The sequence below is a fragment of the Amycolatopsis sp. NPDC102389 genome (assembly GCF_044765885.1).
Lineage (GTDB): Bacteria > Actinomycetota > Actinomycetes > Mycobacteriales > Pseudonocardiaceae > Amycolatopsis.
This window is the reverse complement of sequence record NZ_JBIWKX010000027.1, coordinates 1-49,665: the sequence shown is the minus strand read 5'-3', so window position 1 is coordinate 49,665 and position 49,665 is coordinate 1. Positions and strand designations below refer to the sequence as shown.

43 protein-coding genes and 4 tRNA genes are annotated in these 49,665 nt (G+C 68.9%); 22 read left to right on the top strand and 25 right to left on the bottom strand.

Annotation, left to right across the window (positions count from 1 at the left end):
* Positions 1 to 119 precede the first annotated feature (119 nt).
* The 3 genes from ACIRGA_RS22655 to ACIRGA_RS22645 form a co-directional block, all read right to left on the bottom strand.
* Positions 120 to 2,810, bottom strand: a complete 2,691-nt coding sequence (locus ACIRGA_RS22655) for a BTAD domain-containing putative transcriptional regulator (protein ID WP_400944116.1) — start codon at positions 2,808 to 2,810, stop codon at positions 120 to 122.
* An 89-nt stretch (positions 2,811 to 2,899) separates the two neighbouring features.
* Positions 2,900 to 3,400: a peptidase inhibitor family I36 protein gene (locus tag ACIRGA_RS22650; protein WP_400944114.1), complete on the bottom strand. Its 501-nt coding sequence runs from the start codon at positions 3,398 to 3,400 to the stop codon at positions 2,900 to 2,902.
* Between the two features lie 103 nt (positions 3,401 to 3,503).
* A complete protein-coding gene (locus ACIRGA_RS22645; protein WP_400944112.1) occupies positions 3,504 to 3,653 on the bottom strand; it encodes a hypothetical protein in 150 nt (49 codons plus the stop codon).
* Positions 3,654 to 3,753: 100 nt separating this feature from the next.
* Between ACIRGA_RS22645 and ACIRGA_RS22640 the strand changes: the two genes are divergently transcribed.
* Complete coding sequence (locus ACIRGA_RS22640) at positions 3,754 to 4,179, top strand: PaaI family thioesterase (RefSeq protein WP_400944110.1); 426 nt, start codon at positions 3,754 to 3,756, stop codon at positions 4,177 to 4,179.
* A 43-nt stretch (positions 4,180 to 4,222) separates the two neighbouring features.
* Here the strand turns inward: ACIRGA_RS22640 and ACIRGA_RS22635 are convergent, their stop codons facing one another.
* Complete coding sequence (locus tag ACIRGA_RS22635; RefSeq protein ID WP_400944108.1) at positions 4,223 to 4,870, bottom strand: TetR/AcrR family transcriptional regulator; 648 nt, start codon at positions 4,868 to 4,870, stop codon at positions 4,223 to 4,225.
* Positions 4,871 to 4,990: 120 nt separating this feature from the next.
* Between ACIRGA_RS22635 and ACIRGA_RS22630 the strand changes: the two genes are divergently transcribed.
* Entirely contained in the window at positions 4,991 to 6,568 is a 1,578-nt protein-coding gene (locus ACIRGA_RS22630) for an MFS transporter (RefSeq protein WP_400944106.1), read from the top strand.
* Position 6,569: 1 nt separating this feature from the next.
* Here the strand turns inward: ACIRGA_RS22630 and pdxS are convergent, their stop codons facing one another.
* Positions 6,570 to 7,484 (bottom strand): pyridoxal 5'-phosphate synthase lyase subunit PdxS, encoded by a 915-nt coding sequence (gene pdxS, locus ACIRGA_RS22625; RefSeq protein ID WP_400944104.1) that lies wholly within the window; start codon positions 7,482 to 7,484, stop codon positions 6,570 to 6,572.
* A gap of 194 nt (positions 7,485 to 7,678) precedes the next feature.
* The gene (locus tag ACIRGA_RS22620; protein WP_400944102.1) at positions 7,679 to 9,097 is read right to left on the bottom strand and encodes an FAD-binding oxidoreductase; all 1,419 of its coding nucleotides are present in this window, start codon (positions 9,095 to 9,097) and stop codon (positions 7,679 to 7,681) included.
* Between the two features lie 163 nt (positions 9,098 to 9,260).
* On the opposite strand from ACIRGA_RS22620, the gene ACIRGA_RS22615 reads away from it, so the two are divergent.
* The gene (locus tag ACIRGA_RS22615) at positions 9,261 to 11,372 is read left to right on the top strand and encodes an elongation factor G-like protein EF-G2 (protein WP_400944100.1); all 2,112 of its coding nucleotides are present in this window, start codon (positions 9,261 to 9,263) and stop codon (positions 11,370 to 11,372) included.
* Here ACIRGA_RS22615 and ACIRGA_RS22610 read toward each other — a convergent pair.
* The 6 genes from ACIRGA_RS22610 to ACIRGA_RS22585 form a co-directional block, all read right to left on the bottom strand.
* Positions 11,366 to 11,836, bottom strand: a complete 471-nt coding sequence (locus ACIRGA_RS22610; RefSeq protein ID WP_400944098.1) for an XdhC family protein — start codon at positions 11,834 to 11,836, stop codon at positions 11,366 to 11,368. The two genes, ACIRGA_RS22615 and ACIRGA_RS22610, sit on opposite strands and share 7 nt — an antisense overlap.
* A 12-nt stretch (positions 11,837 to 11,848) precedes the next feature.
* Positions 11,849 to 12,319 (bottom strand): NUDIX hydrolase, encoded by a 471-nt coding sequence (locus ACIRGA_RS22605; RefSeq protein WP_400944226.1) that lies wholly within the window; start codon positions 12,317 to 12,319, stop codon positions 11,849 to 11,851.
* Between the two features lie 8 nt (positions 12,320 to 12,327).
* Complete coding sequence (locus ACIRGA_RS22600) at positions 12,328 to 13,473, bottom strand: glycosyltransferase family 4 protein (protein ID WP_400944224.1); 1,146 nt, start codon at positions 13,471 to 13,473, stop codon at positions 12,328 to 12,330.
* A gap of 22 nt (positions 13,474 to 13,495) precedes the next feature.
* Entirely contained in the window at positions 13,496 to 14,413 is a 918-nt protein-coding gene (locus tag ACIRGA_RS22595) for a phosphatidylinositol mannoside acyltransferase (RefSeq protein ID WP_400944096.1), read from the bottom strand.
* A complete protein-coding gene (gene pgsA / locus ACIRGA_RS22590) occupies positions 14,410 to 15,051 on the bottom strand; it encodes a phosphatidylinositol phosphate synthase (RefSeq protein WP_016334780.1) in 642 nt (213 codons plus the stop codon). The genes ACIRGA_RS22595 and pgsA overlap by 4 nt, the downstream gene beginning before the upstream one ends.
* A 102-nt stretch (positions 15,052 to 15,153) precedes the next feature.
* Positions 15,154 to 15,696 (bottom strand): MarR family winged helix-turn-helix transcriptional regulator, encoded by a 543-nt coding sequence (locus ACIRGA_RS22585; RefSeq protein ID WP_400944094.1) that lies wholly within the window; start codon positions 15,694 to 15,696, stop codon positions 15,154 to 15,156.
* A gap of 116 nt (positions 15,697 to 15,812) precedes the next feature.
* On the opposite strand from ACIRGA_RS22585, the gene ACIRGA_RS22580 reads away from it, so the two are divergent.
* On the top strand, positions 15,813 to 16,355 hold the full coding sequence (locus tag ACIRGA_RS22580; protein ID WP_034307837.1) for a YceI family protein: 543 nt from the start codon (positions 15,813 to 15,815) through the stop codon (positions 16,353 to 16,355).
* Positions 16,356 to 16,441: 86 nt separating this feature from the next.
* On the opposite strand, the gene ACIRGA_RS22575 is transcribed toward ACIRGA_RS22580, so the two are convergent.
* The 5 genes from ACIRGA_RS22575 to ACIRGA_RS22555 all read right to left on the bottom strand — a co-directional run bounded on the left by ACIRGA_RS22575 (position 16,442) and on the right by ACIRGA_RS22555 (position 22,365).
* Positions 16,442 to 16,978 carry an HIT family protein gene (locus ACIRGA_RS22575; RefSeq protein ID WP_400944091.1) on the bottom strand — a complete coding sequence of 179 codons (537 nt, stop codon included), beginning with the start codon at positions 16,976 to 16,978 and terminating at the stop codon, positions 16,442 to 16,444.
* Positions 16,975 to 19,035: a threonine--tRNA ligase gene (gene thrS, locus ACIRGA_RS22570; RefSeq protein ID WP_400944089.1), complete on the bottom strand. Its 2,061-nt coding sequence runs from the start codon at positions 19,033 to 19,035 to the stop codon at positions 16,975 to 16,977. The genes ACIRGA_RS22575 and thrS overlap by 4 nt, the downstream gene beginning before the upstream one ends.
* Before the next feature lie 138 nt (positions 19,036 to 19,173).
* Positions 19,174 to 19,788 carry a malonic semialdehyde reductase gene (locus tag ACIRGA_RS22565; RefSeq protein ID WP_400944087.1) on the bottom strand — a complete coding sequence of 205 codons (615 nt, stop codon included), beginning with the start codon at positions 19,786 to 19,788 and terminating at the stop codon, positions 19,174 to 19,176.
* 108 nt (positions 19,789 to 19,896) lie between these two features.
* The gene (locus ACIRGA_RS22560) at positions 19,897 to 21,423 is read right to left on the bottom strand and encodes a sugar transferase (RefSeq protein WP_400944085.1); all 1,527 of its coding nucleotides are present in this window, start codon (positions 21,421 to 21,423) and stop codon (positions 19,897 to 19,899) included.
* Between the two features lie 870 nt (positions 21,424 to 22,293).
* Positions 22,294 to 22,365, bottom strand: a tRNA-Val gene (locus ACIRGA_RS22555).
* 400 nt (positions 22,366 to 22,765) lie between these two features.
* Between ACIRGA_RS22555 and ACIRGA_RS22550 the strand changes: the two genes are divergently transcribed.
* The 4 genes from ACIRGA_RS22550 (at position 22,766) to ACIRGA_RS22535 (ending at position 23,572) form a co-directional block, all read left to right on the top strand.
* A complete protein-coding gene (locus ACIRGA_RS22550) occupies positions 22,766 to 23,191 on the top strand; it encodes an SsgA family sporulation/cell division regulator (protein ID WP_005159130.1) in 426 nt (141 codons plus the stop codon).
* 136 nt (positions 23,192 to 23,327) lie between these two features.
* A tRNA-Gly gene (locus ACIRGA_RS22545) sits at positions 23,328 to 23,400 on the top strand.
* Between the two features lie 25 nt (positions 23,401 to 23,425).
* Positions 23,426 to 23,496: transfer RNA gene (locus ACIRGA_RS22540), tRNA-Cys, on the top strand.
* A gap of 1 nt (position 23,497) precedes the next feature.
* Positions 23,498 to 23,572 (top strand) — tRNA-Val (locus tag ACIRGA_RS22535).
* Between the two features lie 231 nt (positions 23,573 to 23,803).
* Here ACIRGA_RS22535 and ACIRGA_RS22530 read toward each other — a convergent pair.
* The 6 genes from ACIRGA_RS22530 to ACIRGA_RS22505 all read right to left on the bottom strand — a co-directional run bounded on the left by ACIRGA_RS22530 (position 23,804) and on the right by ACIRGA_RS22505 (position 30,325).
* Entirely contained in the window at positions 23,804 to 23,977 is a 174-nt protein-coding gene (locus ACIRGA_RS22530; RefSeq protein WP_400944083.1) for a hypothetical protein, read from the bottom strand.
* Positions 23,977 to 24,603 carry a DUF6338 family protein gene (locus ACIRGA_RS22525; protein WP_400944081.1) on the bottom strand — a complete coding sequence of 209 codons (627 nt, stop codon included), beginning with the start codon at positions 24,601 to 24,603 and terminating at the stop codon, positions 23,977 to 23,979. The genes ACIRGA_RS22530 and ACIRGA_RS22525 overlap by 1 nt, the downstream gene beginning before the upstream one ends.
* A gap of 18 nt (positions 24,604 to 24,621) precedes the next feature.
* Positions 24,622 to 27,387, bottom strand: coding sequence for a CHAT domain-containing protein (locus ACIRGA_RS22520; protein ID WP_400944079.1), 2,766 nt, complete (start codon positions 27,385 to 27,387; stop codon positions 24,622 to 24,624).
* Between the two features lie 525 nt (positions 27,388 to 27,912).
* Complete coding sequence (locus tag ACIRGA_RS22515; protein ID WP_400944077.1) at positions 27,913 to 28,569, bottom strand: response regulator; 657 nt, start codon at positions 28,567 to 28,569, stop codon at positions 27,913 to 27,915.
* Positions 28,566 to 29,720 (bottom strand): sensor histidine kinase, encoded by a 1,155-nt coding sequence (locus ACIRGA_RS22510; RefSeq protein ID WP_400944075.1) that lies wholly within the window; start codon positions 29,718 to 29,720, stop codon positions 28,566 to 28,568. Before ACIRGA_RS22510 ends, ACIRGA_RS22515 begins: the two co-directional genes overlap by 4 nt.
* Entirely contained in the window at positions 29,717 to 30,325 is a 609-nt protein-coding gene (locus tag ACIRGA_RS22505; protein ID WP_400944073.1) for a DUF1453 domain-containing protein, read from the bottom strand. The genes ACIRGA_RS22510 and ACIRGA_RS22505 overlap by 4 nt, the downstream gene beginning before the upstream one ends.
* Before the next feature lie 222 nt (positions 30,326 to 30,547).
* Here ACIRGA_RS22505 and ACIRGA_RS22500 point away from each other — a divergent pair, with 222 nt between their 5' ends.
* Positions 30,548 to 31,156: a VC0807 family protein gene (locus tag ACIRGA_RS22500; protein ID WP_400944070.1), complete on the top strand. Its 609-nt coding sequence runs from the start codon at positions 30,548 to 30,550 to the stop codon at positions 31,154 to 31,156.
* A gap of 343 nt (positions 31,157 to 31,499) precedes the next feature.
* Positions 31,500 to 32,264: an SDR family NAD(P)-dependent oxidoreductase gene (locus tag ACIRGA_RS22495; RefSeq protein ID WP_400944067.1), complete on the top strand. Its 765-nt coding sequence runs from the start codon at positions 31,500 to 31,502 to the stop codon at positions 32,262 to 32,264.
* A gap of 10 nt (positions 32,265 to 32,274) precedes the next feature.
* Here the strand turns inward: ACIRGA_RS22495 and ACIRGA_RS22490 are convergent, their stop codons facing one another.
* Positions 32,275 to 33,171: a helix-turn-helix transcriptional regulator gene (locus ACIRGA_RS22490; RefSeq protein ID WP_400944064.1), complete on the bottom strand. Its 897-nt coding sequence runs from the start codon at positions 33,169 to 33,171 to the stop codon at positions 32,275 to 32,277.
* Between the two features lie 130 nt (positions 33,172 to 33,301).
* Between ACIRGA_RS22490 and ACIRGA_RS22485 the strand changes: the two genes are divergently transcribed.
* From ACIRGA_RS22485 to ACIRGA_RS22465, 5 genes are all read left to right on the top strand, one after another.
* Positions 33,302 to 34,324 (top strand): zinc-dependent alcohol dehydrogenase family protein, encoded by a 1,023-nt coding sequence (locus ACIRGA_RS22485; protein ID WP_400944061.1) that lies wholly within the window; start codon positions 33,302 to 33,304, stop codon positions 34,322 to 34,324.
* A gap of 115 nt (positions 34,325 to 34,439) precedes the next feature.
* A complete protein-coding gene (locus tag ACIRGA_RS22480) occupies positions 34,440 to 34,808 on the top strand; it encodes a hypothetical protein (protein ID WP_400944058.1) in 369 nt (122 codons plus the stop codon).
* Entirely contained in the window at positions 34,805 to 35,815 is a 1,011-nt protein-coding gene (locus ACIRGA_RS22475) for a hypothetical protein (protein WP_400944055.1), read from the top strand. Before ACIRGA_RS22480 ends, ACIRGA_RS22475 begins: the two co-directional genes overlap by 4 nt.
* A gap of 61 nt (positions 35,816 to 35,876) precedes the next feature.
* On the top strand, positions 35,877 to 38,828 hold the full coding sequence (locus ACIRGA_RS22470; RefSeq protein ID WP_400944052.1) for a BTAD domain-containing putative transcriptional regulator: 2,952 nt from the start codon (positions 35,877 to 35,879) through the stop codon (positions 38,826 to 38,828).
* Between the two features lie 304 nt (positions 38,829 to 39,132).
* Entirely contained in the window at positions 39,133 to 39,567 is a 435-nt protein-coding gene (locus ACIRGA_RS22465; protein WP_400944049.1) for a hypothetical protein, read from the top strand.
* Positions 39,568 to 39,783: 216 nt separating this feature from the next.
* On the opposite strand, the gene ACIRGA_RS22460 is transcribed toward ACIRGA_RS22465, so the two are convergent.
* A complete protein-coding gene (locus tag ACIRGA_RS22460; protein WP_400944046.1) occupies positions 39,784 to 40,458 on the bottom strand; it encodes a S1 family peptidase in 675 nt (224 codons plus the stop codon).
* A 179-nt stretch (positions 40,459 to 40,637) separates the two neighbouring features.
* Between ACIRGA_RS22460 and ACIRGA_RS22455 the strand changes: the two genes are divergently transcribed.
* The 7 genes from ACIRGA_RS22455 (at position 40,638) to ACIRGA_RS22425 (ending at position 49,478) form a co-directional block, all read left to right on the top strand.
* Complete coding sequence (locus ACIRGA_RS22455) at positions 40,638 to 41,057, top strand: DUF6086 family protein (protein WP_400944043.1); 420 nt, start codon at positions 40,638 to 40,640, stop codon at positions 41,055 to 41,057.
* Between the two features lie 350 nt (positions 41,058 to 41,407).
* Positions 41,408 to 42,469, top strand: a complete 1,062-nt coding sequence (locus tag ACIRGA_RS22450) for a family 43 glycosylhydrolase (RefSeq protein ID WP_400944040.1) — start codon at positions 41,408 to 41,410, stop codon at positions 42,467 to 42,469.
* A gap of 590 nt (positions 42,470 to 43,059) precedes the next feature.
* Positions 43,060 to 43,815 (top strand): thioesterase II family protein, encoded by a 756-nt coding sequence (locus ACIRGA_RS22445; protein ID WP_400944222.1) that lies wholly within the window; start codon positions 43,060 to 43,062, stop codon positions 43,813 to 43,815.
* Positions 43,808 to 45,577: a non-ribosomal peptide synthetase gene (locus ACIRGA_RS22440; RefSeq protein ID WP_400944037.1), complete on the top strand. Its 1,770-nt coding sequence runs from the start codon at positions 43,808 to 43,810 to the stop codon at positions 45,575 to 45,577. Before ACIRGA_RS22445 ends, ACIRGA_RS22440 begins: the two co-directional genes overlap by 8 nt.
* Positions 45,559 to 46,923 (top strand): tryptophan 7-halogenase, encoded by a 1,365-nt coding sequence (locus tag ACIRGA_RS22435; protein WP_400944034.1) that lies wholly within the window; start codon positions 45,559 to 45,561, stop codon positions 46,921 to 46,923. The genes ACIRGA_RS22440 and ACIRGA_RS22435 overlap by 19 nt, the downstream gene beginning before the upstream one ends.
* Positions 46,916 to 48,088 (top strand): cation:proton antiporter, encoded by a 1,173-nt coding sequence (locus ACIRGA_RS22430; RefSeq protein ID WP_400944031.1) that lies wholly within the window; start codon positions 46,916 to 46,918, stop codon positions 48,086 to 48,088. Before ACIRGA_RS22435 ends, ACIRGA_RS22430 begins: the two co-directional genes overlap by 8 nt.
* A complete protein-coding gene (locus tag ACIRGA_RS22425; RefSeq protein ID WP_400944028.1) occupies positions 48,081 to 49,478 on the top strand; it encodes a tryptophanase in 1,398 nt (465 codons plus the stop codon). Before ACIRGA_RS22430 ends, ACIRGA_RS22425 begins: the two co-directional genes overlap by 8 nt.
* Positions 49,479 to 49,665 lie beyond the last annotated feature (187 nt).

Here is a 49,665-nt window from a genome sequence, read left to right as displayed (position 1 = left end):
CGGCCCCGGGGGGGGGGGGGGGGGGGGGGGGGGGGGGTGGGGTGGGGGGCTCGCCCCCCCCCCCCCCCCCCCCCCCCCCCCCCCCCCCGCCCCCGAAAACGCCACGTTTGACCTTCCCCTCAAGTTCCGATCAACACCTTCGCGGGGGTTCGCATCGCGCGGATCCGGGCGAGATCCAGCCGCACCCGGTCGGCGCAGATCTCGTCGGAAAGCGAGTCGAGCAGTTCGAGCGCGCGGCGCAGGCACGACATCGCGCTCCGCCGGTCCTCGCGCCTCAGGTGCAGTTGCCCCTTCCTGCGCAGGACGAGCGCCGTGCGGTGCGGGTCGTTCAGCTCGGCGCAGAGCCGCCCGGCCTCGTCCAGTTCCGCTTCCGCCTCGTCGAGAAGACCGAGGTCGGCGCTCGCGACGGCGCACGAGGTGTGGGCGTGCGCCATGCCGAGGACGTCACCGATCTCGCGGAAGACGGCCAGCGCCCGGCTCGCCGTCACGCGCGCCGTCTCGGGCCGTCCGGCCGCCCGCGCGAGCACGCAAAGCCCGGTCAGCGCCCTGGCCCGCCCCGCCCGGTCGCCGATGCGGTCGCTGATCCGGCACGATTCGGTGAGCGCCTCGCACGCCGCCCGGAAGTCGTCCCGGTATAGGTGGATCTGGCCGATCCCCCGCAGCAGAGCGGCTTCCCCGCGCGCGCATCCGGACTCCCTCGCCGCGATGAGCGCGCACCGGTGACACCGCGACCATTCCGCGTACAGTCCACTGTGGTCGAAGTACGACGCGGTCACGACGGCGAGTTCCCAGGCGAGCTCCCCGAGCCCGGCGTCCGCCGCGTACGAGACGGCCGCCTCCAGCGCGGGAACTTCGTCCCGGAACCACGAAAGCGGTTCGGCCACCAGCCCTTCGTCGAGTGAGGTCCGGGCCGCGCCGCCGGGTTCCGGGCGCAATACACTGCGGGACAACCGATCCGCGGCCTTCTCCGCGAGCCAGAGCCAGCCGCCGAGCACTCGTTCGGTCGCGTTGGCGCGGTCTTCTTCCGGTTCGGCCGCGACCTCCTCGACCGCGAACGCGCGCAGAAGATCATGCACCCGGTAGCGGGGTGCGCCGGTGGCACGCGGGGCGGGCTGGACCATGTTCCGATGCCGCAGGTCTTCCAGCGCGCGAGACGTCACTTCGGGCTCTCCGTCGTCGGCGAGCGCCGCCGCCCACGCGGGGAAATCGGCCGGAGGCAACAGACCCAGTCTGCGAAACAGCCGCTGCCGGTCCGGCGACAGTTGCCGGTAGCCGAGGGACAGACTGCCGCGGACGGCGAGATCCCCCGCGCACAGCCAATCCAGTCGCCGTCGTTCGACGGACAGCTCGCCCGCGACGTCGGCGAGCCGCCAGCCCGTGCGGTCGCCGATCCGGCTGCCGACGATCCGCAACGCCAGCGGGAGCCCGCCGCAGTGTTCGAGAACCTGTTGTGCGGCAACGGGATCTTCGTCGGTTTCGGTGAGTTTCGCGAGAAGAGCCTCCGCGTCGGCCAGCGGCAGGACGTCGACCGGGACCTGTCGGCCGAGTTCGAGACCTGCCAGGACGAACCGGCTCGTGACGATCACCGCGCAGCCGCCACCCGCGGGCAGCAACGGCCGCAGCTGGGCCTCACCGGCGGCGTCGTCGAGGACGAGCAGCACCCGGCGCCCGTGGACCAGGCTGCGGAACAGGCAGGCGCATTCGTCGACGTCGGCCGGGATCCCGTCGGTCGGCACACCGAACGCGCGCAGGAACCCGGCGAGCACGGCCTCCGGTGACCTCGGCTCGTTCGTGGTGCCGCGCAGGGCCGCGAACAGCCTGCCATCGGGGTAGTCGCCGGCGACCTGGTGCGCGAGCCTGATCGCGAGCGAGGACTTCCCGATCCCGCCGGCGCCGGTCAGCAGTACCACGGGCGGGGTGTCGCGGCCGTCGTCGTGGCGCAGTTCCGCCAGCAGATCCGCGCTCAGCTCGTCCCTGCCGACGAAGTCCGGGATGCCCGGCGGCAGCTGGCTCGGCACCGCGGGTTCCTGGTACGCGGGATATTCCCGCGTCGTCATTCCCCGGCCGTCGCGCAGGATCTCGCACTGCAGCGAGCGGATCGACGGCGACGGCTCGACACCGAGTTCGTCGACCAGCCTGCGGCGCCATCCGGCGTAGACGTCGAGTGCCTCCGCCACGCGGCCCGCCCGGGCGAGCGCGGTCATCAACAGCCCGCAGACCCGTTCCCGGAACGGGGCGGCCATGAGCAGGTCACGCAGTTCGGGCACCAACCGGTCGTGCTCGCCGAGCCCGAGTTCGGCTTCGGCCTTGTCCTCCAGAAGCGAAAGCCGTTCCTCCTCCCAGCGCGCGACGACCTCGGCCGCGGCCGGGATCCCGGCCAGTACCGGCCCCCGCAGGAGTTCCAGCGCGTCCCGGAAGTGCTGGGCCGCCTCACGATGACGGTCGAGGGCCAGCAGTTCGCGGCCCCTCGCGGTGAGGCAGGTGAACCGGCCGGCGTCGGTGTCCTCCGGCCGCGCGTCGAGCAGATACGCCGCTCCCCTGGTCAGGATCGGCTGTTCGCCCCGTGGCGAGCGCAAGGCGCGGCGCAGGCCCGAGATCAGCCCCTGGATCTGGACTTTCGCCGAGACCGGTGGCGTTTCGCCCCAAAGCTCGTCGATGATCCGTTCCGACGGCACCGGGCGGCCGGCCTCGATCAGCAGGAGCGCGAACACCCGGCGCGCCTGTGGCGGGCCGAGTGGCAGGTCCGTGCCCTGCCACTCGGCCGCGGGTTCACCGAACAGGCGATAGAAATAGAAACTCTTTTCCTTCACCGATTTCTCCCCCAGTAAATCGAGACACCCCAGTCGAGAGTCTCAGAAATGTCCGGGGGCGGCGTCCGGCATTCGAAGGAACATTTCGCTCAACAGGCGCTGGCCGACGTGTAAATTCTCAACGAAGTCGCCTGGTCGTTGTCGCCGTTCCCGACGTACGACGACTGGGAGCCCGCCTGCATGCAGCGGCTGGTCCCGCTGCCGATGTTGTAGTACCAGCGGGCGTCGACTCCGCGTCGGTTGTGCCAGGACGACATCTGGTCATTGAATCCGTAGTCGACCAGATTCTTGAGCCCCGCGTCCCGGAACTGCAGTCGCCGTCCGCCGAAGTCGCGGTGCTCGTACAGGCACACGTAGTTCGCTTGGCAGTTGCTGGCCGCGCTGGGCGACAACGACAGCGTGGTCTCCCCACCGTTCCAGACGATCTGGTCGCCGACGATCTTCCAGCCCGGGGCGAGCTTCGCCGCGTCGATGCCGGCGGCCTTCAGCGTGGCCACCCCCTCCGGTGCGGCCGAAGCGGGAGCCGCGACGAGCGCCGTCGCGATCGCGGCGACGCCCAGGGCGGTGGAAAAGAACCGAAGAGTGCGCATTTGTCCTCCTTGATTTCGGCGTGCCCTCCGCACACCGAAATCAAGGTCTCGCGAGCCGCTGCCCGGCGCCTAAGCAGTCGAAAAGGGACCGCGGTTCACCCGCTTAGACGTGCTGGTCGCCGATCAGACCCAGTCCGGCGAGCGCCGCGAAGTAGGCGAAGCCCTTCTCGGCGGCGTACTGCCCGAGGGCGAACTTCGGCAGGAGCTCCTGGTCGTACCTCAGCTCCTGAACCGCGGCGAGCTTGATCCACACCGTGGCTATGATCGCTTCGTAGGGGGATTCATGATCACTGGGCGGATCGGCCGCTGGGGACGCCGATGATTGCATTGACCGACTTGAAAGCGTGGCTCTGATGACCGAACTGACCCTTGAAGACGCCCAGAAGGGCCTCGCCGCGCAACCGTTCAGCGTCCTGCTCGGCACGCGAGTGACCTCGTTCGGTGACGGTGCGGCGACTCTGGAGCTCGACATCCGCGAAGACCTGTTGCAGCAGAACGGGTATCTCCATGGCGGGGTGCTCGCGTACGCCGCGGACAACGCGATCACCTTCGCGGCCGGGACCACGCTGGGCCCGGACGTCCTCACCGGCGGCTTCAGCATCAACTATCTGCGGCCGGCGAACGGCGTCCGGCTCGTGGCGGAAGCGCGGGTCCTGCACAGCGGCCGCCGCCAAGCCACCTGCCGCTGCGACCTTTACGTTGTCAGCCAGGAGGGGACCACGACGCTCAGTGCGGCGGCACAGGGAAGCGTCCTGACCAGGAACGGCCCCACCCGCTGATGCACGTGGACACTCGGCGCGCCGAGTGTCCACAGTGGCCGGGTCAGTCGTCGAGACCGCAGCTCGACATGCCCCGGCCCAAGAGGGCGAACGTGGCTTTCGCGGCGGCGACGGCGTCGTCGTAGATCTCGGCAGGCCGTTTGCCGAGGAGAATGAGGTTCAGGTTGTCCCCGACGAGGGTCTGCTGCGATACCAGCACCTGCCGGGCGGCGACCCTGGCCACGACGTCCGACGGCGGCACTTCGATCGCCTCGGCGAACGCGGCGGCCAGGCTCTCCTCACTGCGCCAGAGCTGTTCGCTCAGGCCCAGCCTCAGGTTCTGCGTCGACTGGACCATCCGCTGGAAGGCCAGGTAGTCCTCGTCGTCACACAACCCGGTGCCCGCGTCGTGCTCGGCGAGGCCGGTGAGGAAATGCGCGCGCAGCGCGCCTAGCGGCGTCTGATCAGGCCCACGATCACGAACGATCCGCGCCGTCTCCTCGAAGTGATCGCGGCTCTGATGGAGGACCAGATCCTCCTTGGCCGGAAAGTAGTTGAACACCGTCATCTTCGACACCTCGGCGGCCTCCGCCACCTGCGCGACCGACACCTGGTCGTAGCCGTCGCGGAGGAACAGGGTGATCGCCGCCCGGGAGATGACATCCCGCGTGCGTTGCTTCTTGCGCTCCCGTAGACCCAGCACCTCCGCCATGGGGGAATTCTATCAGCTCTCTCATACCGGATCCAAAATTAGGTCCGGACGATTTCTTGACTCTATATAAGTTTAGGTCCATCCTTACGCCGTGGCGAAGCATCGAACTGAGGGGAAGCCATGAGCGACAGAGGGGGCGGGGGCGCTGAGGCGCTCTACGACGGCGACAAACTGCTGATGAGCAAGACCGCGGTGATCCTGATGGCGCTCGGCTGTCTCGCGACACTGCTGCTGGCTCTGCTGGACATCAACATCGTGACGGCCGTGTCGTGGAAGATGGTCGCCGATCTCGACCCGGTGCACGGTGTCTCGCTACTGCCGTGGCTGACCACGTCCTACGCGCTCGCGGACTGCGTCGTGGTACCGCTGTACGGCAAGCTTTCCGACGTCTACGGCCCGAAACCGGTCTTCGTGTTCTCGCTGACCACGTTCCTGATCGGTTCCGGGCTGTGCGGCATCGCGCGGGACATGACACAGCTGATCCTCTACCGGACGGTGCAGGGTGTCGGGGCAGGCGGTCTGACGGCGGTCGCGCTGATCATCATGGGCACGTTGTTCCGCGACGACGACGAGGACGAAGCAGGCGGGGCGACGTCCACCAAGGTGGCGTTCGCCAGCGTGATGGTCGGCGTCGGGCTGGCGCTCGGCCCCACGCTCGGCGGTTTCGTCGCCGACAGCCTGGACTGGCGCTGGGTGTTCTACCTCAACCTGCCACTGGGCCTGGCGATCCTGCTGGTCGCCATCACCAAGCTGCGACTGCCCCGGCACCGGGAACGGCGCAAGGTGGATTTCCTCGGCGCCGCCCTGATCGCCGGCGCCGCGGCCGCGCTGCTGTTGGTGGCCGACTGGGGTGGCAAGAAATACCCGTGGAACTCCGGCACGATCACCCTGCTCGGCATCTCCGGGCTGATCCTGCTGGGTGCGTTCGTCTGGCGTGTGCTGACCGCGCCGGATCCGCTGGTCCCGTTGCGGCTGCTGCGTCATCCGGTGCTCCGGGTGATGATGCCGGTCTCCCTGTTCACCGGAATGGGGATCGCGGGCGGTCTGTTCTACATCGGCGGCTACCTGCAGGTCGGCCGCGGCCTGAGCGCGACCCAGGCCGGTCTGCTGACGTTGTGCATGGCCGTCGGACTGGTGGCGTCGGTCTTCGTCGCGAAGTGGATCCTTGCCGCGTTCGGAAAGTTCAAGTACCTGCTGTTCGCGGCCGGGCTGCTCCAGGCGATCGTGCTGGCCTGTTTCGGCATGCTGACCTCGGACACCAGCTTCTGGCTGGTCGGTCTCGGCGAGTTCATGATCGGTATCGCGATCGGGCAGTCGCTCGGCATCGCCATGCAGTTCACCCAGAACTCGGTCGGCCTCGAGGACATCGGCGTAGCCACCACGTCGCTGCGCTTCAACCAGCAACTCGGTGTCGCACTCGGCTTCGCGATCTTCAGCACAGTGATGACGCGGACGCTGGCGAACAACCTCACCGGAGCAGCCGGTGCGGCCAACAACAACGGCGAACTGAACACCTCGATCCTCGAGACGCTTCCACCGGATCAGCGGCAGGCCGCCGTGTCGACGTTCATCGGTGCCATCGACATCGTGTTCTTGATGGCATCGGCCATCGCCCTGATCACCGGCGTGATCGCCTTGTTCCTCAAGGAAAAGGCCCCGTGGACGGACGTCCACGGAGCCTCTCGAACGACAGGGTGACCTACCAGCCGCGCTCGGAAAGGCGGTGCGGCTCGGGCACGTCGTCGACGCTGATGCCCACCATCGCTTCCCCGAGACCACGGGAAACCTTCGCGATGACGTCCGGGTCGTCGTAGAACGTGGTGGCCTTGACGATCGCCTCGGCGCGCTGTGCCGGGTTGCCGGACTTGAAGATGCCGGAGCCGACGAACACGCCTTCGGCACCGAGCTGCATCATCATCGCGGCGTCGGCCGGGGTCGCGATACCGCCCGCGGTGAACAGCACGACGGGGAGCTTGCCCTTCGCCGCGACCTCCTTGACGAGCTCGTACGGGGCCTGGAGTTCCTTGGCCGCAACGTAAAGCTCGTCCTCGGGCAGCGAGGAGAGACGGCGCAGCTCGGCACGGATCTTGCGCATGTGCGTGGTCGCGTTCGACACGTCGCCGGTGCCGGCCTCGCCCTTGGACCGGATCATCGCCGCGCCCTCGTTGATGCGGCGCAGCGCCTCGCCGAGGTTGGTCGCACCACAGACGAAGGGCACCGTGAAGGCCCACTTGTCGATGTGGTTCTCGTAGTCGGCCGGGGTCAGCACCTCGGACTCGTCGATGTAGTCGACGCCGAGCGACTGGAGCAGCTGCGCCTCGACGAAGTGGCCGATGCGGGCCTTCGCCATGACGGGGATCGAAACGGCCTCGATGATGCCGTCGATCAGGTCCGGGTCGCTCATCCGGGCGACGCCGCCCTGCGCGCGGATGTCCGCGGGGACCCGCTCGAGCGCCATCACCGCGACGGCACCGGCGTCCTCGGCGATCTTCGCCTGCTCGGCGGTGACCACGTCCATGATCACACCGCCCTTGAGCATCTCCGCCATCCCGCGCTTGACCCGGGCGGTGCCGGTGAGCGAGGTGGTGGCCGTGTTCGTGGAGTCGTCAGACACTGCTGGACCTTTCGGAATGCGCACGAGTGGGGTGACGCCTCCGAGGGTAGGCCGCTTTTGGACCTCTGAAGCAGGCCAGTTCGCGGCGATTTCAGCAGTCCACTGGGTGATCTGGCCCGCACTACTCCCCCGCGTTTCGTCCTCTGAATGCGGTGGTTCGACAGCGAACTACCGCATCCAGAGGACGAAACGCGTCAGCGGGCCAGGCCCTGTTCGAAGGCGAACAGGCCGTCCGGGTCGTACTTCCGCGCGACCCGGCGCAGCCGCGGCAGGCTTTCGCCGTAGTACGCCTTCGTCCACTCCGGCATCTCCGGGTCGATGTAGTTGATGTACCCGGCGCTCCCGAACTCACGGCCGAGTTCGTCCCGCACCCGGCCGATGACCTGGCGCGCGTACGCCTCGCCGCCTTCGAGGCCGCGGATGATCTGGATACTGCCCAGGGCCGATCGGTACGGGAAACACGACTCGCTCGACGGCACCCGCGCGATCGCGCCGCCGTACGCGTCCACGATCGAATACAGCTGCGGATCACTCGCCAGCAACGCCGCCAGCGCGTCGGTGTCGGGCACCGGATGGGTCAGTATCCGTGAGGTGGCCACGTACTCCCCGCGCTGCGCGACGGCGGCGGGGAAAGCGGCCTCCTGGGCGAAGGTCCGCATCGTGGCCAGGTGGCCTTGCTCGGTCACTTCGCGTTTGAGCGGCTGGACTCCGACGCGGCGGACCAGATCGTCCAGCAAGGGATTCACTTGCGTGGCCGAGCCCACGAAACAGCCGCCGCAGTTCGCCGTCTCGGCGCCGAGGCCCATCCCGGACCACAGCTCGTCCGGCATAGCGGGTTGCCACTCCTGCCAGGCCGCGACCAAGGCGGCCAGCGCGGCGGGCGGGAAGACCAGGTTGAAGTTCGTCAGCGTCCTGGCAGGCGCCGTGCGGAAGGTGAACGACGTGACGATGCCGAAGTTGCCGCCGCCACCGCCGCGCAACGCCCACAGCAGGTCCGGCGCCGTCTCCGCCGACACCAGGCGTGCCTTGCCATCCGCGCCGACGAAGCGCACGGACTCGACGTTGTCGCAGGTCAGCCCATACTTACGACCCAGAACCCCGATCCCGCCGCCGAGGGTCAAGCCGGCGATGCCGACCTGAGGACAGCTGCCGGCGGGCAGTGCGCGGCCCTCCGCCGCCAACGCTTCGTACACCCGGCCGAGCTGCGCGCCCGCCCCGATCGCCGCCCGGCCACCGGGCAGGATCTCGACCGCGTTCAGCCGGGACAGGTCGACGACGAGCCCTTCGTCCACTGTGGAATAACCGGCGTAGCTGTGCCCGCCCGAGCGGGCCGTGATCGGAATCCGCTGCCTGGCAGCGAAATCGACACAACGGCGGACGTCGTCCTCGTTCGCGCAGACCGCGACACCGGCGGGCAGCCGATGGTCGTAGAGGCTGAAGAACCCGAGCCTCACTTCGTCGTAGCCGGGGTCGCCGGGCCGGAACAGCTCGCCCGCCAGCCGGGCGCGCAGCCGCTCCCACGGACCACCGCTCTCGGGAATGGCGGCGGGCACCGCCGCCATCATCGGGACCGCCCCTGCCAGCCGTAACACCGTGCGTCTGTCGAGCTCCATCGCTCATCCCCCACCGTCGGATCCACCTCCGGGTGCCGCCATCGAGCATAACGGCGCGTCGACATTCGGGGGGTCCCTCGCCGGTCGCCTTGCCGCGACGCCCGTCGCGGGTGTGTGATCGAGGACACACCTGTACGCGGCATCGTGTGGTGAGGAGACCGGCATGGCCGACAAACAGAGCAAGAACGGAGACTCCGGGGCCGCCGTCGCTGTGGACGACCCGGCGAAAGTGCGCAACGTCGTCCTGGTCGGCCCGTCGGGGTCGGGCAAGACGACACTCGCCGAAGCCCTGCTCGCCGCGTCCGGCACGGTGACGCGGGCAGGCTCGGTGGTGGAGGGCACCACGGTATGCGACCACGATCCCGCCGCGGTCCGGCAGCAGCGGTCGGTCGGTCTCTCGGTCGCGCCGGTGCTGCACCAGGGCCACAAGATCAACCTCATCGACACCCCCGGGTACGCCGATTTCGTCGGCGAACTGCGGGCCGGGCTCCGCGCCGCCGACGCCGCGTTGTTCGTGGTCTGCGCGGCGGAAGGCGTCGACGCGGCCACGGTCGCGGTGTGGGAGGAGTGCGCGGCCGTCGGGATGCCGAGGGCGGTGGTCGTCTCCCGGCTGGACCATCACCGCGCCGACCCCGGAGGCGAGATCGCGGCCTGTCAGGAGGCCTTCGGAGCCGGCGTCCTGCCGCTGTACCTGCCCGCGCGCGACGGGCTCGTCGGGCTCATCACGCGCCGCTATTTCGACTATTCACAGGGCTTCCCGCCCGAAATCGGCGAGCCGGACGAGGCCGAGCTCGCGCGGATGACCGAGGCCCGCAACGAGCTGATCGAAGGGGTCATCGCCGAGAGCGAGGACGAGTCCCTGATGGACCGGTACCTCGCCGGTGAGGAGATCGCCGAGGACACGCTGATCGCCGACCTCGAGACCGCCGTCGCCCGCGGCTCCTTCCATCCGGTGATCCCGGTGTGCGCGACGACCGGGGTCGGGCTCGCCGAAGTCCTCGACGGGATCGTGCGTGCCTTCCCGTCACCGCTGGAGCACGTCCCGCCGGAGGTCACCTCGCCCACTGGGGAGCCGCATGCCGGGCTCCGCGCCGATCCCGACGGCCCGCTGGCGGCCGAGGTGGTCCGGACCGCTGTCGACTCCTACGTCGGCAGGGTGTCGCTGGTGCGGGTGTTCTCCGGGACGCTTCGCCCGGAACGGCCGGTGCACGTCTCCGGCCACGGTCTCGCCGAACGCGGGCACGAGGATCACGACGCCGACGAACGGGTCGCGCATCTGTACTCCCCGCTCGGCGCGAACCTGCGCGAAGTCCCGTACTGCGTCGCGGGCGACCTCTGCGCGCTCACCAAGGTCGGCTCGGCGGAAACCGGTGACACCGTTTCCTCGCCGGAAGACCCGCTGATCATGAAACCGTGGGCGATGCCGGAACCGCTGCTGCCGGTCGCCGTCATCGCGAAGACGCGCAGCGACGAGGACACGCTGGCGCGCAACCTCGCCCGGCTCGTCGCGGGCGACCCCACGCTCCGGCTCGACCGCAACGCCGAGACCAACCAGCTCGTGCTGTGGTGCATGGGCGAGGCCCACGCCGACGTCGTGCTGTCGCGGCTGCGCGCGGGAGGCGCCGACGTGGACACCGAACCCGTCCGCATCAGCCTGCGTTCGACCTTCGCCGGATCGGCTCGCGGGCACGGACGGCACGTCAAGCAATCAGGCGGGCACGGCCAGTTCGCCGTCTGCGACATCGAGGTCCAGCCATTGCCGAGGGGGTCGGGCTTCGAGTTCGTGGACAAGGTCGTCGGCGGCTCGGTACCCCACCAGTTCATCCCGAGCGTCGAGAAGGGAGTCCGTGCCCAAGCCCAGCGAGGGATCGTCGACGGCCATCCGCTGATCGATATCCGGGTGACCCTCGTCGACGGCAAGGCGCACAGCGTCGACTCGTCGGACGCCGCGTTCCAGACGGCGGGCGCGCTGGCGCTGAAGGAGGCCGCCGCGGCGGCCAAGATCGCGCTGCTCGAACCGCTCGAAGAGGTGGCGGTGCGGCTTCCGGACGAGCACCTGGGCACCGTGCTGGGCGATCTCTCGTCCCGGCGGGGCCGCGTACTCGGCACCGAATCGGGTGAAGGCGGCCGCACGGTCATCCGCGCCGAGGTCCCCGCGGTCGAGCTCCTGCGTTATGCGATCGACCTACGTTCGCTGACATCGGGCACGGCGACGTTCACACGCAAGCACGCCCGGTTCGAGCCGATGCCGGAAGGGGCGGTCGCCGTTCACTGAGGGCGAGAAAAGTCGAAGCCGCCCGGCCGTCCGTTCCGGTCGGCCAGCAGACCGGCCAGGGTGGCGACGGCGATCTCGGGCGGTGTGCGTGAGCCGATGTTCAACCCGACCGGGCGATGGACGCGCGCGATCTCGTGGTCCGGGACGTCCAGCGCCTTGAGCGCGGCGACGTGCGGGCCGGCGTGGCGCGGATTGCCCAGCACCCCGACCCACCTGGCCGGGCGGTCCAGTACGGCCTTGAGCACATCACCGAGCTCGGGCCGGTCGTGATCGGTGACGACGACGTCGGCGTCCGCGCCGAGGTCCGGCACCGTCGTGACGGCCTCCAGGCCGGCCTCGACATCCGTCACGCGTGCGCCGTCCGGCTCGAACAGCACCGCCTTGTAGCCGAGGTCTTGGCCGTAACGCAGGAGGAACGACGCGACCGGCGTCGCGAACACCGCCACCAGCAGCCGCTCGCTCATGGGTCCGTCCTCCTAAAGTTCGGGCTCGGCGATCTCGAAGTATTCCGGAAGCCGGGCTGTCCCGGCGAGGCCGAAGTACCGGACCTTCCGCCGCCGCCTCAGGTGCAGGGTGTCCCGGACGGCGTCGTTGTGCACGCGTCGCGCGATGACGACGCGGTGCTCGGCGTCGGTCAGCTCTTCGGCGAGCGGCGGCGGCAAGGCGGCGCGATCGACGCGCGCCAGCCGCAAAGTCAGCTCGCTTTCTTCCGCTTCACGATCCGGCCTCGGCGCCCGCTCGGCACGCTCACCCAGCGCCCGCAGCTCCTCGTCACCCAGGATCGCGGCGGCCGCCCTGGCGACGACGGCGCGCCGCGCGAGGGCCGCGTCGAGGGCCGCCCAGCCGGCGTCCGTGCGGACGTGCAGCCGGTCCAGCCGGTTCGCCGTCGCGAGCAGGAACAGCCCGCCCAGCACCACGATCGCGGCCACCAGACCGCCGATCCACATCCAGGTCGTCACCGGCTGAACTCGCGTTCCCCCGCGCCGACCCGGCGGGGGTCGGCGGCGATCGCCGTCTCGTACACCCGCAGGACCTGCGTGGTGACCACGGACCAGTCGAACATCGCGACCCGCTCCCCGGCGGCCGCCGCCAGCGAGGCCCGGCGGGCCGGGTCTCCGAGCAGCTCACGCAATCCGTCGGCCAGCGCCGCCGCGTCGCCGGTCTCGGTCAGCATCCCGGCCTTGCCGTCGTCGAGGACACGGCGGAACGAGTCCAGGCCGCTCGCCAGCACGGGCGTGCCCGCCGCCATCGCCTCGGTGAGGATCATCCCGAAGCTCTCGCCGCCGGTGTTCGGCGCGCAGTAGACGTCGACGCTGCGCAGCGCCCGCGCCTTCGTCTCGTCGTCGACCTGGCCGAGCAGATCGATATGCGGCGCCAGCTCCGGCCCGGCTTCGCGCCGGAGCTGATCCGCGTCGCCGCGGCCGACGACCAGCAGCCGCAGCTCCTCGAACTCCGGAAGCAGCATCCGCAAGGCCTCCAGCAGCACCCCCATCCCCTTGCGGGACTCGGTGTACCGCCCGACGAATCCGACCGTGCCGCCCGCTCGCGGGTAGCCGTCCAGCGGGAGCGCGCGGGAGAAGAAGTCGACGTCGACGCCGTTGGGCACCTCGACCGCGTCGCCCCCGGCGTGCTCGACCTGGACCCGGCGGGCCAGCGCCGAAACCGCGATCCGCGCGGTGATCTTCTCCAGCAGCGGCCGCAGCACCGGCTGGAACGCCGCCAGCGTCCGCGAACGCGTCGTCGCGGTGTGGAAGGTCGCCACGATCGGTCCGTCCGCGACCTTCAGCGCCAGCAAGGAAAGGCTCGGCGCGGCGGGCTCGTGCAGGTGCAGGACGTCGAAGTCGCCGTCGCGGATCCACCGCCGCACCCGGGCGTAGGACACCGGGCCGAATTGCAGCCGCGCGACCGAGCCGTTGTACGGGATACCGAGCGCCTTCCCGGCGGGGACCACGAAATCCGGGACGTCGGAGTCTTCGTCCGCCGGAGCCAGGACCGAGACCTGGTGCCCGCGCGCCAGCAGTGCCTTCGCGAGATCGATGACGTGCCCCTGCACGCCGCCCGGCACGTCGAACGAATACGGGCAGACGATCCCGATCTTCATGACCCGTGACTGAGCCATCCGCTCAGCTCGCTTCGCCGAGTTCGGCCTGTTCCCCGGCTTCGAAATCGGAGAGCCAGAACTTCTGCATCATGTGCCAGTCGGCCGGATGCGCGGCGATGTCCCCGGCGAAGATGTCCGCCAGCGCCTGGGTGGCCGCCGGGACCTCGGAGCGGTTCGTCACCCGGATCCGCGGATGCAGCCTGATCTGCCAGCCGTCCTCGGTGAACCAGCAGCCCGCCGGGATCAGCGCGGCGCCGGTGGTGGCGGCCAGCCTGGCAGGCCCGCCCGGCATCCGGGTCTGCTCGCCGAAGAATTTGACCGGTACCCCGGAATTCGTCAGGTCCCTGTCCCCCACCAGGCAGATCGCCTTGTTCTCCCGCAGCCGCTTGAGCAGCACGCGCATCGCGGAGCTGTCGCCGGTCAGCGGCACGATCTCGAAACCGAGCGATTCCCGGTAGGACACGAACCGCTGGTACAGCGATTCGGGCTTCAGCCGCTCCGCGACCGTGGTGAACCCGCCGAGATAGTCCGCGAGCCAGACACCGGCGGCATCCCAGTTCCCGCTGTGCGGCAGCGCCATCACCGCTCCGTTACCCTCGGCGAGGGCGGCGTCGAGGTTCTCCACCCCGGTGATCGACTGGGCGACCTTGCGGCTGACCTCCTTGTGGTCCATCGAGGGCAGCCGGAACATCTCGTGCCAGTAGCGGGCGTAAGAGCGCATCGCGCGGCGGGTCAGTTCGTCGAGTTCGGCGCCGTCGGCCTGCGGCACGACCCTCGCGAGATTGCTCCGCAGCTGGCGCACGCCGCCGCCGTCCCGCCGGACGGCCAGATCGGCGCCCAGCCCGAAGGTCACCGCGCCCATCGACTCCGGCAGCCAGCGCGCGAGCCGCCAGCCCGCCGCGTAGCCGAAGTCGCTGAGGCGCTGGGAGAACCCGCTCATGCCCCGCCCTCCGCGGCGGGTGGCCCGGCCGCCTTCGCGGCCCTTGCCGCCTTGGCCACCGCGGCCGTCCGCTGCAGCAGGGTGATCACCGAAAGCACCGCGAGGAGCCAGAGCGTGATGTCCACGGTGTACGGAACGCCCAGACCGTGCAGTCCGGTTCCCACGAGGGCGATGATCAGGCGTTCCGCGCGTTCGACGAGCCCGCCGTCCGCCTCCAGACCGGAAGCCTCGGCGCGGGCCTTGACGTACGAGATGACCTGCGCGAGCACCAGGCAGATCAGCGCGGCGGCCGCGGCCGGGCGGTTGTCGTCGTGGACGAAGCACCACCAGGCGATCGCGGCGAACAACGCGCCGTCGACCAGCCTGTCGCAGGTCGCGTCGAGGACCGCCCCGAACGCCGTGCCGTACCCGCGGGCGCGGGCCATCGCGCCGTCGAGCAGGTCCAGCATCGCGAAGCCCCAGACGGTGAAGGTGCCCCACAGCAGCATGTCGTTGGGGAAGAACCCGAGCGCGCACAGCACCGCCCCGGCCGTGCCGATGACGGTCATCGCGTTGGGGGTCAGACCGGCGCGCACGAGCACCTTCCCCATCGGGTCGGTGACGCGGGAAACGGAGGCGCGCGCGAAAATGTTGAGCATCGGTTCTTCAGGTGCACCTAAGCAGCAGGGTCGGGTGGCCGCCCGAAGCCTATCCACCCGCACCGACAGAGGTGACGCGCCCGCCCCTGGACCGGCTCCCGGTCAGTCCGCTTTGGCCAGTTCGGCCGAGTCTTCGAGGTCCGCGAGAGTCTCTTCCCGCAACGCCAATTCCGCCTCGGCCGCGGCGCATTTCGGCGACAGCCGCCCCAATACGGCGGCGCTGATCTCGCCGAGCGCGGTCACCTGTTCGGGGGTCAGCGGGTCGAAGAGGCTCTCGCGGACCGCCTCGACGTGCCCGGGGGCGGCCTCCTCCAGCGCCGCGAAACCGGCCGGGGTGAGCACCGCCCAGGAACCGCGTTTGTCGGTGGGACAGGACTCACGGCGCACCCAGCCGTTCGCCTCGAGGCGCGCGACGGCGTGCGAGAGCCTGCTGCGCGACGCCTTGCGCGCGTCGGCGAGTTCGCTCATCCGCAGCCGCCTGTCCGGCGCCTCGGACAGGGCGACGAGCACTTCGTAGTACGTGTGGGGCATGCCCGCCTCGTGCTGAAGCTGGCCCTCCAGGTGCGCTTGCAGCATCCGCGTGGCCGCGGAGAAGTCACGCCAGACTTTTTGCTCCTCGTCGGAGAGCCATCGGGGTTCGGACATGACACCCATACTACCCCTGGTTGAACGCTCAACCAAATTGCGCTACAGTCACAGTTGAGCGCTCAACCAGACGAGGGTTCACCACGAACGCACACAGACTTTGGAGATCGACTCACATGACCACCACCGAGATCCCGGGCTACGTCGCAGGCAAGTGGACGATCGACACCGCCCACTCCGACATCGCCTACACCGTGAAGCACCTCGGACTGGCGAAGTCCCGCGGCAACTTCACCGCCTTCACCGGTGAGGTCGTCACGGCCGACAACATCCTCGACTCGTCGGTCACCGTGGAGATCGACGCCTCGTCGGTCGCCAGCGGCGTCGACGGGCGTGACACGCACCTCAAGTCGGAAGACTTCTTCCACGTCGACGAGCACCCGGTCATCACCTTCCGCTCGACCGGCATCCGCGAGGACGGCGGCGACTACGTCATCGACGGCGAGCTCACCTGGCGCGGCAAGACCGTCCCGGTCTCGCTCGAAGCCGAGTTCAACGGCATCGGCACCAACCCGGCCAACGACAACGCCACCACGCTCGGCGTCTCGGCCACCGCCACCGTGAACCGCCGCGACTTCGGCATCGGCCCGGAGGGCAACGCCTTCCTGTCCGAGAAGGTCAAGATCGACATCGAGCTGCAGGCCGCGCTCAACGCCTGAGGCCCGCTGGGTCGTCCAGTCCGTGAAGGCCTCCTTCCCTACCCTAAAGGTAGTGAAGGAGGCCTTCACGGACATATGGCCTGGAGCTACCAGGCGTCCGCCAGCAGCTGCCGCGTCTCCCCCAGCAACTGCGGCAGCACCTTCGTGTGCCCGATCACCGGCATGAAGTTCGCGTCGCCGCCCCACCTCGGCACCACGTGCTGATGCAGATGCGCGGCGATCCCCGCGCCGGCGATCACGCCCTGGTTCATCCCGATGTTGAACCCGTGCGCCGACGAAACCTCCCGGATCACCCGCATCGCGTGCTGGGTGAACTCCGCCACCTCGACGGTCTCCTCCGGCGTCAGGTCCGTGTAGTCCGCGACATGGCGGTACGGCACGGCCATCAGGTGACCGGGGTTGTACGGATACAGGTTCAGCACCACGTACACGGTCTTCCCACGCGCGATGATCAGCGCGTCCTCGTCGCTCTTCTCGGGAAGACGACAGAACGGGCAGCCCTCGTCGGGTTTCTTCGACCCCTGCACGTAGGCGAGCCGATGCGGGGTCCACAGGCGCTGTAACGCGTCCGGGACCCCCACACCGTCCTGTCCGACGACTTCTGGGCCATCGAGGCCCGTCACCGGAGGACCGCCTCCAAGCCCGCCACGGTCGGCGAAGAGTTCTCACGGCGCTGGACCCAGCCGGCGATCGCCTCGACCGCGTCGGCCACCGGGACACTGTTGATCTGGCCGCCGTCACGGAACCGGAACGACACCGCGCCCGCCTCGACGTCCTTCGCGCCCGCCAGGAGCATGAAGGGCACCTTCTGCGTGGTGTGGGTGCGGATCTTCTTCTGCATCCGGTCGCCGCTCGCGTCGACGTCGACCCGGATCCCCTTGGCCCGCAGCGCCTTCTCGACGCCGCGCAGGTGCTCGACCTGGTCCTCGGTGATCGGGATGCCGACCACCTGGACCGGCGACAGCCACGCCGGGAACGCCCCCGCGTAGTGCTCGGTCAGCACGCCGAAGAACCGCTCGATCGAGCCGAACAGCGCGCGGTGGATCATCACCGGACGCTGACGGCTGCCGTCGCCCGCGGTGTACTCCAGTTCGAACTTCTCGGGCAGCATGAAGTCCAGCTGGATGGTCGACATCTGCCAGGTGCGGCCCAGCGCGTCCTTCGCCTGCACGGAGATCTTCGGCCCGTAGAACGCGGCGCCGCCCGGATCCGGCACCAGTTCCAGACCGGAGTCCACGGCGGCGGTCCGCAGCACCTCGGTCGCCTCGGCCCAGACCTCTTCGGAACCGATGTACTTCTCTTCGTTCCGAGTGGACAGTTCGAGGTAGAAGTCGTCGAGACCGTAGTCGCGCAACAGGTTCAGCACGAAGTCCAAAAGGGACTTCAGCTCACCGGGCACCTGCTCGAGGGTGCAGAAGATGTGCGCGTCGTCCTGCGTCATGCCGCGCACGCGGGTGAGACCGTGGATCACGCCGGACTTCTCGTAGCGGTACACGGAACCGAACTCGAACATCCGCAGCGGCAGTTCCCGGTAGGAACGCCCGCGCGAACGGAAGATCAGGTCGTGGAACGGGCAGTTCATCGGCTTGAGGTAGTAGTCCTGGCCGGGTTTGCGGACCGAACCGTCCTCGTTGTGCTCGGCGTCGAGGTGCATCGCCGGGTACATGCCGTCGCGGTACCAGTCGAGGTGACCGGAGGTCTCGAACAGCGCGCCCTTGGTGATGTGCGGCGAGTAGACGAAGTCGTACCCGGCTTCGACGTGCCGCTGGCGCGAGTAGTTCTCCATCTCCTGCCGGATGATCCCGCCCTTGGGGTGGAACACCGGCAGCCCCGAGCCGATCTCGTCGGGGAAGGAGAACAGGTCCAGCTCGACACCGAGCTTGCGGTGGTCGCGCCGCTCGGCCTCGGCGAGGCGCTCCAGGTAGACGTCCTGCGCCTCCGCGGATTCCCACGCGGTGCCGTAGATCCGCTGCAGCTGCGGGTTCTTGTCGTTACCGCGCCAGTACGCGGCGGCGACCCGGGTGAGCTTGAACGCCGGGATGAACTTGGTGGTCGGCACGTGCGGGCCGCGGCAGAGGTCGCTCCACACGCGCTCCTTGGTGCGCGGGTCGAGGTTGTCGTAGATGGTCAGCTCTCCGCCGCCGACCTCCATCACCTCGGAAGTGTCCACATCGGACTTGATGTCGACGAGCTCCAGCTTGAACGGCTCGTCGGCGAGTTCCTTCTTGGCCTCGTCGACCGAGTCGAAGACGCGGCGGGAGAACTGCTGCGCGCCCTTCACGATCTGCTTCATGCGCTTCTCGAGCGCCTGCAGGTCTTCCGGGGTGAACGGGGTGTCGACGGCGAAGTCGTAATAGAAGCCGTCCTTCACCGGCGGGCCGATGCCGAGCTTGGCCTGCGGGAACTGCTGCTGCACGGCCTGGGCGAGCACGTGGGCGGCCGAATGGCGGATGACGCTGCGCCCGTCCTCGGTGTTCGCCGCGACGGCCTCGACCTCGACCTCGGCCTCCGGGGCCCAGGAGAGATCGCGGAGGTTGCCCTCGGCGTCGCGCACGACGACGATCGTGTCCGGCCCCTTGGTCGGCAGCCCGGCTTCGCGGACCGCGGTGCCCGCCGTAGTGCCCGCCGGTACCACCACGCGCGGGGCGGTTGCGGCTGCTACTGACGACGGCTGGGACACGATGGACTCCTCGCGGTTAAAGCGGATGGTTCCCGTGATGTTAGTCGTCAGGTGCGGCGCGGCTCACGCGCATTACCCCTAACACCACGAAGGCCTCCTTCCCATCGGAAGAAGGCCTTCGCGTATCGGGGAACGAGGTCAGACGGTCTCGACGACCTCGTCGAAGTCCAGCCGCGGCAGGCGGTCGAACCAGGGGTTCTCGCCCGGCTTGCCGACGTTGATCACGACGAGGGACTTCCACGGCTTGTCCGCGAAGAACTCCTTGTCGATGCCGTCGGCGTCGAAGCCGGTCATCGGGCCGGCGGCCAGCCCGGCGGCACGGACGCCGATGATGAAGTAACCGACCTGCAGCAGGGCGTTGAGCTTGGCGGTCTCGACACGGCTCGTCTCGTCGGCGAACAGGTCCTTGGCACCCGGGAAGTGCGGGAACGTGCGCGGCAGGTTCTCGTGGAACTCGGTGTCGGCGGCCAGCACGACGGTCACCGGCGCGGCCTCGGTCTTGGCGCGGTTGCCCTCGGACATCAGCGGGGAGAGCCGCTTCTTGCCCTCTTCGGTGCGGATCACCAGCGCGCGCAGCGGCTGGTTGTTCATCGACGTCGGAGCCCATTTGACCAGCTCGTAGATCGCGCGGATCTGCTCGTCGGTCACCGGCTCGTCGCTGAAGTTGTTCGCGGTACGGGCCTCGCGGAACAACAGGTCCTGAACGTCCTGCGGGAGGTTCAAGGCTTCGGTCGGCTCAACGCTGGTGGTCATGGGTGGATCTTCCTTCCGTACGCGTCCTGTACCCGTCCCAACCTAGTTGAGCGCTGAACTATTTCTCGCTCAACTATCGCTGCGTGTGGGTCCGGTCACAGGAAGGCGTCAGTAGGCACCTCGTCCCTGCACCACCGCGCGGAAGGTCTTCCAGAGGATCACCAGGTCGAGGGCGAGGGACCAGTCCTCGACGTAGCGCAGGTCGAGGCGGATGCTCTCGGCCCAGCTGAGGTCGCTGCGCCCGCTGACCTGCCAGAGCCCGGTCAGCCCCGGCTTGACCAGGAGACGGCGGCGCGCGTCGGGGGCGTACTTCGCGGTCTCCTCGGGCAGCGGCGGACGGGGGCCGACGAGCGACATCCGCCCGCTCACGACGTTGAGCAGCTGCGGCAGTTCGTCGAGGGAGTACCGGCGAAGCAGACCGCCGACCCGGGTCACCCGCGGATCCTTGCGCATTTTGAACAGCGGGCCCGCGCCTTCGTTGTCCGCCTGGAGATCGTGCTTGAGCTTGTCGGCGTTCGTGACCATCGTGCGGAACTTCAGCATCGTGAAGGTGTGGCCGTCGCGGCCGACGCGACGCTGCCGGTAGATCACCGGGCCGCGGTCGTCGAGTTTGATCGCGACCGCGATCGCCAGCAGCAGCGGGGAAAAGAGGGTGAGGAGCAGGGCCGAGCCGAACCGGTCGAGCCCTTCCTTGACCAGACGGCGGCCGCCGGTGAACATCGGCGCGGTGACCCGCAGCAGCGGCATGCCGAGCACACCGGAGACGTTCAGCCGCGGTCCGGCGACCTCCATCAGCATCGGCGCGACCACCATCTCGGCCGAGGTTCCTTCGAGGTCCCAAGCGAGCCGCTGGAGGCGCTTCGGGTTCCAGTGCTGATCGGCGGTCACGGCGACCACCCGGTAGCCGCCGCGGCGGACGTGGCCCGCGAGATCGTCGAGCTTGCCGACGATCGGGACGCCTTCCACCTCGCCGCTCCCCCGTTCCGCGCCGGCGCCGGAGTACGTGCAGACGGCTTCCACGCGCCAGCCGACATGGGGATCGGCCTTGGTGCGCGCGATGAGATCGGCGACCGTGTCGGGACTTCCGGCCGCGAGCACCGGCAGCAGGCATTCACCGAGCCGTCTGCGCCGGTGCAGCACCTGTCTCAGCGCGTACCGCTGCAGGAACATGAAGACCGAGATCATCGGGACGACGATGAAGACCCACGGTTGCACGGCGAGCGCGCCGAAGAGCAGGCCGCCCAACGCGACGAGGACAGCGGTGGTCACCAGGCCACGCCCCAGCGTCCGATACTCCTCCGCGCCCTCGCCCAGCACACGCGGGCTCCAGGCACGGCAGACCGACAGCCCGAACAGGAAGGCTGCGGCGGTACCGAGCGCGTGCATGTCGTGCGGATCGGAGCGATCGATCAAGAAGGCGCTCATCACGATGAGCACGAACGCGGTGAAAACGTCACTACCGATGACCCAGGCGCGGTAGCGCGATTCCCAAGCCGCGTAAGGGGGCCGCGCCGACGTGGTGTCGACCGCGGCGGCATCGCCCGCGCCCCTTTGCGGGGGGAGCGGAATCGACTGGAGGTCGATGTGCTGCGGCGTCCCGTTGACGGTGGACGACGGCCGCACCGACTCTTCCATCAGACCTCCCGGAGTGGGAATTCCCGAACGCCGGATCAACACGCTGAGTAAATGAGACTGATCTCGAAGAGTGATCGATTCTCAAGGTCTCGCAGCGGCCGATGGGGCGACACACGCCAAGGTATCGGCCACTCTCCGGCCATCGTTACAAGGATTTCCAGCCACACCCTGGGCGAGCATCCGGCAAATGAATGCCGTGTTGATAACAAGATGATGACGATGCGTAATAGGCCGTATCCTCCGAACAACTACTCAAAGTAGTCACGAATTCCCCGGGTTCGCGGCCACTTGGAGCACCGCTTCCCCGATCGGCCGAACAGCCCGGAAAACTCCACAGTGGACGGTGCGCGGAAGTCGATCTCCGGCCGGTCCACTGTGGATTTCACGGCCCGGGAGGACCACGGCCCGCCCGGCGCGTCCACCTACCTTGTCAATCGGTCACCGGGGTGGCGTTTCGTCACATCACGTCGACGTCACGGCGGCCCCGTGGCCGGAGCCGGACGGGTGAGCCGCCCGACCATGCCCCACGTCACTTTCTTCGTGGTCTGGACCTTTCGCCGGACGATTCGTGCCGAGGATCACAAAGAAGTCTCAATGGTCGGATCATGCGACATTTTCATGACGCGACACGCGCTCTCCGGCGAATGTCCACACCGGCCGGAAGGGCGGGCTTCGGGGATCTTCGAACCGGCGGCACCCGCCACGCCGGGTGGATTCACCGCACCGCCCGGGCCGCCCGCGACGGCAGAAGTACCGCCCCCACATAACCCGCGTCCGACCTGGGGATCGAATGCCGCCGGACGGCGCACCGCCGACAGTGCCCGAGAATGAATCAAGGCCCCGGACCGATGGTCCAGGGCCTTCATCCGGTGGGCGATACTGGGATCGAACCAGTGACCTCTTCGGTGTGAACGAAGCGCTCTCCCGCTGAGCTAATCGCCCGCTCGCGGTGTCCGGCAGACTCTACCCCACGACTTTAGGGGGCCTGCAAACGGGTGGTTCCCGCCGACCACACTCCGCTCACCAGCAAATACGGAGCGAACAACCGCGAGCTAGTCGGGGTTGTCACGGCCGGGGGCCGCCCGCGACGCGTTTCGACATTCGTGCGACGGTGCTATCGCGTGACGACTAAACCGCGCAGTATGTACATGTGGACTGCCTGCAGGGCGCATGTAGGGCTGCGCGTCGCGCGGGTGATGATGGGGTGACGGAGCATGGACCCGGGGTCCGATGACCCCGTCCGGGTGATCTGCGGCAAAACCGCGTTCCGATCAGCCGGCCGATACGTCACATCATCGCCACTCGGTTCGACCGGGCCGGGAAGGAGACGAAGGGTAGGACGATGCGCAACGATCACGTGACGCTCCGCTCGACGGCGGTGTTCGACCTCCTGGCGCCGCGGACCCCCGCGGTTCCGGTCAAGGTGGAACTGCGATACGACACACGCGACCCGTACGCGGTCGTGGCCGCCTTCCGCACCGGCCGCGCCGGCTGGGTCGAGTGGGTCTACGCGCGCGACCTCCTCGCGGACGGCCTCCTGGCCGACGCGGGCGACGGCGACGTACGCATCCGCCCCTCCGTCGAAGACCCCGAGTCCGTCCTCATCGAACTGAACTCGCCGTCCGGGCACGCCATGTTCGAGGCGTCCGCTCAGGAGCTGGCCGACTTCCTCGACCGGACCTACGACGTCGTGCTCCCGGGCAACGAGCACCTGTGGGTCGACGTCGACGACGCCCTGACCCACCTGATCCCCAACGATCTGGCCTGATGACGGGCTTGCGAACAGCAAGTGGCACCCCGGTTGCAAGGTCGATTTCGGGGTCCGATAGTGTTCACACACACCACGGCGACGGGGTGAGAGACAGAACCGCGAGGTTCTGACCTCCCATCCGAACCGAGGATGTGCGGATGTAGCGCAGCTGGTAGCGCATCACCTTGCCAAGGTGAGGGTCGCGGGTTCGAATCCCGTCATCCGCTCGGAAGGCCCTCTCGGGCCTGACACGGTGGAGTGGCCGAGAGGCGAGGCAACGGCCTGCAAAGCCGTGTACACGGGTTCGAATCCCGTCTCCACCTCGCGCGATTAGCTCAGCGGGAGAGCGCTTCCCTGACACGGAAGAGGTCACTGGTTCAATCCCAGTATCGCGCACCATCTGTTTTCGCAGGTCAGAAGCCCTGCTCCTCCTCGGAGGGGCGGGGCTTCAGTCGTAAATGACGGCATCTGATGGCCTACGTAGCCTGTGGGTGCCGAGCCGATCACGCCGACGAACCTGTCCCGTGCCGGTCATGCGGCCGGGTCCGCGGGATCGCCCGGGACGAATACGCTTTGTCGCAGCGAAGCCGATCAGGTCGTGCCCGCCACGCCACCTATACCGCACCCTCATCAGCTCTCGTGATCGTCGGTTTCCGGTGTGCCCGGCTCGTCCGGCGGCATGGACGGGCCTGCCGCGCCGGGTGGCGCGTGTTCGGGTTCGACGTCCGGGCCGGTCGGCGCGTATCCGCGGCGGCCGGTCGAGCCGGCCAGCAGGTCTCGTTCCTCGGGAGTCAGCTCGGGCATCAGCGCTCCTGATCGGGTGATTCGAGTATTTCCAGCACTTCCACGCTGTCGGCGCGAAGGTAGAGGCCGTCGGTGTGATCGACCCGTTCCACGAAACCACCGTCCGTTCGCATGCGCCAGGCGGACTGGAGGTAGAGCTCTCGGGGATGCGGATAGGAACTGGCGAAAGAACGGGTCCCGTACCATCCGCCGACCCAGGTTCCATCGGTCAACCGGACGCGGACGAAGGACGGTTTGCGGTCGCGGAACGCGTGGTCCCACGCGGTCGGCGTGGTCCGGTAACGGCTGCGCAGCCGACGGCGTCGAAGCCAGGAAGTCAACGCGGCGGCCGCCGCGGGGATCACGAACAACAAGACCAGCGCCGCCGCTCCCGCGAGCCGCGCGTTTTTGGCCAGGCCGTCGCCGTTCGTACCGTAGAGCCGGATCAGCTGCGGACCCAGCGCGATCGCGTAGACGACGTCGAGAACGACGGAAGCCGTGACCGCGCGGAGGACCCGTTCCCCTATCTCACGTTCGCCGGGAACCGGCCCACGCCACCGCTCCCGGAGGAATTGGTAAACGATCCCGGGGAGTACGAAAAGGATGAGCAACGCTATTTGGATGACAGTGGAAGGCGTCTGCCCCATGCGGAATTCTCCTCGATGTCACGGACCGCTGTGCACCAGACCGGCCCAGAGATCGGGCCGGCCCGGGAACTCCGAGCGAAGGGTTCGACAGACTTGGTGCAGCGCGAAAGGAGCGTGGTCCGCCTGAGGCGTATCCGCCAGCTGATCGTAGAAGAGGCGAGCGGCGACCTGAGCCAAACCGTCCTCGAAAGGCCAGAGAACGCCCACCACGTGACGATACCCGGCGAGCTGGAACACCGACGCGAGGTGGATCGCCTCGTCGGTGTGGTCCCAGCCCGTTCTCGCCGTGGAACAGGCCGAGAGGTAAGCGAGTTCGGCCTTTTCGAGTCGCAGGGCACCGATGGCGGAGACGCGGAGGAGCCCGTCGTGCAGGGCCAATCCGCTCTGTGAGGGCGTGGCCGGGTCGTTGAACGCATGGCAGGCGAAATGTGCCCACGTGGTCGTTCGAAGGGCGGAGAGCACTGTGTCTGTCGTCGCGGCGCCGTCCACCAGCGATCGTGACTCGAAATCACCGCCGGACAAGTGTGAAGCCTCCGCGACGGCACCGGGGAGCTCACGTTGGCCCGGCGTGCGTTCGAGAGCGACACTCAGCTGCCTTCGCACGTCAGCCGGTTGCTGACGCCGGCTGTGCAGGAGGGCACGAAGGGTCGGGGTGTACGAGGAGACGACATGATCCATGACCGAGGGCCCTCCAGGTAGCCCGGCGGCGTGCAGAGGCAAAAGACCGAGGCGCCCCGTCGGCATCCACCACACCCGGTGAGCCGCGCCTTCGCCAAGCGCGTCCAAGACCGGTTCGGTCACGGATACCCAGAGCCACTCCAAAATTTCGGTCAGCAGCCGTGGGTCCGAATCGGTACTTCGGGTCCTTTGCCCGGTCGCCTCCGCGAGCGACTCCGCGTAGTGGTTCACATCGGAAAGTTTCAGCTCGCTCAGCCGGACCGATTCGGTGGTGCCTGCCCGCACCAGCACGGCGTCGCCGCGAAGGTTTCCTGCGTTGACGAGCACCGCCGTGCCGTCGTTCACCGCTTGCCGAAGATCGGTCAACGGGGCGCGCGCCAGGAAATGTTCGAATCCGTCCACCTGGCGGATCCGCCGGACGATCTCGTCCCATTCGGCGCTCAGCGCGCGCCGCCGCGGACCGACGGAGGCGACGTCCGAGCGGCGAGCCGCCGGTGCGAGGTGGCCGAGCTCAGCGCCGAGTTCGCGGAACCGGGACGCGAGCGAGCGCGACACGTCCTCGAGGTCGGTGAGGTCGGTGCGGGTGTCCAGTTGAGCCGACAAGAGAACGGTGCGACCGAGTTCGGCATATTCGACCGCTCCGACCACATCCCCGTCGTCGAGCTCCGCCGAGACGCACTCGGCGACAAGGCCGGAGAAACGGCCCAGGAGATATTCCTGATCACCCCAGGTCAGCTCACGAAGCGCGACGGCGGGCAATGCCTGTATCGCCTCGCGCAGCATTCTTCTCGCCGGCTGCCGTATATCGAGCTCACCGAGCAGCAAACCCAAGGAATAGGCGCCATACGCACGGTGTGTCGGTGGCGAATCGACGGCCTTGGAGAACCTCTCGGAGAGCAGTACGACTTCCGACCGATCCGGCGGCTCGAAGCCTGCCCGCATGCCGGCCAGATAGGCGCCGGCCAGGATTCCCAGCCGTCGGGCGCTCTCGGGGCTCTCGATCGGGGTCGCGGCCAAGGCTCGTTCTGCCGACTCGACAGCAACGCGCAGGTCGGCGTGCTCGTGATTCCGTTCGAAGCGTCGCTGGCAGGCAATGGCGACGGTCGTCAGCCGATTACCCAGGTCACGGTCGTCCGAGGCGGTGACGGCGACTGCTTGCCTCCCCCAGTCGATACTGGTGTCCAGATCGCTCGGGTTTCCGGTTCGTCCGAAGCGGCTCAGGTAGGCGGTACCGAGATTCGACAACGCGGCACCCCGGGCCGGCATCTCGGCGGGGAACACTCTCGCTGCCCGCTCACCGTGTTCGATCGAGACCTCGAGGTCCTCCGGATCACCGTGGCGGTCGTATCGCCAGAGATAGGCGAGGGAAAGATTGGACAAGGTACCGCCGAGTTCGGGGTGCTTCGATGGCGTCGTCCATTTCGCCTGTTCACCCCATTCGATGGCCCGTTGAAGATCGGACGATGTGCCGTAGAGCAGGTAAAGGCGCAGTTGACCGCTGCAAAGATTGGTCAGGATTTCCGAGAGATCGGCAGGGCTTTTGGCGGGGTGGATCTCAAGAGCCTGCTCAGCGCACTCGATCGCGGTCCGCACATCGGCGACCGTGCCATATCGCTCGAATCGCGCGAAGTAGGCGAGAGTGAGATTCGACAGCGTCATGGCCAGGAACTGCCGGGACCGGGCGCGGCCTGGTTTGAGCTCCCGTGCGGCCGCGACGGCCTGCTCACCCCATCCCACGGCCGCCGCCAGATCGGCGTCCAGGCTCCCGAATTCGAACCGCCTCAGGTAGGCGCCGCTCAGGTTCGTCAGCATGCCTCCACGGCCACCGTAGGTGACGGGCGTCTGGGAAATGGCCGACTCCTCGTACTGGATCGCGATATCCAGGGCGGCGGAATCACCGGCATGCTCGAAAAGCGTCAAATAGGCGATGGCGAGATTATGCCGTGCGACACTGATATCTTCGTCGTCCTGCGGAAAAGCACCCACCATTTCCTCGCCATGGGCGATCATCTTTCGCAAGTCTTCCAGACGGCCGGTGTTCTCGAATTTCTGGTACTCGGCAGCCGTTCGGGCGTTGACGTAGCCCGTTCGAAACGCTCGGCGCATTTCCTCCCCCACTCCGCAGTACTGGAGCCCAGCCCTCCGTCACGAGCCTCCCGCATCGCTCGCACTCAAGGGAAGACCCCGATCGCGTGGCCGGGCACCCGTCACGCGATCCGTTGCTTCGAGTCCGACGAACAGGCTGGCCCGGCACCTCGAACCCGCGGACGAGGAAGGCTCCGCACCGCCGCCGTCCCCACCCAGGGCGGGGCCCGTCGAGCCGCGATCGTTGTCACCGGCTCCTGTCGGTCCGGCCGAACTCACGGCGTCCGGGCCGCCCGCCCGCCACATCCCTGCCGAGCTCCATGCTCTCGACACAGGCGGCGTGGTGTTCGGCGTCGCGACAGCGCCTTCGCCGCTCTCCGGGAAAGGGAATCCGTACCAGTGAATCGAAGTATGCGAATATGTCTTCGCGCCTTGGCGGCACCTCGGATGGCGTGCCTCGCGAACCATGCTGTCCGGTCGCGGAGTCGAGGATGCGGCACCGATGCGTCATCGCGGAAATCGGGAAGAACCCGTTCCCTGCTTCGGTTATTGCTTGCGTTGACCGTTCTGATAGCTGAGCGCGTAGCGGACGGCGTCGGCGCGCGAGTGGAAACCGGCTTTGGCGAACAGGTTGTTGATGTGCGTTTTCACGGTGGCTTCACTGATGACCAGTTTGGCCGCGATTTCCGGATTGCGCAGGCCGTCGCCGATGAGGCCGAGGATTTCCCGTTCGCGCGCGGTCAGCCCGAGATCCGGTTCGGCGGGTGGCGCCGGTTTGGCGGCGAGCGCGAGCAGCCGCCGCTGGACCTCGGGCGAGAGCACGGTCTGGCCCTGCGCCGCGGTGCGCACGGCGTGCAGGATGGTGGTGCGATCGGCCTCTTTGGTCAGGTAGCCACTCGCGCCCGCTTGCAACGCGGCCAGGATCGATTCGTCGTCGTCGAACGTGGTGAGCACGAGAACCGTGGTGTCCGGCTGGGTTTCCCGGATGCGCACGGTCGCGCCGGCCCCGTCCAGCACCGGCATGTTGAGGTCCATGAGCACCACGTCCGGACGGTGCCGCTGCGCGGCCTCGACTGCTTCGGCGCCGTTGGTCGCGGTCGCCACGACGTCGACGTCCTCGGCGAGGTCGAGCATGACCGCGAGCGCTTCGCGGACAGTCGCCTGGTCGTCGGCGACAACGAGGGTGATCGGGCGGTCCGTCATCGAGGCAGCTCCAGTTCCACGGTCCAGCCGCCGTCGGCCGGTCCTGCTCGCAGGGTGCCGCCGAGCAGGGCGGCCCGTTCGCGCATGCCGACGAGCCCGACCCCGGAACCGCCTGCCAGCTCGGCGCGGCGGGGCTCGGTCGCGGGCCCGTTGTGCACGGTCAGCCTGACCTGATCGGCGGTGAAGACCAGCCGGAGGTCGCACGTCGCGCCCGGCGCGTACTTGGTCGCATTGGTCATCGCCTCCTGCGCAGCTCTGACCATGGTGTGCGTGGTCTCCGGGCCGACCGCTCCGGCCTCGCCTTCGAGCACGAAGCCAGCGGACGCGTGCTCGGCGAGCCGGCGCACCGTCTCGGGCAACGGCAGGGTGTCCTCGCGCAGCGCGTGCACCGCACGCCGAGTCTCGCCGATCGAGTCGACCGCGATGGCGCGCGCCTTGCGGACGGCGGCGGCTGCCTCGTCGTCGCGACCGCTGTCGCGCAATGCGTCGGCCATGTCCAATTGCAACGCGATCCCCGACAGCGAATGACCGAGCACGTCGTGAATCTCGCGCGCGATCCGGCCCCGCTCCATGAGCGCGGCCTCGCGGGCCTCGGACTCGCGGGCGCGTTGGGCCGATTCGGCGGCGAGGTGCGCGTTGCGGACGGCGTCGAGGCGGTCGCGGTGCGAGATGCCGAACGCGACCGGCAGGGCCACCGTCAGCGTCACCCACACCTGCCACTCCAGGAAGTCCGGCGACAACTGCGTGACCACCCAGGTCGCGGCGGTCGAGACGACTGCTCCGGACACCGCGATCGTCACCGCGGCCCGGCGGGACGCCAGCTTGATCCCCGAGGCGGACGCGGCGACGAACGGGAACATCGCCGCGAACGTTCCGTGCGCCAGCGGCATGAGCAGCGCGCTGAACAGCATGTACGCGCTCATCACGGCGATCTGCCGGTTCCCGGCCAGCCGGGACCAGGGCAGCAGGGAGGCGAGCGCGGCGATCGAGGTGAGCACGAACAGCGGCAAGGCCAATGGCCGGTACGCGATCTGCGCGTCCGGCCACTGAACAGCGGTGCAGGCGATGGAGGTGAGGACGAGGGCGGGCTGGATCAGCTCGCCCCGGTACCGCCCGAGACGGGCCGGCGTCCACTGGTCCGGTGTGCTCATGGGACCAGGTTCCTCCTCGCCGGGCGGCTGTCGCGATCGGACTGAGTCTTCCACTCCGCCGGGCGGCCGCCGAGGTTGCGCTGGATGTTGTCCAGCAGCGGCGAGGTCTGGCCGGGTTCGCCGTCGCCGCCCTGGGTCCACATCACCTGGTGTCCGGCGCGCAGCGCGCGGTAGAGCACGACCAGCCCTTCGGCGAGGATACCGACGCCGAGGGTGAGCAGCAGGCTGTTGGCGACACCGCCGGAGTCCTTCGGATCGAAGGCGTCGAGCGCGACGTTCACCCCGATCTTGACCACGATGTTCGCCACCCACAGCCCGACGGTGACCGCGGTGTAGCGGACGAAGGTGTTGCCGTCGCGCCGGGAGATCCGCACGCTCGCCCCGCGGAGGATGCCGAGGACGACGCTGATCGCCGCGGTACCGACGAGGAAGGCCATCGAAGCCGGGGTCTTCACCTCGCCGGACAGCGTGGTGAGGCCGACGACCGACAGCACCGTGGGCAGGATGAGCATCTGCTTGGCCTGCGCGGGTTCGCCGATCATCCGCCGCACCATCAGGTAGGCGACCGCCGCCACGATCAGGACGATTTCCACGGGTCCGCTCATGGTTTTTCCTGCCTTTCGACTTCGTTCCGATGCCGGGAAAACTACGGCGGAACGGCCCCGGAGTCGTGCGGTGCGCGGGGTATCCGCGGGTGGAGAAATCCCTCCACCCGGAGCCTGGTTTTCTCCACCCGGGATACCGCCGGAGGGGCAAGACGGCGCGCGGCGGCGGCCGTAGCGTTTCCCACGAATCCCAGTAGCCAAGCCAAAATCGGGGAGTACGGCATGACAACATTCGCCCGCAAGATGATCTTCACGATGTTCCTGGACGTCGGCCTGCCCGTCGTCGCCTACTACGCGGCCAACCTGCTCGGCGCGAGCGCCTACGTGTCGCTGCTGGCCGGCACGGTCGTCGCGGGACTACGGACCGTCTGGGTCGCGGTGGCGCAACGCCGGGTCGACCTGTTTTCGGCGTTCCTCGTGCTGCTCTTCGGCCTGGGCCTCGGGTTGAGCTTCCTCACCGGAGACCCGCGTCTGTTGCTGGCGAAGGAATCGGTGACCACCTTCTGTGCAGGCGTGGCCCTGGTCGGCAGCTGTGCCCTGCGCCGTCCTCTCGTGTACTACGCGGCACGACGCTTCGCGCAGTCGGCCGGCGGCGATCAACAGCGCGAATTCGAGGCCACGGCGCACAATGCGCCCCGGCGCCGCCGCTGGTACCAGGTCACGCTGGTGTGGGGCGTCGGGCTGATCGCCGACTCTGTGCTCCGCATCGTGGGCGTGTACACCCTGCCGTTCGACACGGCGGCTTCCTGGTCTCAGGTGCTGCTGATCGTCGCCTTCGCCGGGCTCATCGGGTGGACCTTGCTGACGAAGCGGCGGGCCGAGCGCGCCTGAGGCGCGGTTGCCCAGATCGAAGGAGGACCGGCGGCGGGGCAGGTGCGCGGTCCATGAGGGACTCCTCGTCTTGGCAGGCGCTTTCGATCCCCCTCGGTCCGTCCAGAATTCCCCCTCATCGCGACAGAATAAGTGAACGTGATGCCATCAACCAGAACGTTGAAACCTTTGAAATTCCAGCAATTCGCATCGGCGGCGGTCCTGGGAGGCCCTGCCGGTACCCCTCACGACCGGGACTCCCTGCCGGCAGGGAACGGGGATTGACTAGTGGTGGGTCGCTGTCCGCCGCCGCGGCCGGGACGTGACCGTCGAAGCCCAGAACTGACCGAAAGGCTGACTTTCCATGCTGACCTACGATTTCACCGGGCAGGTCGCGTTCGTGACCGGAGCGAGCGCCGGTATGGGCGCGGCGACCGCGCGCGCGTTCGCCGAGGCCGGCGCGGCTGTCGCGCTGGTCGACCTGAATCACAGCGCCGTCGACGCCCTCGCCGCCGAGCTTGCCGACCAGGGCGGTCAGGCGCTCGCGCTGCGCTGCGATGTCTCCGACGAAGACCAGGTGGCCGACGCCGTCACGCGGACCGTCGAGGCCTTCGGCCGTCTCGACATGGCGTTCAACAACGCCGGGATCATGCCGCCACCGGCGGACGCGGCCGACGAGCCCGCGGAAGCGTTCGACACGGTCACGGCGGTGAATCTGCGCGGCGTGTGGGCGTCGATGAAGCACGAGCTGGCGCAGATGCGATCCCAGGGTTCCGGCTCGATCGTGAACTGCTCGTCACTCGGCGGTCTCGTCGGCGGCGCCGGCCGCGCCGCCTATCACGCCACCAAACACGGTGTGCTCGGGATGACGAAGAGCGTCGCGCTCCAGTACGCGCGCCTCGGTGTGCGGGTCAACGCCGTGTGCCCCGGCACCATCGCCACACCGATGGTCGACCGCATGAGCGCCGCGGGCGAACTGGATCTGGACGCCACGCTCGCGGGAACTCCGATGGGACGGCTGGGCGAACCGGAGGAGATCGCCGCCTCGGTCCTGTGGCTGTGCGGACCCGCCTCCAGCTACGTCACCGGTGTCGCGCTGCCCGTCGACGGCGGCTTCACCGCACAGTGAGTCCGGTCCGTCAGCCGTCCGTCCGTGTCCTCTCGGAGGCGGACGTGACGGCGTCTCCGTATTCGCCTGCCGCCCAGGAGGCGAGCAGCCGCAGCCGTTCCGCGGACGGCGATCCGGGCTCGGCGGTGTAGATCGTGAGCGTCAGCCCCGGTTCGGCCGCCATCTCCAAGCCTTCGAACGCGAGCGTCAGCTCCCCCACGATCGGGTGATGGAAGGTTTTGAAGCCGGTGCCGTGATGGCGGACGTTGTGCGCACCCCACCGGCGGCGGAACTCGTCGCTGCGGGTACTGAGTTCGCCGATCAGGTCGTGCAGGTCCTTATTGTGCGGGTCGCGGCCCGCCTCCGCGCGCAGAATCGACACGGTCACCTCGGCGAACGCTTCCCAGTCCGGATAGAAGTCGTGGGCGCGGTCGTCGAGAAAGGTGAACCGGGCGATGTTCGGCGGCTGCCCGGGCATGTCGTAGACGTCCTTGTAGAACGCGCGTGCCAGGACGTTGACCGCGAGCAGGTCCATCCGCCCATTCCGGACGAACGCCGGGCCGGCACTGACCGCGTCCAACGCCCACTGCAGGCTCTGATGCGGCACCCACGACTTCGGATTCCGCCGCTTCGGCGGCCGCGCGACCGGGCTGGCCGCCTGCGCGAGATCGAACAAATGCGCCCGCTCCGCGTCGTCCAGCCGAAGTGCCGTGGCCAGACTCGCCAGGACTTCCGGGGACGCTCCGCGGATCGCCCCGCGCTCCAGCCGTGTGTAGTACTCGACACTCACCCCGGCCAGGGTCGCGACCTCGCTGCGGCGCAAACCTTTGACCCGGCGGTTCGTCCCGGCCGGCAGCCCGGCCTCCTCAGGCGTGACCTGGGCGCGCCGCGACGTCAGGAATTCGCGAACCTCCGCACGATTGTCCATCTCCCCACGGTAAGTCAGCGTCCCGCACCTGAAGGAGTCCCTCGCGGTACCACTATCGAGCGTGGCTGCTCCGCGCGCGTGAAGCGTGGTGTCGTGTTAGGACGGAAGAACGTCGATGTGAGGAGTACCCGTGCGCGCCGTCGTCATGCACGCCCCCGGAGATGTCCGGGTCGAGAACATCCGGAAGCCGTCGATCGCCGAGCCGACCGACGCGATCATCCGCGTCACCGCCGCCTGCGTCTGCGGCTCAGACCTGTGGCCCTACCGCGGCATCGAGGACCTGAACGGGCCCACGCCGATGGGCCACGAGTACGTCGGCGTCGTCGAGGAGATCGGTGACGACGTGCGCGACATCGCGGTGGGCGATTTCGTCGTCGGGTCGTTCGTCGCCTCCGACAACACATGCGAGATCTGCCAGGCCGGGTTCCAGTCCCGCTGCGTCCACCAGGTGATGATGGGCTCGATCGGCACCCAAGCCGAATACGCCCGGATCCCCCTCGCCGACGGCACCCTCGTAAAAGTGCCCGGCACCCCGACCCCCGCCCAGGAACGGAGCCTTCTCGCCGCCTCCGACGTGCTCGGCACGGGCTGGTTCGCCGCGGTCGCCGCCGAGGCGGGCCCCGGCAAGACCGTGGCGGTGGTCGGCGATGGCGCGGTCGGGCTCCTGGCGATCCTCGCCGCGAAACGCCTCGGCGCCGACCGGATCATCGCCATGTCCCGCCACGCCGACCGCCAAGCCCTGGCGCGCGGGTTCGGCGCGACCGACATCGTCACCGAACGCGGCGACGAAGGCGTCGCGAAGATCAAGGAACTCACCGGAGGCTACGGCGCGCACTCCACCGTCGAGGCCGTGGGCACGCAGGAATCCATGCTGCAGGCCATCCACTCCACCCGCCCCGGCGGGCACGTCGGCTACGTCGGCGTCTCGCACGGGGTCGAACTGGACGGCCTCGACCTGTTCTTCGCCACCGTGCACCTGCTCGGCGGGCCCGCCCCGGTGCGCCGGTTCCTGCCCGAACTGGTCGACCTCATCATGACCGACCAGATCGACCCCGGCGTGGTCTTCGACCTCACCCTCCCGCTCGACGACGCCGCCGAGGGATACCGGGCGATGGACGAACGCCGCGCCACCAAGGCGTTGCTCACCCTCTGACCTCGTCTCGGCGCCCGCGAGACCGCAACCGGCGGCCGGTCAGCCGCGGATCAGCGGCCGGTAAGGACTCCTTCCTAATCTGCGGGCGACCGACCAGCCGAGGGGGAAGCAGACCGTGCCCGATTTCGAAGTGGAACTGACCGAACTGCATCAAGCGGCCATCAATCTAGGGAAGGGTGGCGAGGTCATCCTGAGCGCCTCGTTCGGGGCGGGAAAGGCCGACATACCGGATCTCCCGGCGCCAGCGAGCGTCATCCCCCGAGCGGACGGAAAGGGGCACTACGCCGTGCCCAAGCTCGAAGCGCCGGACAACGCGTTCGGCCGCGAGCTCGGCTTCGCGGACATCGCCCGCGCCTATGACACCTATCGGATGGAGCTGGAAGGCCAGCTCAGAACGCTGGGAGACCATACGGCCGACCTCGCCGACGCGTTGGGGAAGGTGGCCGAGATGTACCGCGTGGCCGATCAGGGGCTGAGCCGATGAGTTTCTTCGATGATCTGCTCGATCCTCCGTTCGACCCCAACGAGATCGACCCGGACCTGCACGACGCTCTCGGGTCGATCGTCGAGCATCTCGAGCTCCTGGACCACTTGTCCGCGATTCACGTCCACCCCGATGCCCGCGAGGAGGTGACGTCGCTGTTCCGCGATGTGTCGGACACCGACGTCAGGCAGCTCGAAGAGCTCATCGAAACCCTGCACCGGACGTGGTACCGGCTCGGCCACGATTACCCCTCCGCTTTCAAGCTGGCGACCGACCAGCTCGTGAACTGGTCCGGCATCGGTGCGACCGCCGCCAAGGAGCGCATCGAGCGAGCCAAGGAGGCGATCGGGATCAGGGTCAGCAATCTCAGCCAGCTCGAAGCCGGCGCGGTGGCCGCGCACGACATCGCCGTCGCGGCCAGGGAAGACCTGAAGAAGCTGGCCGAAACCTTCGAGGAGTCCACCAAGCAGTTCGCGGCATCCCAGCACACGAAAGCGAATTTGGGCCTGAAGGTCCTGTCGGGGGGCCTGGGTGGGGCCGTCACGGGTCTGCTCGCACTGACCCTGGCCCCGCCGAGCGGGGGGCTCACCCTCATCGCGGCAGGCGCCACCGGGGCGGCAGGTGCCGCGGGAGGGATGCTGAGCGCGGGGATCGCGGAACTGGCCGCCGATCCGGTGCAGCTGGCCGGTGGCTCGCCGCTCGAACTCTCCGAGTCGCTGATGGAGAAGGTCACCAAGATGCGACTCGGCATGGAGCACGCGAACGGCGAAGTCGCGGCGAAGCTGCGGCAACTCACCGAATTGGCCAGAGGGGACGAAATGCCCGAGCCGCTGGACCTGATCCCTGGCGGGAACTTCGACCCGGTGACCTTCCGGACGGACGAAACACCCGCCGCGCTGATCCAGAACCTGCAGGAAGCACAGCACCCCAAGGGCGTCGCCGACGGCATCGCGCCCATGGATCCGGGCAGCACGGTCTCCCGCCGGCTGTCCGGCCTGGCGGGGTAGCGACTGCAAAGTGTTTCCCCGCAAGAGGAACTAATCGAAGCCGGGCACAGTCGACACCGTTATGGAACTCGGTGTGCTGGGCCCGGTGGAAGTCACCAAGGACGGCCATCAGGTCCCTCTCGGCGCGGCTCGGCTGCGATGCGTGCTCGGCTTGCTCGCCCTCGAAGCGGGCCGGGTCGTGCCGACCGCCCGGGTCGCCGAGGCGCTGTGGGGCGATCGGCCGCCGCGCGGGCAGGCCAATTCGATCCAGGTCACGGTCTCGAAGCTCCGCCGGGTGCTCGCGGGCGGGGCGGCCATCACCCGGCGCGGCCAGGGCTATCTGCTCGACGTCGAACCCGGAGCCGTGGACCTGCACCGGTTCCGGAGCGCGGTGGCGACGGCGGGCGTGCTCGGCGCGGGGCAGGACGTCCGGGCGGAGGCGGTCCTCGCCGACGCGCTGCGGCTGTGGCGGGGCGCCCCGCTGGCCGACGTCGACTCGGATCTGATCCGCCACCGGCTCGTGCCGTCGCTCGAACAGGAATGGCTCAGCGCCCGGCTCGACCACGCCGAGGTGACCCTGCGCCTCGGTGGACACGCCAAGGCGCTGCCCGAGCTGACGGCGCTGGCCCGGCAACATCCTCACCAGCAGCGGCTCGCCGCGCAACTGATGCTCGCGCTCTACCGCGACGGCCGTCCCGACGACGCCCTGTCGGCCTACCGGCGCCTGCGGGCGGATCTGGGGCGGCACAGTGGGCTAGAGCCTTCCCGCGAGCTCCGGAAGCTGCACCAGGACATCCTGCGCGCCGATCCGGCACTGGATCCGCCCGCCGCCGAAGCCGCCCGCGTCACCCTGCGCGCGGTGAAGCCCGCACAGCTGCCGCTGGCCGTCGCGGAGTTCACCGGACGGGACACGGAGGTCGCCCGGCTGCTCGGTCACGCGCGCGCCGGGTCGATCTCCGCGCTGGCGGGGCAGGGCGGCGTGGGCAAGACCGCGCTGGCACTCCGGGTGGCGCACGAACTGGCGGCCGAGTTCCCGGACGGTCAGCTCTATGTCAACCTCGGCGGCGCCCGGCCCGGTCCGCTGGAACCGTCGAAGGCGCTTGTCGGGCTGCTCTCCGCGCTCGGCGTGCCGAGCGGGCTCCTGCCGGACCGGCTGGAGGAACGCTCGGCACTGTTCCGCAGTCTGCTCGCGGGCCGCCGCCTCGTCATTTTGCTGGACGACGCGGCGAGCGAAGCCCAAGTGCGGCCCCTGCTGCCGGGCACTCGCTCGGCGGTCGTGCTGGTGACCAGCAGGACCTCCTTGCTCGGGCTGGAGGGCACCCGCCACGTCCGGCTGGACGTGCTCACCCGCGGGCAAGCCGTCGAACTGCTCGCCAAAGTAGCCGGGACCACCAGGATCGGCGACGAGCCGGAAGCGGCCGCGGAACTGGCCGGGCTGTGCGGCCACCTGCCACTGGCCGTCCGGGTGGCCGCGGCCAGGCTCGTCGCCCGGCCGCGCCTGAGCGTTTCGCAGCTCGTCCGCCGTCTCTCCGACGAACGACGGCGCCTGGACGAGCTCGTGGCAGGCGACCTGGCCGTGCGGGCCAGCCTGCGGCTGAGCTACCAGGGGCTGGCCCCGCGGCTGCGTCACGCGTTCCGGACCTTCGCGCTGCTCGGAGTGCCCGACTTCGCCGCGTGGGCGGGCGCCGCGATGCTCGGCGTGTCCGCCGCGGAGTCCGAGGAACTACTCGAAGCGCTCGTCGACGTCCACCTGATCGAAGTGTCCCATGTGGACACGACGGGACGGGCGCGATACCGGTTCCACGACCTGACCCGGTTGTTCGCCAGGGAATGCGCGTTCGAGGAGGACGATGCGGCGATCCGTGCCCAATCCCTCCGCCGGGCGGTCGGCTGCTGGCTCGCGCTGGCGGACGACGCGAACCGGCGCCTCCCGCACCCCGTGCTGGACCCGATCGCCGGGACCGCGCCCCGACCCGGGCTGACCGAAGGCTGTACCCAGGAACTGCTCGCCGATCCGATCGCGTGGTTCGACGCGGAACGCACCTCCCTGCTCGTGCTGGTGCAGGACGCCGCCGAGGCGGCCTGCCCGGCGCCCGCGTGGGAAGCCGCCCAGATCTCCGCCGGCTACCTCGCGATCCGGAACCTGCGCGACGAATGGGCCGAGACGAACCGGTCCGCGCTGCGGGCGAGCACAGCCGCGGGCGATCGGCTGGGCGAAGCGGTCACACTGCGAGGCCTCGCCCTGCATGTCTTGCCGGTGGACCACCGGGCGGCGCATGAGCACGCGGACGCGGCGTACCGGCTGTTCGCCGGACTCGGCGAACGCCGGGGTCAGGCGGACGCGCTGCGGCTGTGCGGCGCCGCGCTCCGGCTCGCCGAGCGATCGGACGAAGCGTTGGAGTGCTTGGAAAAGGTGGTCGCGACCGCGGGCGGCGAAGCATGGGTGAGCACCGTGAGCGCGTTGATCCTGATGGCGCTCATCCACCGGGACGCCGGACGGCTCGACGAGGTCGCGCCGTGCCTGCACCGGGCAAGGGGGCTGGCCCGGCGGCTCGGGGACGAGCCGAGCGAGGCGTTCGCCTGGCTGCTCGAAGGTTCCGTGCTCAGCACCCAGGACAAGACCGGCGCCGCGGTCGCCGCGTTCGAACGGGCGCTGGCGTTGTTCCGCGCGCTCGGCCACCGGGCGACCCAGGCCATGACGCTCGTCTACCTCGCTTGCGGCTACACCCGCCAGGGCGATGCGCGCGCCCAGTCCCTCCTCGACGAAGCTCTGCGGCTGGCGAAGGACCGCGGTCCCGAGCCGACCGGCTCGATGGCGGTCGGCTCGCTGGTCCGTTTCGTCTTTCCCAGCGCCGAATTCGAGCGTGCTCTGGCGGTGCTCGTGGCGACCGTGCGCCGGGACCGGCCTGCCAGCGTGGGTCTCGTACCCGAACTCTTCCGCGAGCTGGGCGACTCCTACCAGGTGATGGGTGAACCCACGAAAGCCGACGACGCCTGGGAACGGTCCCGGCACCTTCTGGCGACCCGGTTGTGACGGCTCCAAGCCGGGGCCGGCAAAGGCTAGTCACCCGGGTGGGAGCTATGGCGCGCACGTATCGACGTTGTCCGGAAGTTGTCCGCTGATGTTGTCCGCCCTCGCAGGTGAATACCGGACAACTCGTCGCGGAGCTAACGTCGAATGGTGGGCTCTGCCACGACGGGTCCGGTTCAGCACTCCAGTTCGCAGGCGGGAGCATTGTCACCGCGTGGTACGACAAGCGCTCAGGTCCCATGGTCACCCGGTATGTCCGTTCCTGGCACGAACTCGGATCCACACCAACACAAGGGGAGAAATGATCATGCGCACGACACTGACCAGACGACTTCTCATTTCGGCCACGGTCGCCGTCGCCTCCATGGCCGGTATCACGACCACGGCCATCGCGGGCCCGGTCACCGCGACGCCCGAACAGTGCGGCTACGCCCAATCGCGGCACAACATCGGCAACGGAGAGATCACCGGCGACATCACCGGCACCCAGGGCCGCCCTGGCAAGATCGGCGTCGGCTACGCCAAATTCGGAGGTAGCCCGGTCACGATCAAGATGGGCTGGGAGAACAGTGCGGGAGTTCGATTCCCCTGGAACGAGACGCGGACTATCGCCGCGGGCGGGGGCTGGTTCGGACCGGTCTGGGACTCCTGGCTCGACAACAAGCCGATCAGGCCCTACGTCTGGGTCGTAGGAGCACCGAACCCGATCTACGGTGCACCTGTCACGGCCTCGAGCTGCTGACCGACACACCGCCACGGGAATACAAGATTTTCCACTCCCATGGCCTTCCCGGGCGAACCACGATCTCCTGAGCAACCGGCCGAGCGGCAAGTTCGGCCGCTGCGGCACGTCGCGCCGGGACTACGCGCTCTTCACGCGCACGGAGGATGGCTTCAGCGCTCGCCGGCGCCGAAGCCATCCTCCGCCGGGCTCCCCGGCTACTTGGGTGCGTCCCCCTCAGGCGAGGGTCGCGCCATAGGCGGCGAGGACGGGCCGCAGTGGCTGGAAGAAGCTGACTTGGCTGTTCCCGCCGGACAGGACTCCGTAGCCGACGCCGGCGTAGAACAACGGGCCGCCGCTATCGCCGCTCCCGATGGGGATGTCGGTGGCGATCGTCCCGACGACCTGCTTGCCGTTGCCGTAGTTCACGGTCTGGTTGAGGCCGAGCACCTTCCCGCACGTCTTCTTCGTGGTCATGCCGCTCTTGCACACCCGCTGCCCCACCTGTGGAGTGCCCGCGCGCAGGATCCGCTGGGTGCTGCCGTCGTAGAGGTTGACCCGGCTGTGCCCGGAGCCGGAGAGGTCCCGGATGCGGCCGTAATCGGTCACTGGGAAGTGCGTGTCCACGTTGGGGCCGATGCCTTGCCAGTCGAGCCCGTGTTCGGTGCAGTGCCCGGCCGTGAGGATGTACCGGACGCTCTTGACGAGGATCGCGAAACCGGCTGAGCAATAGTACGGTTCACGGCCCGGTCCCGGCGAGACGGTGTACATCGCATCACCGCTGTTCACTGTCGACTGCTTCGCCGCACCGACCGCGGACGGCGCCGCGGACACGACTGGACAGGCCAACAACGTGGCCGCGACCGCGGCGATCAGCACCCCGGCTTGCTTACGGCGTGAGTAGCCGAACATGGTGATGTCCTTCCATCCACAAGAGACTGGATACGTGCGACCAGTCCAGTGCCACGCGGGCGGCGGCACAATCGGAGTCAGCCTGACGAGTGATCGGAAGCCATCGCCCACGAAGGGGACCCGGTTGCCTATGATCGTGTGGTCGCCGGGGTGGTCCGGCCGGGGCGGGGGGGGACTTGATGAGCCAGTATTTTCAGGTCGGGGACCGTGTCTTGTGGAACCCGTCGAACGGGGTTTCCCAGCTGTTCCTGCGTTCGGCGGAGGCGCTGGCCCCGGTTGTCGACCTGCCGACGGGGATCGGTGCGATGGTCTCCGACGAGTGCGAGATCGACATGAAGGTCTTCGAGGTCTTCGTGAACGCCTTGGTCCAGCGGTATCGGCAGTCGACTCATCCGATCCTGCGGTCGCTGATGGAGGGGTTCGTCGCCACGGCCCTCGTCATGGTCGAGCGGGGCAGGGGCAGTGTCCCGGCGCTGGACGCGGAGCCCGGCCCTGATGTTCGAGACATCTCCCTCGGCCATGACGGTATCGGCGCCCGTGCCCGCCCCGAGAGGCTCGCGGAGCTATGCGCGGATCATTCGCGGGCGATGCCGTACTGACCAGGTGACGTAAGCCCGAAGTCCTTGCAGGCAAGAGAGAATGACTCATAGCCCGCACCGGCGTGAACACCGCGCATTGGACGCCGCGGCGGGTCGAACGGCATCGCCGGATAGGCCGTACGGGCGTATCGACCGGCAGTTTCGGCGCTTTCCGTCGCGTCGGCCACTGAGGACACATAGTTTGCAACCGGCGCACTTGTCCGTCCACAACTAACCGGGGGAACAACCCAGGCGACTCGTGCTCGGCATCGCAGCGGCCGGGCTCACCGCCTCGACCGTGGATGGCCGGGTGCTCCTCCTGACAGACACCACTCTCCTTGCCCAGTAAGGGATTCAACATGCGCAAGTGGATGACCAGATTACTCGTGGCGGGCGTGCTCGCGACGACCTCCGCGGCCGGCGCCGTGGCGGCGAACCCGGCCGGCGCGGCCGACGGCGTCTCGACCGCGGCCGCCGAGTCGACGTTCCCGCTCGCCGACCCGGACACCGTCCAGGCGAAGGACGGCACGTACGTCACTTACGGCACCACGGTCGGCGAGGGTGTCGGCGCCCGGTGCGGCGTGACCGGCAAACTGTTCGTGCCGGTGCTCGTGCACGGCTCCGGCAACACCGTCGGCGTCGGCACCTGCGCGTCGGCCGACGCACTGCCCAACGGGCCGGGCAGCTGGGCCGAGGGCAATATCTGGGCGCCCGGTGTCGTCCGCTTCGGCGACACCTACTTCATGTACTACACCGCGACCAAGCGGGGCACCGGCCAGAAATGCATCGGCCGCGCCGTCTCGGGCAGTGCACGGGGACCGTTCACCAACCCCGTCGAGTGGGCGTGCCCGGGCGACGGCCGCTGGGCCATCGACGCGAACCCGTTCGTCTCGGGCAGCGAGATGTACGTCGCCTACCGGGACGACGCGATCACCTCGTACCCGGAGACCGGCATCTCGGTCGTGCGCACCCAGTCCAACGGCATGGCGGAGTGGGCTACCCGCCGGGACGCGTTGAAGAGCACCGACATCGGCTGGGAGACCACCCGGATGAGCGGCGGCACCCACGTGATCGAGAACCCGTCGATGTTCAAGTCCGCCGACGGTTACTGGTACCTGGCCTACTCCGGCAACAACTGGGACAGCGCACGGTATTCGACCGGCATCGCCCGGTGTGGCACCGGCCCGATCCCGTCGACGCGCTGCACACCACGACAGAACGGGGCCGAGCGGCCCTACTTCGGATACACCGGCACCGGGGGCCTCAACCCCTACCGCGGCCTGCCCGGCAACCACCCCGGCCCGGGCGGGATGGACTTCTTCCAGGCTGCCAACGGCCAGTACCACGCGGTTTACCACTGGTGGAACGGCACCCGCCGGTTCCCGATCGTGGCGGTGGTCCTCCGTAACGACGGCGGCTTCTACCTCAGCTAAGAACCGTTCCCGGGCAGGGGCCAGGCGACGTTGATCACCTGCCCGGGGCCGGTCGCCCACCATCTGTTTTCGCAGGTCTGAAGCCCTGCTCCTCCTCGGAGGGGCAGGGCTTCGGTCATTCAAGGACGACCCGCCGGATCCGGCTCGTCGGCCCGCGACGAGCCGCGCTCGCCGTGCTGAGGTAGCCCGCGTGAGGGAGCGGACGAGCGACCGCACCGCCGCTTGCAGGCACTTTGAACCCGCCATCAAACCGTTACCCCGTTCGGTCTAACGGCGTCGTATCTTTCGGATCAACGACTCTGACGGTGATCACGTATCGGAAGAGGGCAGGAAAGAAGTCTCGTGTCTTTCCCGCGGTCGGCGCGGTCGCGGAATCACCCAAAGGTGCGAGCAAGGCGAGATCGGCTCTCGCCAAGGCGCGTCATCGGCGCAAGGCCCGGACGTTTCACCGGGACAGCGCGACATCGTGAAAATTTCGCTTGCCGGGCAAGGCGAACGGTACCCATCGTCCGATATCGACACCGCCTGCCGGCTTCGTCTTCGACGGTCGAGGTCGATCCGTCGACGGAACGATCCTGGAGAACGTGGCGATGAACGCTGCCGTCAAACGACTGTCCACAATAGACAGAGAGATCCGGTCCGAGCGCGGGTATCTGTGTTTCCCTCCCGCGGGAGGAACGGTTCTCGGCCTGCGCGGCCTCGCTCACGCCTCGTCCGGGGCCGAGGTCTGGGCCGTGGAGTATCCCGGACATGGCGATCGTCTCGCGCAGCCTCCCGCCGAGTCACTCGAGGAGCTTGCCGAAGAGATCGCGCTTGAGTCCCTCGGCCGCTTCGAAGACGAAGGGTTCTCGCGAATCGCGCTGATCGGGTTCAGTATGGGCGCGTTCGTCGCGCTCGAGGTGGCCCTGCGTCTCCAGACCCGCGGACGTACGGCACCGGCGGCGTTGGTGGTCGTCGGCGTATGTGCGCCGCAGCGCCGGATCCCCGGGAAGTACGCGGACTCCACCGAGGGCGGGTTCCTCGACGGGATCGGCCACCACCACTCCCCCGAACTCCGGGCGTACGCACTGGAACTGTTCCTCGCCGATCTGAGGTTGACCACCGCCTACTCCGGCCCCGCGCCGGAAACGCTGTCCTGTCCGATCATCGCGATCCGGGGCGAGGCCGACCCGGCCTTCGCGGCCGGCGCCGATTCGCTCCGGGCGTGGCGCGCGTGGACGTCCGGATGGTTCATCGATTGTGTCGTACCAGGGGCTCACCTCGGCGTACTCGCGCCGGGCAGGGAGGCCGGCTTCTGGCATCTGATCCGTCGCGTCCTGTTCGACATGGAGCCGGGAGATGAGTGACCCGGCACCCTCCCTTGTGCACGGCACGCGACGACGGCTTCCCCACGTCACCTGGTGCGACCTGTTCGAGTACCGGGCAAGGCGGACCCCCGACCGCGTCTGCCTCGTCGCCGACGAGGTCGCCTGGACATTTCGCGAACTCGACCGCTGGGGTGATCGGCTCGCGCAGGTCCTGGGTGACGCGGGTGCGGTGCCGGGAACGGTGGTGGCTTGCGCGATGACGAGATCGGTGCGAGCGGTGCTGGGCGTGCTCGCGACGGCGAAGGCGGGCGCGGCCCATCTGCCGATCGACCCGGCTCAGCCCGCCGCCCGCGTCGATGCGATCCTCACCGACGCCTGTCCCGCCGTGGTGCTGACCGACGTCGCGAGCCTCGCGGCACGGGCGGACGTGCTCCTGTCCGTTGAGGACTGGCGGAAAGAACTCGCGGGCCGCGACGGGCCTCGGCTGCCGAGGACCGCCAAGGGCCCGGCGTACCTCATCTACACCTCCGGCTCGACGGGGCAGCCCAAAGGGGTGCTGGTAGGACACCGGAGCCTGGTCAACCTGTACGGCGAGCTCGCCGGACGGTTCTTCCCCGCGGGTCACGGACCGCAGCGGGTGGCGCACGGTCTGCCGCTGGTCTTCGACGCGTCGTGGAACCCGTTGTCGTGGCTCGCGGGCGGGCACGAACTGCATCTGGTTCCCGATTCCGTCCGCGCGGATCCCGGCTCCTATGTGGACTTCGTGCGGGAGCACCGGTTGTCCGTCGTGGAAGCGGTGCCCGCGCAGATGTCGGCGCTCCTGGACGCCGGGTTGCTCGACGGACCGGCTCGTCCGCGGTTGCTGCTGATGGGCGGGGAGGCCATCGGGCAGGACCTCTGGTCACATCTGCGTGGCGCCGCGGAGGTCACCGCGGTGAACCTCTACGGCCCGACCGAGTGCACGGTGTTCACCACGTCCTGCGGCCTCGGCGAACGCGCGACGCCGTCGATCGGGCGGCCCATCGGCAACACCACCGCCCAGGTCGTCGACGAGGACCTGCGGCCGGTGCCGATCGGGGAGCCCGGCGAGCTCCTGATCAGTGGATCCTGTCTCGCGCTGGGTTATCTCGGCCGGCCGGGGCTGACCGCGGATCGGTTCGTCACCACGGGAGAACGCGGATACCGGACCGGCGACCGGTGCCGCCTCATGGCCGACGGCCACCTGGAATGGCTGGGCAGGCTGGACGATCAGGTCAAGATCCGGGGCCATCGCGTCGAGCCGGGTGAGGTGGAGCAAGCGCTGCTCGCGTCTCCCGGCGTCCGGCAGGCCGCGGTCCGGGTCGAAGGTGCCGAGCCGCGGCTGGTCGCCTACGTCGTGCTCGACACGGGAACCGCGGCGCGGTTGAGGGAACGACTGCGGGCGCTGCTACCGGCCTATCTGCTGCCCTCCGCCGTAATCCCGCTCGACGCCATGCCCCTCGGGCCGACCGGGAAGATCGACCGGGCCGCCCTCGCCCCGCCCGTCACGGTACGGCGGACGGTGGTGCTGACCTCCCCGCAGGAACTCGTCGCGTCCGCGTTCCGTGTCCAGCTGGAGATTCCGGCGGTTGACGCGGACAGCGACTTCTTCGATCTCGGCGGGCACAGTCTGTCCGCCGCGGCGCTCGCCGTCCGGCTGCGGACGTTGGGCGTGCCGTGTTCGCTGCGGGACGTCCTGCTCCGGCGCACGGTCGCCCGGCTCGCCGAACTCGTGCCCACCACTACGAAAGGAGCGACGCCGTCATGGACGACTACGACGTGATCGTCGTGGGCGGCGGGCCGGGCGGCGCCACCGTCGCCGGGCTCACCGCCGCGGAAGGTCACCGGGTACTGCTGCTGGACAAGGACCGCTTCCCGCGCTACCAGATCGGGGAATCCCTGCTGCCCGCCACGATCCACGGCATCTGCGCGATGCTCGGCGTGCGCGACGAGATCGAGCGGGCCGGATTCGTCCGCAAACGGGGCGGCACCTTCAAATGGGGCACCGGTGCCGAACCGTGGACGTTCTCCTTCGCGGCGTCCGACCGCATGGCCGGGCCCACGTCGTACGCCTATCAGGTCGAGCGCTCCCGGTTCGACATGCTCCTGCTCGACGGCGCCCGCCGGCTCGGCGCCGAGGTCCGGCAGGAACATCGGGCGCTCGGCACGATCCGGACCGGCGAACGGATCGGCGGCGTCCGCTATCTCGACGACGCCGGGCACGAACGGCGAGCGACGGCCAGGTTCGTGGTCGACGCCTCGGGGAACGGCAGCAGGCTCCACCACGACGTCGGCGGAACCCGCGAGTATTCGCCGCATTTCCGCAACCTGGCGCTGTTCGGCTATTTCGAAGGCGGCCACCGGATGCCCGCGCCCGACGCCGGGAACATCCTGTGTGTCTCGTTCCCCGACGGCTGGTTCTGGTACATCCCGCTGTCGGACACGTTGACCAGCGTCGGCGCCGTCGTGAAACACGAGTCCGCGGACCGCGTCCAGGGCGATCCGGACGTGGCCTACCCGGCGCTGATCGAGGATTGCCCGCTCATCAAGGAGTTCCTCCGGGACGCGCGCCGCGCGACCGAACCACCCTATGACCGGCTCCGCGTGCGGAAGGACTATTCGTACGACCGGACGGCCCTGTGGGCCCCGGGGATGGTGCTCGTCGGGGACGCCGCGTGCTTCATCGACCCGGTGTTCTCGTCTGGAGTACACCTGGCCACCTACAGCGCATTGCTGGCCGCACGCTCGATCAACAGCGTCTTGGCCGGTTTCGCCGACGAGAAGCGGTGTTTCGCCGAATTCGAAGCCCGCTACCGCCGGGAATTCGGGCTGTTCCGGGATTTCCTCGTCACCTTCTACAAGCTGGAGACCGACGAGGAAGACTACTTCGCGCACGCGCGACGGCTCACCGATCATCACGGGAGTGCCGACGAGGCCTTCGCCGATCTCGTCGGCGGCGTGTCCTCAAAGGACTTCTCCCGCGCGCTGTTCGGCGACGTGCTCGCCGAGGGTGTGCAGCTGCAGTTACGCGGCCTGCTCGGCGAAGCCGCGGGCGACGAGCCGCCGATGTTCCCCGGCGGGCTCGTCCCCACCGCGGACGGCAGGCGATGGCGGGTGCCCGATGCCTGACCTCGCCCTCCTGCTCGCCGCGCTCGCCGTGCTGCTGCCACTGGCCCGCTGCTTCGGCTGGGTGTTCACCCGGCTCCGGCAACCCGCCGTCCTCGGCGAGATCACTTGCGGGCTCGTCGTCGGCATCGCTCTGCAAGCGGGTCCAGGCCTGCCTGGCAGCGTCGAAACGACGCTGGACGCCCTGGCGCAACTCGGCCTGATCCTGTTCCTGTTCGGGGTCGGTGCCCGGCTCGCGCCGTCGATCACCGCGGCGCGGGTCACGGCGGCGTTCGTCCCGGCGCTCGGCGCGACCGTCGTCCCGGTCGTCCTCGGCGCGCTGCTGGCAGTGTGGCTCGCCGCGCGCCATGCCCCCGCCGGCGTCGTCCCGTTCGTCCTGTTCGCCGCCGCGGCCTTGGCGGTCACCGCCTTTCCCGTACTGGCGAGGATCCTGGCCGAACGCCGCATGCTGGACGACCCACGCGGCCGCTGTGCGCTCACCGCCGCCGCGATCACCGACGCGACGGCGTGGGCGGCACTCGCCTTCGTCGCCGCGTCCGTCCACAGTGGAACCGAGGTCTGGTCGCTACTGGGAGTGGTCCCGTTCCTGCTGGGCCTGCTCGTCCTCGCCCGCCCGTGGTTCGGCCGGACGCTGGATCGGTTGTCCGCCCCGGCCTCGGCCGTGACCATGGTCGTCCTCGCCTGCGCCGGGGCCGCGGTGACCGACACCATCGGCCTGCACGCCGCTGTCGGCGCGTTCCTCATCGGCGTCGCCGCCGGCCGTCCCGCGTCCCGGCACGACCCCGCCGCCGCGATCGCGCCCCTCGCGGCCCTGCTCGTCCCGCTGTACTTCGTCCTCATCGGACGGAAGGTCGACCTCGGTGACCTCGACACCACCCTGGTCACCGAAACCGTCGCGATCATCGCGGTCGCCGTCGTCGCCAAGGGCGGCGGCGCGTACCTCGGTGCCCGCCTCGCCGGACAAGCACCTCATCCGGCCGCGGTGTTCGCGACGCTGATGAACACCCGTGGCGTCACCGAACTCGTCTTCCTCAGCATCGGGCTCGGGCTCGGCGTCATCGACAGCGCCTTCTACACCGCGATGGTCGCCATGGCCCTCGTCACGACCGCCATGACCGGCCCGCTCCTCAACCACCTCGAACGGAACAAGGTGACCCGAGATGCCTGACCACCCTGCCGAACCGTGGCGGATCAAGATGGTCGAACCGATCCGCACCACCACCCGCGAACATCGCGAACGAGCACTCCGGGCCGCAGGCTGGAATCCCTGTCTGCTCCGCTCCGAAGACGTCTACATCGACCTCTTCACCGACTCCGGCACCAACGCCATGTCCGATCGGCAATGGTCGGCGCTCATGCGCGGTGACGAGGCCTACGCCGGCGCTCGCAGCTTCTATCTCTTCGAACAAGCCGTCCGCACCCACTACGGCTACGAACACGTCATTCCCGTCCACCAAGGCCGGGGCGGCGAGAACATCCTTTCCCGCTGTCTGATCCGTCCGGGCGCCCATGTCCCCGGCAACATGTACTTCCCCAGCACCCGCGCGCATCAGGAACTCAACGGCGCCACCTTCCACGACGTCATCATCGACGAAGCGCACGACCCCACCTCCGAACATCCGTTCAAAGGCAACGTCGATCTCGTCAAGCTGCAAGCCGTCATCGCCGAACACGGCGTCGCCATCCCCTACGTCTCGCTCGCCGCGACCGTGAACATGGCGGGCGGCCAGCCCATCAGCGTCGCCAACCTCACCGCCGCCTGCGACCTCGCCCACGCCCACGGCATCCCCGTCTTCCTCGACACCGCCCGCGCCGTCGAGAACGCCTGGTTCGTCAAACAACGCGAACCCGGCTGGGCGCACCGCTCGATCGCGGACATCCTGCTCGCCCTCTGCTCCCCCACCGACGGTGCCGTCATGTCGGCCAAAAAGGACTGTCTCGCCAACATCGGCGGCTGGATCGCCCTGCGCGACCCCGATCTCGCCGAACAGGCGCGCGGGCTCGTCCTGCTCTACGAAGGGCTCCACACCTACGGCGGCATGGCGGGCCGTGACATGGAGGCCATCGCGCAGGGCATCACCGAATCCGTCGACGAGGACCACATCCGCGCCCGCGTCGCGCAGATCGAGTACCTCGGCCACCGGCTCCACACCGCGGGTGTGCCGATCGTCCGGCCCCTCGGCGGCCACTGCGTCTGCGTCGACGCCACCGCCGTCCTCGGCCACCTCCCCCGCACCGAACTCCCCGGCCAGACCCTCGCCGCCGCCGTCTACCTCGAAGGCGGTGTCCGCGGCGTCGAACGCGGCACCGTCTCGGCCGGACGCGACCCGGCCACCGGCGAGAACCGTTACCCGCCCTTGGAATTCCTCCGGCTCGCCATTCCGCGCCGTGTCTACACCCAAAGCCACATCGACCACGTCGCCGACACAGTCATCCGTGTCCACAAAGACCGGCACCACATCACCCACGGACTCGCCTTCATCCACGAACCGCCTCACCTCCGGTTCTTCCAAGCCCGCTTCGCCCCGGCCGGCGGTACCGGCATCCACGCCGTGTGACCGGGCGTGCCGCGCACTCTTTTGGGAAGTCTGCACGGTTTCACAAGAGGGTCGTGAGTGGCATAGAGCGTTCCATTGAGGGGTAAGGCAAACGCGGCGTGGTCGGTGCGGGTGGTGGGGGGGGGGGGGGGGGGGGGGGGTAGACCACCCCCCCCCCCCCCCCCCCCCACGCCCCGGCCCCCCCGCC

What these genes read in the sequence shown, in the direction of transcription:
- ACIRGA_RS22650 (WP_400944114.1), bottom strand. Translation starts at nt 3,400, where the DNA reads ATGCGCACTCTTCGGTTCTTTTCCACCGCCCTGGGCGTCGCCGCGATC.
- ACIRGA_RS22640 (WP_400944110.1), top strand. Translation starts at nt 3,754, where the DNA reads ATGACCGAACTGACCCTTGAAGACGCCCAGAAGGGCCTCGCCGCGCAA.
- ACIRGA_RS22635 (WP_400944108.1), bottom strand. Translation starts at nt 4,870, where the DNA reads ATGGCGGAGGTGCTGGGTCTACGGGAGCGCAAGAAGCAACGCACGCGG.
- ACIRGA_RS22630 (WP_400944106.1), top strand. Translation starts at nt 4,991, where the DNA reads ATGAGCGACAGAGGGGGCGGGGGCGCTGAGGCGCTCTACGACGGCGAC.
- ACIRGA_RS22620 (WP_400944102.1), bottom strand. Translation starts at nt 9,097, where the DNA reads ATGGAGCTCGACAGACGCACGGTGTTACGGCTGGCAGGGGCGGTCCCG.
- ACIRGA_RS22615 (WP_400944100.1), top strand. Translation starts at nt 9,261, where the DNA reads ATGGCCGACAAACAGAGCAAGAACGGAGACTCCGGGGCCGCCGTCGCT.
- ACIRGA_RS22610 (WP_400944098.1), bottom strand. Translation starts at nt 11,836, where the DNA reads ATGAGCGAGCGGCTGCTGGTGGCGGTGTTCGCGACGCCGGTCGCGTCG.
- ACIRGA_RS22605 (WP_400944226.1), bottom strand. Translation starts at nt 12,319, where the DNA reads ATGTGGATCGGCGGTCTGGTGGCCGCGATCGTGGTGCTGGGCGGGCTG.
- ACIRGA_RS22600 (WP_400944224.1), bottom strand. Translation starts at nt 13,473, where the DNA reads ATGAAGATCGGGATCGTCTGCCCGTATTCGTTCGACGTGCCGGGCGGC.
- ACIRGA_RS22595 (WP_400944096.1), bottom strand. Translation starts at nt 14,413, where the DNA reads ATGAGCGGGTTCTCCCAGCGCCTCAGCGACTTCGGCTACGCGGCGGGC.
- pgsA (WP_016334780.1), bottom strand. Translation starts at nt 15,051, where the DNA reads ATGCTCAACATTTTCGCGCGCGCCTCCGTTTCCCGCGTCACCGACCCG.
- ACIRGA_RS22585 (WP_400944094.1), bottom strand. Translation starts at nt 15,696, where the DNA reads ATGTCCGAACCCCGATGGCTCTCCGACGAGGAGCAAAAAGTCTGGCGT.
- ACIRGA_RS22580 (WP_034307837.1), top strand. Translation starts at nt 15,813, where the DNA reads ATGACCACCACCGAGATCCCGGGCTACGTCGCAGGCAAGTGGACGATC.
- ACIRGA_RS22565 (WP_400944087.1), bottom strand. Translation starts at nt 19,788, where the DNA reads ATGACCACCAGCGTTGAGCCGACCGAAGCCTTGAACCTCCCGCAGGAC.
- ACIRGA_RS22560 (WP_400944085.1), bottom strand. Translation starts at nt 21,423, where the DNA reads ATGGAAGAGTCGGTGCGGCCGTCGTCCACCGTCAACGGGACGCCGCAG.
- ACIRGA_RS22550 (WP_005159130.1), top strand. Translation starts at nt 22,766, where the DNA reads ATGCGCAACGATCACGTGACGCTCCGCTCGACGGCGGTGTTCGACCTC.
- ACIRGA_RS22530 (WP_400944083.1), bottom strand. Translation starts at nt 23,977, where the DNA reads ATGCCCGAGCTGACTCCCGAGGAACGAGACCTGCTGGCCGGCTCGACC.
- ACIRGA_RS22525 (WP_400944081.1), bottom strand. Translation starts at nt 24,603, where the DNA reads ATGGGGCAGACGCCTTCCACTGTCATCCAAATAGCGTTGCTCATCCTT.
- ACIRGA_RS22520 (WP_400944079.1), bottom strand. Translation starts at nt 27,387, where the DNA reads ATGCGCCGAGCGTTTCGAACGGGCTACGTCAACGCCCGAACGGCTGCC.
- ACIRGA_RS22515 (WP_400944077.1), bottom strand. Translation starts at nt 28,569, where the DNA reads ATGACGGACCGCCCGATCACCCTCGTTGTCGCCGACGACCAGGCGACT.
- ACIRGA_RS22510 (WP_400944075.1), bottom strand. Translation starts at nt 29,720, where the DNA reads ATGAGCACACCGGACCAGTGGACGCCGGCCCGTCTCGGGCGGTACCGG.
- ACIRGA_RS22505 (WP_400944073.1), bottom strand. Translation starts at nt 30,325, where the DNA reads ATGAGCGGACCCGTGGAAATCGTCCTGATCGTGGCGGCGGTCGCCTAC.
- ACIRGA_RS22500 (WP_400944070.1), top strand. Translation starts at nt 30,548, where the DNA reads ATGACAACATTCGCCCGCAAGATGATCTTCACGATGTTCCTGGACGTC.
- ACIRGA_RS22495 (WP_400944067.1), top strand. Translation starts at nt 31,500, where the DNA reads ATGCTGACCTACGATTTCACCGGGCAGGTCGCGTTCGTGACCGGAGCG.
- ACIRGA_RS22490 (WP_400944064.1), bottom strand. Translation starts at nt 33,171, where the DNA reads ATGGACAATCGTGCGGAGGTTCGCGAATTCCTGACGTCGCGGCGCGCC.
- ACIRGA_RS22475 (WP_400944055.1), top strand. Translation starts at nt 34,805, where the DNA reads ATGAGTTTCTTCGATGATCTGCTCGATCCTCCGTTCGACCCCAACGAG.
- ACIRGA_RS22470 (WP_400944052.1), top strand. Translation starts at nt 35,877, where the DNA reads ATGGAACTCGGTGTGCTGGGCCCGGTGGAAGTCACCAAGGACGGCCAT.
- ACIRGA_RS22465 (WP_400944049.1), top strand. Translation starts at nt 39,133, where the DNA reads ATGCGCACGACACTGACCAGACGACTTCTCATTTCGGCCACGGTCGCC.
- ACIRGA_RS22460 (WP_400944046.1), bottom strand. Translation starts at nt 40,458, where the DNA reads ATGTTCGGCTACTCACGCCGTAAGCAAGCCGGGGTGCTGATCGCCGCG.
- ACIRGA_RS22455 (WP_400944043.1), top strand. Translation starts at nt 40,638, where the DNA reads ATGAGCCAGTATTTTCAGGTCGGGGACCGTGTCTTGTGGAACCCGTCG.
- ACIRGA_RS22450 (WP_400944040.1), top strand. Translation starts at nt 41,408, where the DNA reads ATGACCAGATTACTCGTGGCGGGCGTGCTCGCGACGACCTCCGCGGCC.
- ACIRGA_RS22445 (WP_400944222.1), top strand. Translation starts at nt 43,060, where the DNA reads ATGAACGCTGCCGTCAAACGACTGTCCACAATAGACAGAGAGATCCGG.
- ACIRGA_RS22440 (WP_400944037.1), top strand. Translation starts at nt 43,808, where the DNA reads ATGAGTGACCCGGCACCCTCCCTTGTGCACGGCACGCGACGACGGCTT.
- ACIRGA_RS22435 (WP_400944034.1), top strand. Translation starts at nt 45,559, where the DNA reads ATGGACGACTACGACGTGATCGTCGTGGGCGGCGGGCCGGGCGGCGCC.
- ACIRGA_RS22430 (WP_400944031.1), top strand. Translation starts at nt 46,916, where the DNA reads ATGCCTGACCTCGCCCTCCTGCTCGCCGCGCTCGCCGTGCTGCTGCCA.
- ACIRGA_RS22425 (WP_400944028.1), top strand. Translation starts at nt 48,081, where the DNA reads ATGCCTGACCACCCTGCCGAACCGTGGCGGATCAAGATGGTCGAACCG.